Consider the following 55089-nt stretch of genomic DNA (forward strand, 5'->3'; position numbering starts at 1 on the left):
GGTGGTGGCGGCGGCGCCGGACGGGCCGCAGGTGGCGGTGGCGCGGCCGGGCGCGGCGGTGCGGCCGCGGGCGGCGGCGCAGCGGGCGGAGGTGCAGCCGCGGGCGGCGGTGCGGCGGGCCGCGCGGGCGCGGCAGGCGGTGCCGCTGCTGGCGGTCCCTTCGGCGGCTGCTTCGGTTTTCCGTCAGGGCCCGTCTCTTGCGGCTGGGCCTGCGCGACCACGAGCGGCGGCGCACTTTGCGCTTGCGATGCAGAGCCTGCGAATTGCATCGCGGTCAGAGCCGTCGTCGCAAGCAGCACGAAACGAAGATTGGTCATGGTGGTGAACTTCCCCGGAAGGTTCTTTGACGAAGTGTGTTGATGAACAGCTACGCGTTAGGCCGGATTGTGGCGGGCGAAGCGGTCGCGGCGCGATTTATTTCTGCACGGAAATCGACTCACTATGATGACGTTCATTGCGCATTCAGACGCAGCTTGCAATCGCCACGCATGCGATCTCGCTTCACGCGCGATCCTGCGCTGAGCTTGCATCCGTTGCAGGATTGGGCGTGAGCGGGCCGTTCGGTCCGCGCGATGGAATCTCTTCAGGCATGCGGCCCGGCAATTCGTCGGGCCGCGGGGATTCGCCGGGCTCGCGCACCGGCGGCGTGATTTCGGGCTGCGGATTGCCGGGCGGAATTCCCGGCGGCGGCTCGGTCGGCGTGCCGGGTGTCGACGGTGGAATCTCGGGCGGTTCGATCGGCATCGGCATCATCGAGATAGTTGTCCGGAGAAGGACAACGATAATGCCGCGCCGATGTTCCCCTATCGCATCGCGCTGGGTCTGCCCTATCCCGGCGCGTGGCAGACGGCCTCGATGTTGTGACCATCAGGGTCGAGCACGAAGGCGCCATAATAGTTCGCGTGGTAATGCGGTCGGATGCCGGGCGGGCCATTGTCGCGTCCGCCGGCCGCGATCGCCGCCTTGTAGAAGGCATCGACCGTGGCGCGGTCTTCAGCACGAATGGCGATATGCACGGGCTTGTTCATGGCGCCCTCCGCGCCGAACCAGAAGTCCGGCTTGCCGTCGGCGCCGAAGCCTGCGGCCGCAGCGTGCCCGGTCTGCTCGGCCGTCACTTCCATGATCAGGCCGTAGCCGAGCGGCGCCAGCGCCTTGATGTAGAAGGTTTTCGCGCGCTCGTAGTCGGAGACCGAGAATCCCAGGTGATCAATCATCGTCATTCTCCCAGTTCGTCGTCTTCAGCGTGACAGGAACGTATTGCTTCGTGTCTTACGCAAGATCGTAAAGCCGCGTGCGACCATGTCGGCGATACAATCCTGCTGCCATTCGTCCTGTGACAGGTGCTCGATCACCACCGCGCTCGGCCACAGCGACGGCGGCGCGTCGCGGAAGAAGCCGATCAGCACGCGGTCTTCAAAACCCTCGACGTCGATCTTGAGCGAATCGATCTGGGTGACGCCGGCCTCGTCGAGGATGCGCGTCAGCCGCAGCGACGGCACTTTGATCGCGTCGGTGCCGGCGGTGCCGGTGACAACGTGGGTGGCGCCGAGATTGCCGCCGCCGCTCTCGATCATCAGCTCGCCGTCGCTGTCGCCGGCCGCGGCCTGCACCAGGCGCACCTGCGCAGCTTTCGACGCGGCCTGATTGAAGGAAAGCCGTCCAAACGTCAGTGGGTGCGGCTCGATCGCGATCACCTTGCCCGTGCTGCCGACCTGTTGCGCCATCACCAGCGCGAACGTGCCGACATTGGCGCCGACATCGACGAACACGCCGCCCGAACGGGTGTGCTGGCGCAGGAAGTCGAGCTCGTCGAGATTGTAATCGGGATTGAACAATGCGCCGCGCTCGGTCGCGCTGCCCTGGTGATAGAGCCGGAACGAGGCGCCCTGATATTGCACGTCGACAGGGCCGCTCCGCAGCAGGTTCACCAGCCGCGACATCCACGGGCGGAACGCGCCGCGCTTCAGCCCCGATTGCGTCGCGAGGCGAATGATCGCGGCCTGCGCCGCGTTCGGCGCAAACGCGCCGAACGGCGCGGACGAAGGGGCATTGTCGGTCGTCAAGCAGCAGATCCTCGTTGCAGGCGGCGCATGAATAGCCGGTTTTGAGGAGGCCCACAATTTCGGTGTCGTCCCGGACAAGCGTCAGCGCCGATCCGGGACCCATAGTCACAGGCCGTGGTCGGGACGCGAGACGCCCACTCCGAGTCTTCGTCAAACTTGTCCCTGTGGGTATGGATCCCGGATCTGCGCTCCGCTTCGCTGCGCTTGTCCGGGACGACAGTGGCTCATGCGGCCTTCTTCGGCGCCTTGCGCTGCCGCAGGAATCGCCCGAGCAGCCGGCGCCTGCCCTTGCGCGGGATCAGGTCGATGTCGCTGACGAGCTTGGCGCCGCCCTTGCGGCGCTCCAGCACGATCTTGCGGCTGTGGAAGGCCTCGAGCTCCGCGCGATGCGCGACGCTGACGATGGTCGCCTTCGGCAGCTCGTCGGTGACCAGCTTCATCATCCTGTCCTGGCTCTTTTCGTCGAGCGCCGAGGTCGCCTCGTCGAGCACGACGATGTCGGGGTTGTGCAGCAGGAGCCGCGCGAAGGCGAGGCGCTGCTTCTCGCCGCCCGACAGGGTCTGGTCCCAGGGACCTTCCTCCTCGATCTTCTCCTTGAGATGATCGAGCCCGACCTTGTGCAGGGCTTCGCCGATCTCGTCCACGGTCCAGTGATCGGCGGCGCCGGGATAGGCGACGGCGCGGCGCAGCGACCCCGAGGGCACGTAAGGCCGCTGCGGCAGCATGAACAGCCGCCGGTCGGGATGAAAGTTCACGCTGCCGCCGCCCCAGGGCCAGAGGCCGGCGATGGCACGCACCAGCGTGCTCTTGCCGGTGCCGGATTCGCCGGCGACCAAGAGCCGCTCGCCGGGCTCGATCACCACTTCGGTCTCGCCGACCACCGCGGTGCCGTCATCGAGCGTGACCGAGAGATCCTTCATCTCCAGCATGGCGTCGTTGCGCGTCTCGCCGCGCTTGATGCGGCCAAGACCATCGCCCTGCTCGGCGCGCTCGAGGCCGTCGAGCGACATCATCAGCGAGGCGATGCGGCGCGCGCAGGCGTTCCAGTCGGCGAGCCGCGGATAATTGTCGACCAGCCAGCCGAACGCGCTCTGCACGATGGTGAAGGCGGAGGCCGCCTGCATCACCTGTCCCAGCGTCATGCTGCCGTCGAGGAATTTCGGCGCGCAGAGCAGGAGAGGAACCACGGGCGCAACGAGGCTCGAGCCCTGCGACACCAGCGTGGTGCGCATGTGCTGGCCCGCGAGCCGCGCCCATTGCCGGATCACGCTGGTGAAGTTGCGGTCGATGCCGTCGCGCTCCTCCTCCTCGCCGCCGAGCAGCGCGATGCTCTCGCCGTTCTCGCGCACGCGCGTCAGCGTGTAGCGGAAATCGGCTTCGGCCTGGTTCTTGTCCTCGGACACCTGCACGAAGCGGCGGCCGATCACCAGGATGGAGCTCGAGGCGATTGCGGCATAGAGCATCGCGGCGATGACGAGGAAGCCCGGAATGGTGATGCTCGTGCCGCCGAGCGTGACGGTGAGCGCGCCGCCGATGGTCCAGAGCACGACGATGAAGGTCGCCGCCGACAGCAGCGCCGAGGTGACGCCGGCAAGGAAATCGACCGGCGAATCGGTCGCGATGCGCAAATCCTCCGCGATCCGGTATTCGGGGTTTTCGTGATCGCCGCCGACGAGATTGAGCTGGTAGTAACGTCCGCTGGCGAGCCACCGCGTCAGCACGCTCGCCGTCAGCCAGGCCCGCCAGCGCCGCTGAATGCCCATCCGCGCGAACACCTGCGCCACGCCGAGCACGATGCTGCCGATCGCGAGCGGAAAGAACATCGCGGTGAGATGGAAGACGCTGGCCGCATCGCGCTTTTCGATCGCATCGAAGATCGCGCGGTTCCAGACATTGATGCCGTACTGGAAGCCGACGGTGAGAATGATCAATAGGCCGAGGCCGATCGAGAACGGCCAGGCGAGGCGGTCGCCGCTGCGTCCCCAGAAGCCGCGCGCGCTGATCCAGAACCGCGTCAGCAGATAATCCTTGCGGGCCTGCTCGGCCTCCTCGGGCGATAGCTCCGGATCGGGCTCGAGCAGCTCCGGCGGTGGCGGTTCGATCTCGTCGCCGTTCTCGCCCTTGATCCCGACGATCGGCGGCTGGTGCTGTTCGCGCTTGGCGGCCGGCTTGTCCATGCGCGGACAACGCGAGAGAAATCAACCGGTTCCCTCGGGTTCCCAGAGCGGTCTATTCGGCGGCACCGTCCCTGACGCGCCGGATCCGGGCTGCGCGATGCAGAACGCGCGACAATTCCTCGATCGAATAGGGTTTTTGCACCAGATCGAAGCCGGTCACGCCCTCTTGCGACAGGGCCTGGCTGTAGCCTGTGGTCAGCACCACCGGCACGTCGATGCCGCGGTCGCAGATGGCCTGCGCCAGATCGAGCCCGGTCATCCCCGGCATCACCACGTCCGAGAACACGACGTCGAAGCGGTCCGCATCCAGGACGAGCTCCGCGAGGGCGTCGGTCGCATTGTCGACCAGCGTGATGCTGTAGCCGAGCTCGGTGAGGCCATCGGCGGCGAAATTGGCAAGCTCGATATTGTCCTCGACCACCAGCACCGACATGCCGCTGCCGGCCACCGCCGGCGCGGTGTTGGGCGCCTGCCGCTGCGGCAGCAGCTCCGGCGGCACGCGCGGCAGATAGAGCGAGAAGGTGCTGCCGTGCCCCACCTCGCTCGTGACCGTCACCTCGCCGCCGGATTGCCGGGCGAAGCCGAACACCTGGGACAGGCCAAGGCCGGTGCCGTGGCCGACCTGCTTGGTGGTGAAGAACGGCTCGAAGATGCGCCCCAATCGGGCGGCGGGAATGCCAATGCCGGTGTCGCTGACGGTGACGCTGACGAAGCCATGGTTGGCCGAGCTCTGGCTGCCCAAGTGCTGGCTGCCCGCGCCCGCCAGCGTGTCCGGAACGGTGGTCGCGGGCTCGACCTTGAAGGTGATCCTGCCCTTGCCCTGCATGGCGTCGCGCGCATTGGTTGCCATGTTGATCAGCGCTGTCTCGAACTGGCCGGCATCGGCACGGACGAGGCAGGGCTCGGCGGGCAGGCGCATGGCGATCTCGATGGCCGGGCCGAGCAGGGGCGCAAGCATGTCGCGCAGCGACTGCATCCGTTCGCCGACGTCGAACACCTCCGGCTTCAGGGTCTGACGCCGCGCAAAGGCGAGCAGCTGCGAGGTCAGCTTGGCCGCGCGGCCCACGGCGTCCGCAATGGCCGTGATGTAGCGCTGGCGCCGCTCCTCCGTCAGTTGCGGCCGGTTCAAGAGGTCGACGGAAGCGCGGATCACCGTCAGCAGATTGTTGAAATCGTGCGCGACGCCGCCGGTGAGCTGTCCGAGCGCCTCCAGGCGCTGGCTATGCTTGAGCGCCTCCTCGGCCTCGCGCCGCTTGGCGGCTTCGGCCTGAATCTGCTGGGTACGCCGCAACGCCAGCGCCAGCAGCAGAAACAGCAGCGCGGTGGCGGGAAGGCCGAACACCAGATGCTGGCCTATCGTGGCCAGCCAGCGCGCGCGGATCGCCGAGGTCTCGAGCCCGGCGCTGACATAGATCGGATATTCCGCGACGCGCCGGTAGCCGATCCGACGCTCGATCCCGTCCGACGGCCAGGCGATGGTGATGAGGCCGTGCTCGGGGCGCGCCGCGATCTGGCGGCCCACCGGTCCGGTCGGATCGAGCCGAAGGTCGCGGTCGAGCCGCGGGAAATGCGTGAGCATCGCGCCGTCGGTGCGGCCCATCGCGAAGAAGCTGCCGGGATCCGATCCGATGCGGGCGTAGAAGCTCTCGAAATATTCGGGGAGGACCGAGGCCTGGATCACCCCGATGAAGCGGCCGTCGTCGGAATCGCGGCGGCGGCTCATTCCGAAGAAGCGCGCGCCCTGGTAGGGCGGACGCGGCGTCAAGGCGATGCCGATGAACGTGCCGATGGCCTGGTCGACATGGGCGTAGAAATAGTCGCGGTCCGCAAAGCTCAGCTCCGGCGGCGGCGAGACGAGGCTGTTGACCAGCGCCTTTCCGTCCGCGTCGAAGATCCAGGCCGATTTCAGCTGTGGCAGCGAATCGGTCAGCCGCTTCAGGCGGCGGTGCAGCGCCGGCTCGCGCGCGCGGATGGTGTCGTCGGACAGGCCGCGGACCACCTCGTTGAGCTCGGCCAGGCTGCGATCGATGGTCTCGAACACCTTGAGCGCGTGCTCATGCGCGACGTCGAGCGTGCGCTCGATCTCCCGGTCGGCGATGTCCCTGGTCGAGGTGTAGGAGATCGTGGCCGCGATCGCGAACAGCGCAACCGGCAGCGCCAGGGATGCCGCCATCATCCACTGCAACAGCCTCAGCGAGTTGCGTTGCGCCCTCTGCACAGTCGCTCCGTCCCTGACGGCAGCTTAACTGAATCTCGCGCGAGGAAGGAAGCAGCTTGTGCGGGAACCGCAGGTTGTGATCAGAAAAATTTGCACGCCCCGCGGGCCGGAGAAAATTCTACTCGAATTGACCGCGATCTCGGACCGTCCCGGCCGGTCCGGCCGGAACGCGAAGCATGAACGTCGTCTTCAGACCTGGCGCTCGACCATCTTGAGCTTGAGCTCGGCGATGGCTTCGGCGGGGTTGAGTCCCTTCGGGCAGGCCTTGGCGCAGTTCATGATAGTGTGGCAGCGATAGAGCCGGAACGGATCCTCGAGATTGTCGAGCCGCTCGCCGGTCGCTTCATCGCGCGAATCGGACACCCAGCGGTTGGCCTGGAGCAGCGCGGCGGGGCCGAGATAGCGTTCGCTGTTCCACCAATAGCTCGGGCACGAGGTCGAGCAGCAGGCGCACAGGATGCATTCGTAGAGGCCGTCGAGCTTCTCGCGGTCCTCGTGGCTCTGGCGCCATTCCTTCTGCGGCGTCGGCGAGGTGGTCTTCAGCCACGGCTCGACCGAGGCGTATTGCGCGTAGAAATTGGTGAGGTCGGGGACAAGGTCCTTCACCACCGGCTGATGCGGCAGCGGATTGATCTTCACCGCGCCGTCCTTCACGTCGTGCATCGAGCGGGTGCAGGCCAGCGTGTTCTGGCCGTCGATGTTCATGGCGCAGGAGCCGCAGACGCCTTCGCGGCAGGAGCGGCGGAAGGTCAGCGACGGGTCGATGTGGTTCTTGATCCAGATCAGGCCGTCCAGCACCATCGGGCCGCAATCGTTGGTGTCGACGTAATAGGTGTCGACGCTCGGATTCTTGCCGTCGTCCGGATTCCAGCGATAGACCCGGAATTCGCGCAGCTCGGTCGCGCCCGGGGGCTTCGGCCAGGTCTTGCCGCCGGAAATCTTGGAGTTCTTCGGAAGTGCGAATTCAACCATTTCGATAAGGCCTTCGCTGTTCGCTCAGTACACGCGCGCCTTCGGCGGGATGTACTGCACGTCGTTGGTCATGGTGTAGTCGTGGACCGGGCGGTAGTCGATCTTGACCTTGCCGGCATCGTCGAGCCAGGCCAGGGTGTGCTTCATCCAGTTCTTGTCGTCGCGTTCGGAGAAGTCCTCGCGGGCATGCGCGCCGCGGCTCTCGGTGCGGTTGGCGGCCGAGTTCATCGTCACCACCGCCTGCACGATCAGGTTGTCGAACTCCAGCGTCTCGACGAGGTCGGAATTCCACACCAGCGAGCGGTCGGACACGGCGATGTCGGTGATGCCGCTGTGGACCTTCGCAATCAGGTTCTGGCCTTCGCTCAACACCTCGCCGGTGCGGAACACCGCGCAATTGTTCTGCATCACGTGCTGCATGCCTTCGCGCAGCTTTGCGGTCGGGGTGCCGCCGGAGGCGTAGCGGTAATGATCGAGACGGCTGAGCGCCTTGTCCGCCGAGTTCGCCGGCAGTTCCGGTTGCTCGGCGTTGGGCGTCAGCTTCTCGGCGCAGCGCAGCGCCGCGGCGCGGCCGAACACGACGAGGTCGATCAGCGAGTTGGAGCCGAGCCGGTTGGCGCCATGCACGGAGACGCAGGCTGCTTCGCCCAACGCCATCAGGCCGGGAACCACGGCATTGTCGTCGCCGTCCCTCTTGGTCAACACTTCGCCGTGGTAGTTGGTGGGAATGCCGCCCATGTTGTAGTGCGTGGTCGGCACGATCGGGATCGGCTCGCGCGTCACGTCGACATTGGCGAAGATCTTTGCGGACTCGGAGATGCCGGGCAGCCGCTCGGCCAGCACCGCGGGATCGAGATGGTCGAGATGCAGGAAGATGTGGTCCTTCTTCTTGCCGACGCCGCGCCCCTCGCGGATCTCGATGGTCATCGCCCGCGAGACGACGTCGCGCGAGGCGAGGTCCTTGGCCGACGGCGCATAGCGCTCCATGAAGCGCTCGCCCTCGGAATTGACGAGGTAGCCGCCTTCGCCGCGCGCGCCCTCGGTGACGAGGCAGCCCGCGCCGTAGATGCCGGTCGGGTGGAACTGGACGAACTCCATGTCCTGGAGCGGCAGGCCGGCACGCAGCACCATGCCGCCACCGTCGCCGGTGCAGGTATGGGCCGAGGTGCAGGAGGCGTAGACGCGGCCATAGCCGCCGGTCGCCAGGATCGTGGTCTGGGCGCGGAAGCGATGCAGCGTGCCGTCGTCGAGCTTGAGCGCGATCACGCCGCGGCAGGCGCCCTGGTCGTCCATGATCAGGTCGATGGCGAAGAACTCGATGAAGAACTCGGCCGCGTGGCGCAGCGACTGGCCGTACATCGTGTGCAGCATGGCGTGGCCGGTACGGTCGGCGGCGGCGCAGGTGCGCTGCGCCTGACCCTTGCCGAAGTCCATGGTCATGCCGCCGAACGGACGCTGATAGATCTTGCCGTCTTCGGTGCGCGAGAACGGCACGCCCCAATGCTCGAGCTCGTAGACCGCCGCGGGCGCGTTGCGCACCATGTATTCGATCGCGTCCTGGTCCCCCAGCCAGTCCGACCCCTTCACGGTGTCGTACATGTGCCAGCGCCAGTCGTCCTTGTGCATGTTGCCGAGCGAGGCGGAGATGCCGCCCTGCGCCGCGACGGTGTGCGACCGGGTCGGGAACACCTTGGTGATGCAGGCCGTGCGCAGGCCGGCCTCGCTGCAGCCGACGACGGCGCGCAGGCCCGCGCCGCCGGCGCCGACCACGACGACGTCGTAGGTGTGGTCTTCGATCGGATAGGCTTTGCCGTTGGTGGCGGGAGCGCCGTTGCCCGAGCCATTCGTTGTGGTGGCCATGGGTTACACTCCGGAGGACAGTTTCAGGATCGCGTAGGTCGAGGCGAGCGCCACGGCGACCGAGAAGAAGTTGTTGAGCATGATCGAGACGAGCTTCAGCTTCTCGTTATGGACGTAGTCCTCGATCACCACCTGCATGCCGATCTTCATGTGCCAGGCGCTGGCGAAGATGAACAGCAGCAGGATCACCGCGACGGGAATCGAGCTGAGGATCTGCGCCGCGCCGACCTGGTTGCGGCCGAGCAGCATCATGATGATCACCAGCACCGGGATCATCAGCAGCGTCATGGCGACGCCGGTGATGCGCTGGCGCCAGAAATCGGACGTGCCCGAATGCGCCGCGCCGAGATTGCGGACGCGGCCGAGCGGGGTCCGCATCGAGGAACGCTTCGGAGAGCCGTGGGATTCGTCGAAACTCATCGTCCGCCTCCGATCGCATAGGCGATGATCCAGACCAGCACGGTCAGCGCGATGCCGCCGATCAGCGCGCCCCAGGTCAGCGCCTCCCGCTCGTTGGCCTTGAAACCGTAGCCGAGGTCCCAGACGAAATGCCGGATGCCGCTGAGCATGTGGTGCATCAGCGCCCAGGTGTAGCCGAACACGATCAGCCGGCCGATGATGCTGCCGGCGAAGGCCTGGACATGGGCATAGGCGGCCGGGCCGGAGGCCGCCGCAACCAGCCACCAGACCAGCAGCAGCGTGCCGACGTAAAGGGCGATGCCGGTGGCGCGATGGACGATGGACAGCGCCATCGTCAACGTCCAGCGGTAGACTTGCATGTGTGGCGAGAGCGGTCGTTCGATCCGTGCGGTCATGGGCTTTGATGTTGTATTGCGGCCCAACAGGGGGCGCGCGGGGATCGGAAAGGTCGGCTCTATTTACGGAGTCGATTTGGCCCGCGCAATCACCAATTCGCCATAAATCGAACGGTCGTTCAGCTCTAGAGCGTTGATGATGCAAGGCCAATCAGGGCCTTGGTATACCAGCACGTTCGTCCGCCAAGGAAGTAATGAATATATAATCATTTATTGTGAGCAGAGCGGGGTCCGTTGAAATTACTATTGGAACGCATCTAAACGGGTCCCGCCGCGAAGCCTGGCTGGTCGCCCAGCCGTGGCGCCAACCCACGCCGGCGCACGCTATTCGGTGTCCCGCGCGACCGGGGTTTGGATATGCGCACGCTGCATTCCACCCGCTCGGTTACGTCTCGCTGATCGGCGCCGTGCTGGTGATGCCGATGAGCCTCGTCACCGCGCCGCTGGGCGTGAGAGCGGCGCATGCGATGTCGAAGCGCAGGCTGGAAGTGGCGTTCGGCTGCTATCTGTTCATCGTCGGCAGCCGGTTTGTAATGAGTTTGCTGGGCGGGCAGTGATAGTTCGGGGCGCGACGCCCTACGCACTCAGTGTCATTCCCCGCGAAGGCGGGGAATCCAGTATTCCAGAGATCACAGTGATTGAAACGAGAAGCCGCGGCGTACTGGATGCCCCGCCTTCGCGGGGCATGACGGCGACGGTGTGGCGCAGTTTTGCCTGACGTCCGCGCCCCCTCACTTCTTCGCGTAAATATCCTTGTACGTCTCGCGCAAAATATTCTTCTGCACCTTGCCCATGGTGTTGCGCGGCAGCTCGTCGACGACGAAGACGCGCTTGGGCATCTTGAATTTGGCGAGGCGACCGTCCAGTCCCTTCAGGACCGTGGCTTCGTCGATGCTCGCGCCGGGCTGGCGCACCAGGACCGCGGTGACGCCTTCGCCGAAATCGGCATGCGGCACGCCGATCACGGCGGACTCGATCACGCCCGGCATGGCGTCGATCTCGCTCTCGATCTCCTTGGGGTAGACGTTGAAGCCGCCGGAGATGACCAGATCCTTGCCGCGGCCGAGGATGTGGACGTAGCCCTTGGCGTCGATCTTGCCGAGGTCGCCGGTGATGAAGAAGCCGTCGGGGCGGAATTCGGCCTTGGTCTTCTCCGGCATGCGCCAATAGCCTTTGAAGACGTTCGGCCCCTTCACCTCGATCATGCCGATCTCGTCACGCGGCAATTCTTTCCCCGTTTCGGGCTCGGTCACGCGCACCGAGACGCCGGGGAGGGGGAAGCCCACGGCGCCGGGCACGCGCTCGCCGTCATAGGGGTTCGACGTGTTCATGTTGGTCTCGGTCATGCCGTAGCGCTCGAGCACCGCGTGCCCGGTGCGCGCCGACCATTCGCGATGGGTCTCGGCCAGCAGCGGCGCCGAGCCCGAGATGAACAGCCGCATGTGCTTGGTCGTCTCGTGCGACAGCGCCGGATTTTGCAGCAGCCGCGTGTAGAAGGTCGGCACGCCCATCAGCACGGTGGCGCGCGCCATCAGCTTGATGATCAGGTCCGGATCGAGCTTGGGCAGGAAGATCATCGACGCCCGCGCGAACAGCGTCACGTTGGTCGCCACGAACAGCCCATGGGTGTGGTAGATCGGCAGCGCGTGGATCAAGACGTCCTTGTCGGTGAAGCGCCAGTAATCGACCAGCGAGAGCGAGTTCGAGGCGAGATTGTCGTGGCTGAGCATCGCGCCCTTGGAGCGGCCGGTCGTGCCCGAGGTGTAGAGGATCGCGGCGAGATCGTCGTTTGCCCGCGGCACCGTGGTGAACTCGCTGCTGGCCTTGTCGGCAGCCTCGGTCAGCGAGCCCTTGCCGTCGGGGCCGAGTGTCTCGACCCTGGCCTTCACCTTGGCCGCGATCGGGGCGAGGCCTTCGGCCTTGGCGGGATCGCACACCACCAGCGATGGCTCGGCGTCGCCGATGAAATAGTCGAGCTCGTTCAGCGTATAGGCGGTGTTGAGCGGCAGATAGACCGCGCCGGCCCGCACCGTGCCGAGATACAGCACGATGTTGGCGACGGACTTCTCCACCTGCACTGCGACGCGGTCGCCCGGCTTCACGCCGCGCGCGACCAGCACGTTCGCCATCTGCCCCGCCCGCGCGATCAGATCGCCATAGCTGATATGGACGCCGTCATGCGTCTCGATCGCGAGGCGCTTGGAATCGTCGAGGCCATCGAACAGGCGGGAAAACAGGTTGGCGTCGGCAGCTTGGTTCATGCAACATTCCTCGCCGGCAGAGGCCGGTCAAAACCGAGGGCTGGATTAGCAAAAACCGCCCCGATGAAGCAACGGAGACAGTTTGCATGACCAAGAACGGGAAACGCGTGGCCTGGGTCACGGGCGGCGGCAGCGGGATCGGGGAAGCCGGCGCCGAGGCGTTGGCTGCCGACGGCTGGACGGTGGTGGTCTCGGGCCGCCGCAAGGATGCCCTGGATACCGTGGTTGCCAGGATCACCGGGGTGGGCGGAGCGGCCGAGGCCATTGCGCTCGACGTCTCCAATGCGGCCGAGGCCCAGAAGGCGGCCGATCAGATCGTCGCAAAGCACGGCCGCATCGACCTCCTCGTCAACAATGCCGGCATCAATGTCCCCAAGCGCAGCTGGAAGGACATGGAACTGGAAGGCTGGGACAAGCTGGTCCAGGTCAATCTCAATGGCGTGCTCTATTGCATGCGCGCCGTGCTGCCGACGATGCGCAAGCAGCAGGACGGCGCGATCATCAACGTCTCGTCCTGGGCCGGCCGCCACGTCTCGAAGATGCCGGGCCCGGCCTACACCACCACCAAGCATGCGGTGCTGGCGCTGACCCATTCCTTCAACATGGACGAATGCGTCAACGGCCTGCGCGCCTGCTGCCTGATGCCGGGCGAGGTCGCGACGCCGATCCTGGAGCTGCGCCCGGTGGTGCCGAGCAAGGAGGAGCAGGCGAAGATGCTGCAACCGGAAGACCTCGGCCGCACCATCGCATTCATCGCCAGCATGCCGGCGCGCGTTTGCATCAACGAAGTGCTGATCAGCCCGACGCACAATCGCGGCTTCATCCAGACGCCGAACAACAGGGATTGAGACGCGGCGCGCGCCTCATATTCGGTGTCGTCCCCACGAACGCGGGGACCCATAACCACAGGGAGAAATTGTCGCGCACAACGGGTCACTCCGAGTCTTCGCCAAACTGCTCCCTGTGCGTATGGGTCCCGGATCTGCGCTGCGCTTGTCCGGGACGACAGCGGAGTGCGTGGCGCCCGCGACGTCACACGGACGCGCCTCCCCATAGTTTCACGCATCACAAAGAATTTTTCTCCGAAACCGCAACCCAAACCCTCCCGTAGCTCGGTCCAACGACGGCGCTGCTGCATCACTCCAAACTGTCGCAGCTGCCGTTGTTGCCCCAACTCAACGCCGGCCATCGCCGGTACCAATTCAATCGGGAGATTCTCCATGTCGAAGCGCCTTGCCTATCTCGCTGCCGCCGCCTTCAGCGCCCTGGCCATCACCGCGACCGTCGTCGCGCCCGTGAGCGCCGAGGAGAAGACCGTCATGGTCGGCGGCGCCGCGATGTTCCCCTCGAAGAACATCGTCCAGAACGCGGTCAATTCGAAGGACCACACCACGCTGGTGGCGGCGGTGAAGGCCGCCGGCCTGGTGCCGACGCTGGAAAGCAAGGGCCCGTTCACGGTGTTCGCGCCGACCAACGCCGCCTTCGGCAAGCTGCCGGCCGGCACCGTCGACAATCTGGTCAAGCCTGAGAACAAGGCCACGCTGACCAAGATCCTCACCTACCATGTCGTGCCCGGCAAGCTCGAGGCCGCCGACCTCACCGACGGCAAGAAGCTGAAGACCGCCGAGGGCGAGGAGCTGACGGTCAAGAAGATGGACGGCAAGGTCTGGATCGTCGATGCCAAGGGCGGCACCTCGATGGTGACGATCTCCAATGTCAACCAGTCGAACGGCGTCATCCATGTGGTCGACACCGTGCTGATGCCGGCGACGTAACACCACGCGATCCTGTTTCATCCCCGAACAGGATGCTTCGAGACGGCGAGCCGGGGGATGCCCGGCTCGCTTTTTTGTGACCACAATAGCCTCGCGGCATCGATTCGATGGCCGGCAGGGCGTAACGAAAACCGGCGCCCGGGCGTATAATCCCCCGACACACGGTCCCAGGACGGAACGACCAGGACGGAACCATCATGGCGAGCCTCACAGTCACCGACGCGCAGGTCAGGGCTAATCCGGCCAAAGTGATCCAGCCGGCCTGGGTGCGGGTCATGCATTGGATCAACGCCTTTGCCATGATCCTGATGATCCTGTCGGGCTGGCAGATCTACAACGCTTCGCCGCTGTTCGGCTTCACCTTCCCACGCGAATATACGCTGGGCGGCTGGCTCGGCGGCGGCCTGCTCTGGCACTTCGCCGCGATGTGGCTGTTGATGCTCAACGGCCTTGCCTATCTCGTCACCGGCTTCGCCACCGGCCGCTTCCGCAAAAAGCTGCTCCCGATCACCCCGTCAGGGGTGCTGCACGACGTCAGGGCCGCCCTGACCTTCAAGCTCGGCCATGACGATCTCACCGTCTACAATTACGTGCAGCGCCTGCTCTATGCCGGCATCATCGTGGTCGGCGTGCTGATCGTGCTCACGGGGCTCGGCATGTGGAAGCCGGTGCAGCTCTATTACCTTGTCGCGCTGTTCGGCGATTACCCGACCGCACGCTACGTCCATTTCTTCTGCATGGCCGCGATCTGCGCGTTCCTCGTCGTTCACGTCCTGCTCGCGCTGCTGGTGCCGAAGAGCCTGCGCGCCATGATCATCGGCCGCTGATTAGGAGAATTGTGATGGCCAAGCGTCCGTTTCTCATCCCCGGCGTCGACAAGCGGCTCTTGATCAAGGACTCCATCAAGACCATGCCCGACGTCAGCCGCCGCCGCTTCATCGCGGGCGGCGCCAGTCTCGGCGCGCTGACGCTGCTCACCGGCTGCGACGTCGTCGACTCCTCCTCGGCCGAGGAGATGCTGAAGCAGGTCTCGAAATTCAACGACGCGGTGCAGGCCTTCATCTTCAATCCCGACGCGCTGGCGCCGACCTTCCCCGAGAGCGCGATCACGAAACCGTTTCCGTTCAACGCCTATTACGATCTCGACGACGCGCCCGTCGTCTCGGCCGCAGACTGGAAGCTCGAGGTGCGCGGCCTCGTCGACAACAAGAAGTCGTGGACGCTGGACGAGCTCTACAAGCTGCCGCAGGTCACGCAGATCACGCGTCACATCTGCGTCGAGGGCTGGAGCGCGATCGGCAGCTGGACCGGCGCGCCTTTGCGCGATTTCCTCAAGCTGATCGGCGCCGACACGCGCGCGAAATATGTCTGGTTCCAGTGCGCCGACAAGGATGGCTACAATTCGCCCCTGGACATGCGCAGCGCGCTGCATCCGCAGACCCAGATGACGTTCAAATATGCGAACGAGATATTGCCGCGCGCCTACGGCTTCCCCATGAAGATCCGCGTGCCGACCAAGCTCGGCTTCAAGAACCCGAAATACGTGGTCTCGATGGAAGTCACCAACGACTACAAGGGCGGCTATTGGGAAGACCAGGGGTACAATTCGTTCAGCGGGAGTTGATCGAGGCAGTCATTCCGGGGCTCGCGAAGCGAGAGCCCGGAATCCATCGGGCCGCAGTACCGGTGGATGAATGGATTCCGGGTTCGCGCTACGCGCGCCCCGGAATGACAATCTAGCCCGGTCCCACCTTCCGCTGGCACAGTGCCGCCACCGCGCCCAGCGCCAGCAGCGCCGCCGATACGTTGAGCGCGTAGCTCAAGCTTCCCAGCGCATCCGTGATCGCGCCGACCACGATCGGCCCCAGTGTCTGGCCGACGCCGAACGAGATCGTCATCGCCGCGATCGCGGTCGGCCACACCTCCGGCGGATAGTTGAAGCGCACGAAGGCGGTGGTCGAGCCGACCACGGCGAAGAAGGCGACGCCGAACACGATCGCCGAGACCGCAAGCCAAGCCGGCGAATGCCCGAGCATCGGCAAGGCCGCAGCCAATGCGTTGGTGCCGAGGATGATGGCGGTGGCGAGCCCGCCGCGATCGAGCGCAAGCACGCCGCGCCAGGCCCAGGGCGTGACGAAGGCGCTCAGACCAATGAGGCCCCAAAATCCCGCCTGCGCCGCGGCCCCGCCGCCGCCGTCGCGCACATAGGCGATCATGAAGGTCATGTAGGCGATGTAGCCGGCGCCGAACAGGAAGTAGCTCGCGAGGTAGATCAGCACGGGCAGGATCGCGAACGAGGCGTGACCGGCTTCCGAGAAGCGGACATTGCTCTCGATCCGGATCAGGAACAGCGGGATCGTCATCGCAACCGAGAGCAGCGTCAGCGCCCACCACACGATCCACCACGAGCCCGGCCCGAAATATTGCAGCGTGAACGGGGCGATCAGCCCTGAGGACAGAATGCCGATGCCGGGTCCGGCATAGAACAGGCTGAGCAGGAAATTGGCCCGCGCGGGCTGCGACTGGGCAATGGTGGCGGCGAGCGCGCCGCCGGCGACGAAGCCGGCCGCGGCACCGAGGCCCAGCACGAGCCGCGCCAGGCTCAGCGCGACGAAATTCCCCGTCAGCGCGCAAGTCGCGAGCGCGGCAACGCAGGCCAGGGTTCCGCCGCGGATCGCGGCCGACCAGCCGACGCGGTGGATCAGGCGGGACGCTGCAAGCGCGCCCACGAGATAGCCGACGGCGTTGATGGTGTTCATGAATCCGGCCGCCGAGTAGGACCACCCGAGGTCCTCCCGCATGTCGGGCAGCACCAGCGCATAGGCAAAGCGGCCGATGCCGAGGCCGACGGTGGCGGCCAGCGACAGCGTCAGGATCAGCCGCGCGGGATGCGCGTAGGGCGGGGCGCGGTCAGGGGCGTGCAAGGGGGTACTCCGGCGTATCGCAGTGTGGCAGGCCCCGCCCGCCTTGCACAGCCGCACCCCGGCAATGGTGTCTTGCCAAGCGCGCAACGCCGCTCTAGCACTCCGGCCGGCCGTCATTCCGGGGCGCGCGCAGCGCGAGCCCGGAATCCATAACTCCGGCTGGTGGTTATGGATTCCGGGCCCGCGCCAAGGGGCGCGTCCCGGAATGACGAGAGAGGATCAAGAAGGACACGACCATGGCGACCCACAAACTGCTGCTGCTTCCCGGCGACGGTATCGGCCCCGAAGTGATGGGCGAGGTGAAGCGGCTGATCGATTGGCTCAATTCGGCCGGGATCGCCAGCTTCGAGACCGATACCGGCCTTGTCGGCGGCTCCGCCTATGACGCGCACAAGGTGTCGATCTCCGAGGGCGACATGGCCAAGGCGCTTGCCGCCGACGCCATCATCTTCGGCGCGGTCGGCGGCCCGAAATGGGATGCCGTTCCTTACGAGGTGCGCCCGGAAGCCGGCCTCTTGCGCCTGCGCAAGGATCTCGCTCTGTTCGCGAACCTGCGTCCCGCCGTGTGCTATCCGGCGCTGGCCGAGGCCTCGAGCCTGAAGCGCGAGGCGGTCGAGGGCCTCGACATCATGATCGTGCGCGAGCTCACCGGCGGCGTCTATTTCGGCGAGCCCAAGACCATCACCGACCTCGGCAACGGCCAGAAGCGCGCCATCGATACCCAGGTCTACGACACCTATGAGATCGAGCGCATCGGCCGCGTCGCCTTCGAGCTTGCCAGGAAGCGCAAGAACAAGGTGACGTCGATGGAGAAGCGCAACGTCATGAAGTCGGGCGTGCTCTGGAACGAGGTCATGACGGCCGTCCACAAGCGCGAATACCCTGATGTCACGCTCGAGCATCAGCTCGCCGATTCCGGCGGCATGATGCTGGTGAAATGGCCGAAGCAGTTCGACGTCATCGTCACCGACAATCTGTTCGGCGACATGCTGTCCGACATCGCGGCGATGCTGACGGGCTCGCTCGGCATGCTGCCCTCGGCTTCGCTCGGCGAGGTGGATGTGAAGACCAAGAAGCGCAAGGCGCTGTACGAGCCCGTGCACGGCTCGGCCCCTGACATCGCCGGCAAGGGCCTTGCCAATCCGATCGCGATGATCTCGTCCTTCGGCATGGCACTGCGCTATTCCTTCGACATGGGCGCGCTCGCCGACAAGGTCGATGCCGCGATCGCCGCGGTGCTCGCCAGCGGCCTGCGCACCGCCGACATCAAGTCGGAAGGGACGACCGCTGCCTCCACCACGCAGATGGGCGAAGCGATCCTGAAGGAATTGCAGAAGCTGCACGCGTAAGCGATCTGTTTCTCGGAGCCCGCCTCATGGATGCCTCTTCCCGACCCAAGATCGCGGAAACCATCGTCCATGAAACGGTGCGCCTGCGCGAGGCGCAGATCGGGCGTCGTTGCGAGGTGCTCGCCAACACGCGCATCGAATATGCCTCGCTCGGCGACTACTCCTACCTGGGCGAGAATTGCGACGTCGCCGACGCTGTGATCGGCAAGTTCACGGCCATCGCCAATTCGGTGCGGATCGGCGCGCCCAATCATCCGATGGGCCGGCCGTCCCAGCATCGCTTCACCTACTGCCCCGAATATTACGATGCGAGCGCGACGCGTGACCGTGACTTCTTCGCGGAGCGCCGCGGCGACCGCGTCATCGTCGGCAATGACGTCTGGATCGGGCACGCCGCCATCCTGCTGCCTGGCGTGAGCGTCGGCGACGGCGCGGTGATTGCCGCAGGCGCCGTCGTCAGCCGCGATGTCGAGCCCTACACCATCGTCGGCGGCGTTCCCGCGCGTCCCATCCGCAGGCGCTTTGCCGAGTCCGTCGCGGTAAGCCTGCGCCGGATCGCCTGGTGGGATTGGCCGGATGCGCTCATCTTCGAGCGCCTCGGCGATTTCCGCTCCGAGGCGATCGAAGAATTCTGCGGGCGTTACGATCCGGCATTTGCTTCAGCCGCGGAATCGTAGGGCGGCATCGCGAACCAAACGAAAATGGCCGGGCGTGAGCCCGGCCATTTTGATTCGGGTCGCCTTGCGTCCGCTCAGTACAGCGGGAAGCTCTGCGGATAGCCGCCGACGTCCTGCGGCGGCGAGAGCGGCTGGCGGTCGATCGGGCGGTTGAGATTCTCGCGCGCGAAGGACGGATAGCCCACGGCCGGCGGGAAGGCGTAGTCGCTGAACTTGCGGTCGCCCGGGTTGACCTCGGTGCCGCCGTCGAGCCAGGAGCGCTTGCTGACATAGATGCGGGTGCGGCCCTGCTGGTAGACGGCGTTGGGGCCGCTCGGGCCGTAATAGGGCCGGCCGCGCTCGTCATAGCGCTTGGTCTTGTTGTCGGCCGAGGCCGGCGTCGCCAAGAACACGGCAGAGGACATGGCAATCACGGCGCCCGCAGCAAACAAGGTCGCCAATTTGGCAGAGAATTTCGAGCTCATCACGTCCCCTTCAAGCGGCGCACCGCCAGTCGATTTCACCCCATACTAGCCCGGCCGGGGTCGGCGCAACTAGGTCTATTGGGTCACACCGGCGCGGAATAATCGTGGCCGCCGGCAAAAGTTGCATCAATACCAGCCACTTGAGCTTGATGCCGATCAAAGCGCCCCGCGCAATTGCGCATTCGCGGCGCCCAGCAGCCAGTCCTGAGAGCCGGCAAGGTCGCAAGCACGGCGCTTCAGCTCGGCCTGGGCGAACAGGCCCGCCAGCTTCGGCTCGTTGCCGGAGGTCAAGAGCGTCAGCCGGTTCAGCGTGCAGGCGATGGCCGCGCGCTGGGCGGGCAGGGTGTCGCCCTGGCAGGAGAAGCCGGAGATCTGCAAGGCGGGCTCCTCGCTGCGCTTGAGGTAGCCGAGGCAGGCCCGCGCACCCTCCGCTGCGGCGACCGGCCGGAACAGCGCCACGGGCCCGAATTTCGTCTCGATCAGGCCGGCCTGCTCGAGCGGGGCCGCCGCGTTCAGTCCCATCTGGACGGCAAGGTCCATCGCTACAGGACGGGTCACGTCGAATTCGCCGCCCTGCCGGTAAATCTCGAGCTCGGCCAGCACCTTGTCCGCTTCGCCGGTCCAGCGCATGACGTCGCGTCGGCCGCCTTCGGGATGCCGGAGGATGATGTAAGAGGCTGTTTTCTCTGACGAAACAAGCCGGCTGAGGGCGAAGGCCGGATGCGAGCGGTCGGCCACGCTCCAGGTGGGTTTCGGCGCCAGCTCATCGTCGCGCAGATCAGGCAGCTGGCCCAGCGCCGCAAGGCCCAGGATGGCAAACAGAGCGAGCGTCCCCACATAGGCGACGAGCCGCGCCAGCGTGCCGACGACCTCGTCGGCGAAGGCCGCCAATGCCAGATGGAGACTGGTCCGGGTCGAGATTGCGGCCGTGCTGGCCTCGGGCGAATGCATCCACGGCCTTCCGGCATGGTCCCACGTTGTCTTGAGGCCGGTTCTCGCATAGAAGCGCTGCTCTTCCTGTTTAAGCGTCAGCTTCAGGAACGGGCTTTTTCACCGGAGAGTGAACGATGGGTTACAAAGTCGCAGTCGTCGGCGCGACCGGCAATGTCGGACGGGAAATGCTCAACATCCTGGATGAGCGCAAGTTCCCCGCTGACGAGGTCGTGGCCCTGGCGTCACGCCGCAGCATGGGCGTCGAGGTCTCCTATGGCGACCGCACCCTGAAGGTGAAAGCGCTCGAGCATTACGACTTCTCCGACGTCGACATCTGCCTGATGTCGGCGGGCGGCGCGGTGTCGAAGGAATGGTCGCCGAAGATCGGCGCCGCCGGCGCTGTGGTGATCGACAATTCCTCGGCCTGGCGCATGGATCCGGACGTGCCGCTGATCGTGCCGGAAGTGAACGCGGCCGCGACCGAAGGCTTCAAGAAGAAGAACATCATCGCCAATCCGAACTGCTCGACCGCGCAGCTCGTGGTCGCGCTCAAGCCCCTGCACGACAAGGCCGGTATCAAGCGCGTCGTGGTCTCGACCTATCAATCGGTCTCGGGCGCCGGCAAGGACGCGATGGACGAATTGTTCTCGCAGACCAAGGCCGTCTACACCAACAGCGAGATCGTCAATAAGAAGTTTCCCGCGCGCATCGCCTTCAACGTCATCCCCCAGATCGACGTCTTCATGGAGGACGGCTACACCAAGGAAGAGTGGAAGATGATGGCGGAGACCAAGAAGATCCTTGATCCCAAGATCAAGCTCACCGCCACCTGCGTGCGTGTGCCGGTGTTCGTCGGCCATTCCGAGGCCGTCAACATCGAGTTCGAGAATCCGATCAGCGCGGACGAAGCCCGCGAGATCCTGCGCAAGGCGCCCGGCTGCCTCGTCATCGACAAGCAGGAGCCCGGCGGCTACGCCACGCCGTATGAGGCGGCCGGCGAGGACGCGACCTATATCAGCCGCATCCGCGAGGACGCGACGGTGGAGAACGGCCTCGTGCTGTGGTGCGTGTCGGACAATTTGCGCAAGGGCGCAGCCCTCAACGCGATCCAGATCGCGGAAGTCCTGATCAACCGCAAGCTGATCACCGCGAAGAAGAAGGCGGCCTGACGCTGCTGTAGCTGCGTAGTGTGGGTTAGCATTGCGGATGCGCGAAGCGCAATCCGCTGGGCGTAACCCACCTCTTTGGTATCCGCAGTGACAGAAGTGGTGGGTTACGCCGTGCGAACTCCGCTTCGCGGAGTCGCAGGGCTAACCCACCCTACGAATTCAAGCCACGCTTCGCGCGTTCTTGAATTCCTTCGCGACCTTGTCCAGCACGAACAGCGATCCCTCTGCGACGCCGAAATAGGCGCCGTGGGTCTGCATCTGCCCTGACTCCACGGCCTTGCGCACGAACGGGAAGGTCATCAGGTTTTCCAGGCTGCGGAACACTGCGGCCTTCTCGATGCGCTCGACGAATTGCGCCATGGTTTCGTGGTCGCGCTGCTCCACCACCTCGCCGGGCTTGATGAACATCTGCATCCATTTGCCGATGAAGTCGCCCGGCGTCAGCGGCTCGATCTTGTCGACGAAGGCGCGGATGCCGCCGCATTGCGCGTGGCCGAGCACCACGATGTGCTTCACCTTCAGCACCGTCACCGCATATTCCAGCGCCGCCGAGACGCCATGGGCGTTGCCGTCGGGCTGATACACCGGCACCAGGTTGGCGATGTTGCGGACCACGAACAATTCGCCCGGGCCGACGTCGAAGATCACCTCGGGCGAGACGCGGCTGTCGCAGCAGCCGATCACCATCACTTCCGGGAACTGTCCCTTCACCGACAGCTCGCGATAGCGGCTCTGCTCTGTCGGCAGCCGCTGGGTGGCGAAGGCCTTGTAGCCTTCCAGCAAATGCTTCGGGAATGTCATCATGGCCCATGCCTAATCATATACCGCCGGGGCGAACAAGCCTTTCGAATGGGCAGGCCAAGTGCTATCGGCTCCGGCCAGAATAGGTTCGAGGAAACTGGAAGGAACGCTCGCATGACCCGCCCGCGCCGCAGCCATCTGTTCATGCCCGGCTCCAATCCCCGTGCGCTGGAAAAGGCGCGCAATCTCCCCGCCGATGGCCTGATCCTGGATCTGGAAGATTCCGTCGCCCCGGACGCCAAGGCGGTGGCGCGCGACGGCATCGCCGCCGCAATCGCAGCCAGGGGTTTTGGCAAGCGCGAGATCCTGATCCGCACCAACGGCCTCGACACGCCCTGGTGGGCCGACGACGTCGCGATGGCCGCCAAGGCCTCGCCCGACGGCATCCTGGTTCCAAAAGTTTCAAGCATCGAGGATCTCGACACGATCGGCCTCCGCCTCACCGAGCTCGGCGCCGCGTCGACGGTGAAGGTCTGGGCCATGATCGAGACCGCGCGCGCCGTGCTGCATGCGGAGGAGCTGGCCGAGGCCGGGCGCGATCCATCGCGGCGCCTCGCTGGCTTCGTGTTCGGCCCGAACGACATCTCGCGCGAGACCCGGATCAGGATGCTGCCCGGCCGCGCCGCGATGATTCCGATGATCACCCATTGCATCCTGGCAACGCGCGCCCATGGGCTCGAGATTCTCGACGGCCCCTACAGCGATATCGCCAATTCCGACGGCTTCGCCACCGAATGCGCGCAGGGCCGCGATCTCGGCTTCGACGGCAAGACGCTGATCCATCCCTCGCAGATCGACGCCTGCAACGCGATCTTCACGCCGCCCGAGGAGGAGGTCGCGCGCGCGCGAAAGATCATCGCGGCGTTCGAGCTGCCGGAGAACGCCTCGCGCGGCGCGATCCGCCTCGATGGCGCGATGGTGGAGCGCCTGCACGCCGACATGGCCAGGCGCACGATCGCCATCGCGGACGCGATCGCCGCGATGGGGAAGGGCTGAGGCGTCCCCGCTCTGTGTCGGCGACCGAACGCTTGCTGCTCGCGGCTTTGCTGCGAATTCAGCAGCAGCGTCGCAGCGTCATTCTTCTAGCCTTAGCGAGTCGTCGCAGATTTCTCGATAAATCCGCATCCTTGGAGGCTTTTTGAACGCCCCAGGACATTTTGGGTACGAGACGCGCCTCAGCGCGGCACGACGTCGGTGCGCTCGAGCGACTCCAGGGTCGAGGCATTGGCGCAATAGCCGTGGTAATTCTCCGCGGCGGTGCCGTCGGCGAGATCGCGGTCGCATTGTCCCTTGTGGTTGCACAGCGAGCAAACCCGCTCGAGGTCGCGGAGCAGCAGTGGCTGCGCGCGGCCGAGGCCTTCGGCGCTGATGCCGAGCTGCTCCAGCATTTTGGGCAGCTCGTCGGCTGAATGCTGGCCGTGGCGGACCAGCTCCTCCAGATCGTCTGGCGCGATCCTCAAGTCGTTCGCGATCCGGTCGAAATCGGCGCGATCGAGCTGACGCATCTCGTTTATCTCGCGGCGGTGCTTCAGCCAGTCGGCAAAGGACTCGATGAGGTCCTGGACGACGGGATAAGGCCTGCTTGCGGTGCTCATGGAAAGCTCCCTTCGGACGGCGGAATTGGAGCGAATTAAGCACAATGATGCAGGGGCGCGTTGCGCTGGATCAAACTGGGAAGGGGCCGCGGCCTCCGCTGCACCTCTCCCGCTTGCGGGAGAGGTCGACGCGTCGCGGGCGATGCGAAGCATCCTCCAGCGCGTCGGGTGAGGGTTTTCTCCTCTTGGGGATTGTCCCATTGCGGAAACACCCTCTCCCCAACCCTCTCCCGCAAGCGGGAGAGGGAGTGCACCTCCAGCGCGGCAGCTACACAAACCGCTCCGTCGCCCAGGCATAGAGGCTGCCCGGAATCGGCTTTTCGCCGCCACGGCCCTTGGGCGAGATGTGCAGGCCGATGATCTCCGGGTTGGTGACGAGGCCGAGATAGCTCGAGGGATCGAAGAACAGTTTCGGCTCGGCATGCACGGCGTAGAACGATTGCTTCGGCAGCGCGCATCCGAGCTCGCCGGTGCGGCGCGCCAGCGCGGTCAGCGCGGCGGGTCCGTAGATCGCGACGCGGATGTCCGCGAGACGGTTCGAGCCGCCGCGCAGGCGGCGCATCATGAAGGTGACGCGGTGGCGCATCGACAGCCAGTTGGGCGTCAGCTCCTCCTGCTCCATCAGCTCCTCGAAGGCGGCGACGATGCCGTGCCCGGGCGGCAGATAGATCACGGAATTGCCGAGCTGGCGCGGCCGCTCCCAGGCGAAGTAGGGCTTTGCCGGATCGATCTCGACCGGTTTGAGCAGCAGCACGTCGGCATCGAGCCAGAGGCCGAGATTCTTCGCCATCAGCTTCATGCGGAAGAAGTCGCTGAACTGCAGTGTCGTCCAGTCGCGCCAGCTGCCGTCCGGCTGCGGCGGCCGCAAGCGTTCGGAGAATGCGTGCGGCAGGATCGCCTCGGCGTCCGCGTTGGCGATTCCGGCGGGAAGGCCGGGAATGGTGTCGAAGCTATAGACCGTGACCCTGTGGCCGGCCGCGAGCTGCGAACGCAGACAGGTCTGGCGCAGCGCATCCATCGGGCCGTGCCAGAAGGTGACGATCTCGGGGAGCATGCGCAAAGCTATATGGGATGACGAGGGCAAAGAAATAGCCCCGGCGCGGACGGCACCGGGGCTCGAACCAAAATCGGCAATCAGGCCCAGGCGCGTTCGCGCTTGAGCTTGTCCTCATAGCTGTCGATCGAGGCCTTCTTCTCCATGGTGAGGCCGATGTCGTCGAGGCCGTTGATCAGGCAGTGCTTGCGGAACGGGTCGATCTCGAACTTGACCTTGCCGCCGTCGGGGCCGCGGATTTCCTGGTTCGGCAGGTCGATCGTCAGCGTCGCGTTGGCGCCGCGCTCGGCGTCGTCGAACAGCTTGTCGAGGTCTTCCTGGCTGACGCGGATCGGCAGAATGCCGTTCTTGAAGCAGTTGTTGTAGAAGATGTCGCCGAACGAGGTCGAGATCACGCAGCGGATGCCGAAGTCGAGCAGCGCCCAGGGCGCGTGCTCGCGGCTCGAGCCGCAGCCGAAATTGTCGCCGGCGACCAGCACCTTCGCGTTGCGATAGGCGGGCTGGTTGAGCACGAAATCCGGATTCTCGCTGCCGTCGTCCTTGTAGCGCTGCTCGGAGAAGAGCCCCTTGCCAAGGCCGGTGCGCTTGATGGTCTTGAGGTACTGCTTCGGAATGATCATGTCGGTGTCGACATTGATGATCTTCAGCGGCGCCGCGACGCCTTCCAGCGTGGTGAACTTGTCCATGGTTGCGCTTTCCCGCAGGTGTTCAGGGAAGGCGTATTTATCGCGATTGGCGCGGAAATCCTAGGCCGAATTGGGCAGGGCTAGCCTGCTCAGCAGGGTTGCCAAACTCGTGCGGCGTCGGGACTTCACCTCTCCCGCGTGCGGGAGAGGTCGCGCCGAAGGCGCGGGTGTGGGCTCTCTCCTCTAGGGAATGGTCCCGTTGCGGCGACACCCTCTCCCCAACCCTCCCCCGCAAGCGGGGGAGGAGCGCACCGTCTTCGTGGCGCTCGCTACTCCGCCCGCGCCTCGATCGCTGCCATATCGTCGTCCGAGAGACCAAAATGGTGGCCGATCTCGTGGATCAGGACGTGGCGGACGATGTGGCCGAGGCTTTCGTCGTGCTCGGCCCAATAGTCCAGGATCGGCCGGCGGTAGAGCCAGACCATGTTGGGCAGTCGCGCCACGTCGCCGAAGCTCTGCTGCGGCAGGCCGACACCCTGGAACAGGCCGAGCAGGTCGAACTCGCTCTCGCAGTCCATCTCATCCAGGACCTCCTCGGTCGGGAAGTCGTCGACGCGGATGATCACGCCTTCGCACAGGGCGCGAAACTCCGCCGGCAGGCCCTCGAAGATCTCGTGCGCCGTCGCTTCCATCTCGGCCAGCGAGGGCGCTTTCAATTCCGTCCACATGGGGCTGTTCTAAAGCGTTTTCGAGCGAAGTGGATACCGGTTCGCGTGAAGAAAACGCGTCAAACCAAGAATCTGGAGCCCGTTTCAATTCCATTGAAACGGGCTCCAGCGCGGGTTCCTTGGCGATGCATCCCGCTTTATAAGCGTGGCGAGGTTGACGGGCGCCGCCAAAACGGGGAGCGTGGGGCTCGACCAAGACGGTTCAGGTGGGCGAAAAAATGCGAGCAAAAACAGCGCTGACGCTACTGTGCATGGGGTTGTTTTCGCAGTTTTGCGTTGGCGCGGAAGCGCAGACGGCGGCCCCCGGTGTCAGGCTGGCGCAGCTGGTCGCGCCGGACGACATCCCGCCGCCGCGCAAGCGCCCGCCCGCGCGCCTGCGCGTCACGCCCTATTACGCGCCCGACGGCGTCTATCCGCGCTACAATCCCGGTCCCGATGCGGTCCGCGTCTGCAACGCGACCTATGTGCAGGAATTTCGGCCGAGCGGCACGGTGATCGTGCCGCGTGTCAGCTGCTACTGGCGCCGCGGCTGAGCCGGCGCGGGAGCCCGGTGGGATGGCAATGGCGAGACGGGTTTCATTGGTGATTGTCGTCGCGCTTGCCGCCAGCCTGCCGCGCGCGTCCGCGACGCCAGCGGTGGCGATCCCGGAGGCCTCGGCCGGGATCGCGGTGTTCGATGTGCGGCGACCCGCACGAACCTACGTCGTGCGGCCTGCCCTTCGCCGTGATCCCCGCTATTACGCGCGGCCCGTCCATTACCGTCCCTATCCCTACGGCGTGCCCGCCTCCTTCGTGTTCGGCTACGGCCCGTTCTGGTGAGCCGCTAGCCGGCAACTCATCTCCAAACTTCCTTTCGGAGTGGCGCGGCGCCGCAGCGCGGAGCCCGCTTCGTTCATTCATGGCGCGTTCACATCGCTGTCCGCAATTTAACCCCGGGAGCGACTGCGATTGAACAGGGATGACGCGGGCCGGGAACGAGCATCGCAACTCCGCTGTCCGGATTCAGGGAGGATTCCATGCTGAGGAGAAGGGGTCTCAGGGCAGGCCCGATGCGCCTGCTCGGGATTGCGGCCGCCGCGACGCTGATGCTGTCGGCGGGGACCGCGCGTCGGGCTGACGCGCTGACCTTGATCAATCCGTCGACGTCACCCGCGACCAAGGCGGCGACCGATGACCTCGTCACGCAGGTTCGCCACGGCGGCGGACACGGCGGAGGCGGACATTTTCACGGCGGCGGTGGCTTCCGCGGTGGCGGCGCGCATATCGGCGGTTTCCGCGGCGGTGGCGGACATTTTCATGGCGCTCGCATCGGCGGCTTCCGCGCCGCGCCGGCCTTCCACGGCGGCGGCTATCGCTATGGCGGCGTTCACCGCTATGGCGGATTTCATCGCTACGGGATCTATCGGCCGCACTACGGCCATCGCCACTTCCACCGGCGCTATTATGTCGGCGGCTATTATCCCTATTACCATCATCCGCGCCGCTGCCGGATCATCTGGACCTATTACGGCCCGCGCCGCATCTGCCGCTGGCATCGCTGGCACTATCCGTACCGGTATTGGTGACGTGGGTGAATTGCCGGCTCCGCATTCGTCATGGCCGGGCTTGTCCCGGCCATCCACGTTCTCGGAGCGCGCGCATGAAGATCGTGGATGCCCGGGCCTTCGCCGCGCCGAAGCGGCTTCGGCCGCGCAGGCGGGACGAGCCCGGGCATGACGGAGAACGCGGCTACAGCCAGTCCTTCAGCTTCCACGACGACGCTTTCCACCGCATCAGATTGTCCAGCTTCCACTGCTTGAACATCGCCGGCGGCCAGCGGCTGAGCTTCGAGCTCTCCTCGACCTCAGGCTTGGCGACGATGCGCAAGGGCGCCGCGCGCCGGCGGCGCTGGCGCGTGGCCTCGCTGATCAGGTCGACATATTCAGGCTTGTTGGCCATTGCGCGCGTCCTCGCGAAAACCTCGCGAGGACGAGAGTGTCAGGCGATCGATTAACGGCAGTTTGCCGCGATCGCTACAATTTGCTGGGAGCGGCTTAGCGCCACTCCCGGACGTCGACGAAGTGACCGGCGATCGCCGCCGCCGCTGCCATCGCCGGCGAGACGAGGTGGGTGCGGCCCTTGAAGCCCTGGCGGCCCTCGAAGTTGCGGTTCGAGGTCGAGGCGCAGCGCTCTTCCGGAGCCAGCTTGTCCGGGTTCATCGCAAGGCACATCGAGCAGCCCGGCTCGCGCCATTCGAAACCGGCCTTGATGAAGATCTTGTCGAGGCCCTCGGCTTCGGCCTGCTCCTTCACGATCCCGGAGCCCGGCACGACCATGGCGTTGACGTTTGCTGAAACGGTCTTGCCTTCCGCGATCTTCGCCGCCGCGCGCAAATCTTCGATGCGGCCGTTGGTGCAGGAGCCGATGAAGACGCGGTCGAGCTTGATGTCGGTGATCTTGGTGCCTGCGGTCAGGCCCATGTATTTCAGCGCGCGATGCTTGGAGATGCGTTTGGCTTCGTCGGCGATCTTGTCGGGATCGGGCACGATGCCGGTCACCGAGATGACGTCCTCGGGGCTGGTGCCCCAGGTCACGATCGGCGGCAGTTTTGCAGCATCGAGGCGCAGCTCGTGGTCGAAATGCGCGCCGTCGTCGGAGCGCAGTTTCTCCCAATAGCGCATGGCCGCATCCCAGTCCGCACCCTTCGGTGCCTTCGGGCGGCCGCGCAGGAAGTCGAACGCCTTCTGGTCGGGCGCAACGAGGCCGGCGCGGGCGCCGCCTTCGATCGACATGTTGCAGACCGTCATGCGGCCTTCCATGCTGAGCGCACGGATCGCTTCGCCGGCATATTCCAGCACGTAGCCGGTGCCGCCCGCGGTGCCGATCTCGCCGATGATGGCCAGGATGATGTCCTTGCCCGTCACGCCGTCCGGCAATTTGCCGTCGACGGTGACGCGCATGTTCTTCGCCTTCTTCTGGATCAGCGTCTGCGTCGCCAGCACGTGCTCGACCTCGGAGGTGCCGATGCCGTGCGCGAGCGCCCCGAACGCGCCGTGCGTCGAGGTGTGGCTGTCACCGCAGACGATGGTGGTGCCGGGTAGGGTGAAGCCCTGCTCGGGGCCGATGACGTGGACGATGCCCTGGCGCTTGTCGAACTCGTTGTAATATTCGATGCCGAATTCCTTGGCGTTCTCGGCCAGCGCCTTGATCTGCTCGATGCTCTCCGGATCGGGATTCGGCTTGGTGCGATCGGTGGTCGGCACGTTGTGGTCGACGACGGCGAGCGTCTTCTCCGGCGCGTGAACCTTGCGCCCCGTCGCGCGCAGGCCCTCGAATGCCTGCGGCGAGGTCACCTCGTGCACCAGATGGCGGTCGATATAGAGCAGGCAGGTGCCGTCCTCGGCTTCGTGCACCAGATGGTCGTTCCAGATCTTGTCGTACAATGTGGTCGGCTTGGACATGAGCGTCAGCTCCGAAGAATGTTGGTAGCGGATGTGCGCGCGTGCGCGCGGGCAACAAAATCGTCAGCGCAGCCTCTCAGGCTGCGCGAATAAGCTCTGACGTTGCCGAGGTCGCGAAGCGGCCGAAGAACCGGCCAGGCAGCCGCGAGCGATCGTCGATGACGATGCGCTTGACGGACGAGGGGCTGGTCGGATCTGGAAACATTCCAGGAATATATAGCAGGCCGAACTGAAATCGCGAGTGGTTTCAATGCGCGGTCAGGGCATGACCCTCATCCTGAGGAGCGCGCTCTTGCGCGCGTCTCGAAGGATGAAGGGAGACGCGCGTTCCGCGCTCCTCAGGGGTGAGGGGCGGCACCGCATGCGCAGCATGAGGCCAAACAAAAAAGCGCGGAGCCGAGCCCCGCGCTTTTCGAAACTTGCCTGGTCGCGAAGCTTACTCGCCGACGGCCGCCTGGCGGTCCTGCTTCTCGACGATGCGGGCCGATTTGCCGCGCAGGTTGCGGAGGTAATAAAGCTTGGCGCGACGCACCTTGCCGCGGCGCACCACCTTGATCGAGTCGATCATCGGCGACATCACCGGGAATACGCGCTCCACGCCCTCGCCGTAGGAGATCTTGCGCACGGTGAAGCTCTCGTTGAGGCCGCCGCCGGAACGGCCGATGCAGACGCCTTCATAGGCCTGCACGCGGGTGCGGTCGCCTTCGACGACCTTCACGTTGACGATCACGGTGTCGCCGGGACCGAACTCCGGAATGTCCTTGCCGGCGGACAGCTTGTCGAATTGCTCTTGCTCGAGCTGCTTGATCAGGTTCATGGGTAAATCTCCATCGGCGCGCCCAGCCCTGGAAACGGGGGGCTGCGCAAAATTCGTCTATCCAGCCATTGCGGATTTGGCCGCTCCTATAAGGCAAGCCGGAGCGTTTGTCACCCGTCTGTCTTGTTTTTTGGCGTTTTTTGGCGCCCGGCCCGATTCGCCGGCTTTGGCGGGATCTGGGCCCATAAATCCGGCCGCCGGGCCGCCGTCAGGGCCTCGGCCTGCGCCCGCCGCCAGGCTGCCACCTTGGCATGGTCGCCGGAGGTCAGGATCTCAGGGATAGGAACCCCCTCGAACAGCTGCGGCCGGGTGTACTGGGGGTATTCCAGAAGGCCCTCGGAAAAGCTTTCCTCGGTTCCAGAGGCTTCCTTGCCCATCACCCCCGGCAACAGCCGCACGCAGGCGTCGATCAGCGCCAAAGCTGCGATTTCGCCCCCGGACAGCACGTAATCGCCGATCGAGACCTCCTCCAGGCCCCGTCCGTCGATCACCCGCTGGTCCACCCCCTCGAAGCGCCCGCAGACGATCAGCGGGCCGGGCCCCCGGGCGAGCTCCTCGACACGGGCCTGGGTCAATGGCCGACCGCGCGGACTCATGAGCAGGCGTGGCCGTTCGGGCCCTGTCTCCGCCGCATCGATCGCCGCCGCCAGCACGTCCGCGCGCAGCACCATGCCCGGGCCGCCGCCGGCCGGGGTGTCGTCGACGCTGCGGTGGCGGTCGGTGGCGGACGCCCTGATGTCCCGCGCCTCAAGCTGCCAGATTCCGGTGGCCAGCGCCCGCCCGGCGAGGCTCACGCCGAGCGGCCCCGGAAACATCTCCGGAAACAGCGTCAGCACCGTCGCGCGCCAGGGTGAGGGATCGATCATCGGATCTCAGTTCTCGTCGTCCCGGACAAGCGAGCCCCAAGCGCGCGCAGATCCGGGATCCATAACCACCGCGGCCGGTTTGCGACGGCTGGAGCGGTCAGCTTAGCGAAAAATCTCGGCCTGTGGTTATGGGTCCCCGCGTTCGCGGGGACGACTCGCGGAGGGATCGTTGTCCTTGTCTTCGCCCTCGATCTCCTGCGGCAGCGCGATCACCACGCGGCCGCCTTTGAGGTCGACCTCCGGCACCACCGCGTTGGAGAACGGCAGCAGCAGCGTCGGGCCTTTGAGAGGCGCGATCTCGATGATATCGCCGGCGCCGAAATTGTGGATCGCGAGCACGCGGCCGAGCGCATCGCCCTCCGTGGTGACGGCGGCGAGCCCGATCAGATCGGTGTGGTAATATTCGTCCTCGTCCGTCGCGGGCAGTTTTTCGCGCGCGACGTAGAGCTCGATGCCGTTGAGGCGCTCGGCCTCATCGCGGGTCGTGACGCCCTTGAATGTCGCGACCAGATGGTCCTTCGCCTCGCGCGCCTGTGCGACTTCGAACTGGCGCTTGCCGTCCTTGGACAGCAGCGGACCGTAGCGCTTCACGGCGAAAGGATCTTCGGTGAAGGTCCATAATTTGACCGCACCGCGCACACCATGCGCGGCGCCGATCCGCGCGACGCAGACCAGCGCCGACATGATCCGGCCTTAGCCCTTGGCGGCGGCTTCGGCCTGCGCCTTGCGCTCCTTGCGCGGCACGGCCTTCTGCGGGTTGTTGCGTGCCTCGCGCTTGGCAACGCCGGCGGCGTCGAGGAAGCGCATCACGCGGTCGGACGGCTGCGCGCCCTTGGCGACCCAGGCCTTCACCTTGTCCAGGTCGAGCTTGAGGCGCGCCTCGTTGTCCTTCGGCAGCAGCGGGTTGAAATAGCCGAGACGCTCGATGAAGCGGCCATCGCGCGGAAAGCGGGAATCGGCGACGACGACGTGATAGACGGGACGCTTCTTGGTGCCTGCGCGGGCGAGGCGGATAACGACGGACATTCAGTTCTCCTTCAAAGTACGTTTGTTCGGTTGATCGGTATTTTCGCGTCACGCGGGACACTTGCGACCCGTGCGACGAATTCGTCATTTCTTCTTGCCGGGAAAACCGCCGAGCCCCGGAAGGGTCGGCTTGCCGCTGAGGCCGGTAAGCCCCGGCACATTCGGTAGGCCTGAGCGAAGACCGGGCGGCAGATCCTTCGGCAGGCTGGGCAGGCCCTGGCCGCCGCCGCTCTGCATCTTCTCCTGCAGCGCCTTCATCTCTTCCGGAGACGGCATCTTCATGCCGCCGCCAAAGCCCATCGCCTGGGCGATGCCAGCGAGCGGGCCGCGCTTGCCCGAGCCCATGGCCTTCATCACGTCGGCCATGTTCCGGTGCATCTTGAGCAGCTTGTTGACCTGCTCGACGCTCTGGCCGCTGCCGGCGGCGATGCGCTTCTTGCGGCTGGCCTTGAGCAGATCGGGATGACGGCGCTCGTCGCGCGTCATGGAATCGATGATGGCGACCTGGCGCTTCAAGATCTTGTCGTCGATGCCGGCGGCCGCGATCTGGTTCTTCATCTTGGAGATGCCGGGCATCATGCCCATCAGGCCGCTGATGCCGCCCATGTTGGCCATCTGCAGCAGCTGCTCGCGCATGTCGTTGAGGTCGAACTGACCCTTGCGCATGCGCTCGGCGGTGCGCGCGGCCTTCTCGGCGTCGATGTTGGCGGCGGCGCGCTCGACCAGCGAGACCACGTCGCCCATGCCGAGGATGCGGCCGGCGATACGATCGGGGTGGAAATCTTCCAGCGCGTCGGTCTTTTCGCCGGTGCCGAGCAGCTTGATCGGCTTGCCGGTGACCGCGCGCATCGACAGCGCGGCGCCGCCGCGGCCGTCGCCGTCCACGCGTGTCAGCACGATGCCGGTGAGGCCGACGCGCTGGTCGAACGCGCGCGCCAGATTCACGGCGTCCTGGCCGGTGAGAGAATCGGCGACCAGCAGCACTTCGTGCGGGTTCGCCGCGGCTTTGATCGCGGCCGCTTCCGCCATCATCTCTTCGTCGAGCGTGGTGCGACCGGCGGTGTCGAGCAGCACGACGTCGTAGCCGCCGAGCTTGCCGGCTTCCAGCGCACGCTTCGCAATCTGCGGCGGCTGTTGCCCCGCCACGATCGGCAGGGTCGGAATGTCGAGGTCGCGGCCGAGCACGGCGAGCTGCTCCATCGCCGCCGGACGGTAGACGTCGAGCGAGGCCATCAGCACCTTGCGCTTGTCGCGCTGGACCAGGCGGCGGGCGAGCTTTGCGGTGGTGGTCGTCTTACCCGAGCCTTGCAGGCCGACCATCATGATCGGCACCGGCGGCACGGAATTGACGTCGATGGTCTGGCCTTCGCTGCCCAGCGTATTGACCAGCTCGTCATGGACGATCTTGACCACCATCTGGCCGGGGGTCACCGACTTGACGACGGTGGCGCCGATCGCCTGCTCGCGGACGCGCTCGGTGAAGCTGCGCACCACCTCGAGCGCGACGTCGGCCTCCAGCAGCGCGCGGCGCACCTCGCGCATCGCGGCGTCGACGTCCTTTTCGGTCAGCGCACCGCGCCCCGTCAGACGATCGAGAATTCCGCCAAGCCGTTCCGACAGATTGTCGAACAATGCCGTTGTCCTGTTTTACCTCTCCCCGCCTGCGGGGAGAGGTCGGATCGCCCTTGCGATCCGGGTGAGGGGGTACGGGACCATCTACGCGCACCATGCGCGGAGAGAGCCCCTCACCCCGACCCTCTCCCCGCAAGAGCGGGGCGAGGGAGAAGAAAGTCCAAACACCTTTGCGCCCGAGGGCGCACAGCGCTGTCGGGCGTTGACCTCCGGCCTCGAGGGCCGGTCGGCGGGTCGAAAAGAAAGCCTTTCCGAGAAAGTGGCGGGGTTAAACGCCGCTGCCGCTCAAAAGTCAAGGAAAGTTAGGGTGCCGGGGCGGCTTTGCCAGGGCAAGATCCTGAAAAGAGAGCCTTTTTGGCTGCCGGTTCCTTTTCGCCGGGGTCCGCCCATATACAATTGATGACCCGCCCCCGTTACCACCGCTGAAGCCCCGTGCCGATCACCCGTCGCCGCCTGTTCGGATTGCTTGCCGGGGCCGGCGCCCTGGTCGGTGTTCCCTCCCTCTGGATGTCCCGTATGAAAATCTATGACGGCCCGGCCTCCGACCATTTCGACGGCCTCACCTTTTTCGATCCGGACGGAGCGCCGCCGAAATCGCTGCGTGAAGTGCTGCGCTGGCAGTTGGGCGGCAAGCGGCGGCGCGCGACATGGCCGGATTGGGCCCCCAGCCCTCATGCCGACATCCCGCCGGAGCGGGTCGACGGCGACAAGGTGCGGCTCTCCTTCGTCGGCCATGCCAGCTGGCTGATCCAGGCCGGCGGCCTCAACATCCTGGTCGATCCGGTCTGGTCGATGCGGGTTTCGCCGGTCGCCTGGGCCGGGCCGAAGCGCCACAACGATCCCGGCATCGCCTTCGAGAAGCTGCCGAAGATCGACGTCGTGCTGGTCTCGCATGGCCATTACGATCATCTCGACATCGCCACGCTGTCGCGGCTCACCAAGAATTTTGCCCCGCGCGTGGTCACTCCGCTCGGCAACGACGTCACGATGCGCAGCTGGGATCCCAGCATCAAGGTCGAGGCGTTCGACTGGCATGACCGCGTCGAGCTCGGTGGCGGCATCGCCGTGCATCTGGTGCCGACCCGGCACTGGACGGCGCGTGGCATGTTCGATCGCAACAAGGCGCTATGGGCGAGTTTCGTCCTGGAGACGCCGGCCGGGAAAATCTACGTCGTCTGCGATTCCGGCTACGGCGACGGCCGGCATTTTCGCCGCGTCGCCGAGAAGCACGGCAAGCTGCGTCTCGCCATCCTTCCCATCGGCGCCTACGAGCCGCGCTGGTTCATGCGCGACCAGCACATGAATCCGGAGGACGCCGTGAGGGCGCTGGCCGATTGCGGCGCCGAGGCCGCGCTCGGGCATCACCACGGCACGTTCCAGCTGACGGACGAAGCGATCGATGCGCCGGCCAAGGCGCTGGTGGACGCGCTGGATGCTGCGAAGATCTCGCAAGAGCGGTTCGTGGCGATGCAGCCGGGACAGGTGGTGGAGATCTAGCTGAGATTTCGCGTCATTCTCCGCTGTCGTCCCGGACAAGCGAAGCGCAGATCCGGGACCCATAACCACAGGGAGAAGTTTGGCGAAGACTCGGAGTGACCTGCGTCGCGCGATAACCACTCCCTGTGGTTATGGGTTCCCGCCTGCGCGGGGACGACACTTGTATTCTTAGCCGGCAGCGTGCGTCTTACTGCACCTGCTTGATCGCCCAGCTCACGTTCACCGTCACCGACAGCGTCTCCTCGCCGGGTGCGACCGCAGCAGGCGCTGCCATCGGTGCTGTCGCCATCCGCGCCTTGAACAGCGGCACCGGAGCGCCGCCCTCGGACACGCTCAGCGGCGCGCCCAACGTGACGCCGGTGGCCTTGGCATAGATCTCGGCCTTGCGGCGGGCGTCCGCGACCGCCTGCTCGCGCGCATCGTCGAGCAGCTTCGAGGCCTGCGTCACCTCGAAGGAGATGTTGCCGATGTCGTTGGCGCCGGCGCCGACCAGCGTGTCGATGATGGTGGCGACCTTGGTGACGTCGCGAATCTTGACGGTGACGCGATTGCTGGCGCGGAAGCCGACCACCGGGGATGCGCCGGTGGATTTGTTCTGGCCGTATTGCGGCTGCAGCGACAGGCGCGAGGTCTGGTAATCCTTCTCGACGATGCCGGCGCTCTTCAGCGCCAGCAGCACCTTGCCCATCGCGGCATTGTTGGCGTCGGAGGCTTCCTTCGCCGTCTTGGCGTCGTTGGCGACGCCGGCGTCGATCTGCGCGAGATCCGGCGCCACGGAGACATTGGCTTCGCCGCTCACTGAAATGGCGGACGGAAAATCATCGGCGAGCGCGGGCGCTGTCAGCAGCGCGGCGGCAACAACGGCGGCAAGGGACGCGGCAAGGACGGCAGGGTTCTTCATGACTCTCATTTCAGCGGCACGAAAACGTTGATCACGAGCTTGTCTTCAGCGGTCTTCAGGGGATCGGTGAGGTATTCCTCGATGAAGGTGTCCTTGGCTTCCAGCCTCTTGTCGTCGAGGTGATTGGTGATCGCCTCGTAGGTGTTGTCCATGTTGTCGTAGGAGCCGCGATGGACGAATTTCAGCACCTTGCCCTCCGGCGATTTGCCGATGCTCATGTCCTTCGCGAGGTTCTTGGGGTCCTGCTCGACCGGGATCTCGGCCAGGAAGGTGAAACCGGTGTCGTCGGTCGAGGTGTAGACGATCATCGCGTTGCCGGCCGGTTTGATGCCCTGCTTGTCCAGGAGCGTGTTCAGCGCCTTGAAAGCGTCGATCAGCGTGTCGAAGGCCGAGTCCCAGTTCGCGGTGCCCTTGACCATCACGACCTTCCTGGCCTCGAGCGTGGTCTCCAGGCCGAACGGATCGGCGGTCTGCACCGGGGCGGGGGTTGTGGCGGCGGCAGGCGGCGGTGTTGCCGGGCTGGGTGAGGCACTGGCTGCGGGCGAGGGCGTTGTCGCAGGCGCGGGCGAAGCGCTGGCTGCTGGCGATGGTGCGGCCGCAGGTGCCGGCGAGGCGCTCGCGGCCGGGGAGGGGCTCGCCGATGGGGCCGGCGAGGGACTTGCCGAGGCGGCCGGTGCCGGGCTCGGGGCTTGTGCCAGAACCTCAGGCAGGCCAAGCGACAAGGCCGCTGCCGGGATCAGCGCGGCCAGAGCAAGACGACGAAACCTGATCATTTTATTCTCCCCGAGGCCTTAACCTACCAAGGCCTTGACCACCAAGGCCCTCAATCACCAAGACCTTGCCCACCAAGGCCCAAATCCAGCTTTAGCCCGGCCCCGCATCCCGGTTCGCGGCGAGCGGCGCCGTTCTAACACGCGAGTGCCGAATTCGTCCCATGACAGATGCGTCATGCGGCCGGCCGCAAATCACTGGCCAAGCCGGCAAGGATCGCCATATAAGACGGGCGAAATTCGGGAATTTTCATGAGCGCGCTGGCCAACCACGCATTTGCCAAGATGAACGGCATCGGCAACGAGATCGTCGTTGTCGACATGCGCGATTCCGCTGGCCGGGTGACGCCGGACGACGCCCGCGCGGTGGCGTCCGCGAACGGCGGCGTGGCCTACGACCAGCTCATGGTGCTGCAGAAGCCGCGGCTCGACGGCACCGAGGCCTTCATCCGCATCTACAACAATGACGGCTCGGAGGCCGGCGCCTGCGGCAACGGCATGCGCTGTGTGGTGCGGCGCATCTTCGAGAAGAACGGGCAGACCGCGGCGACGTTCGAGACGGCTGCGGGCCTGCTCAACGCCTGGCAGGGGCCGTTGCCCGATCTCTACACCGTGGACATGGGTGCGCCGAAGTTCGGCTGGCAGGATATCCCGCTGGCGGAAGAGTTCCGCGACACCCGCTACATCGAATTGCAGATCGGGCCGATCGACAATCCGATCCTGCATTCGCCCTCCGTGGTGAGCATGGGCAATCCGCACGCGATCTTCTGGGTCGACGACGTCGACGGCTACGATCTCGAGCGCTTCGGCCCGCTGCTGGAAAACCATCCGATCTTCCCGGAGCGCGCCAACATCACGCTCGCCCATATCGTCGATCCCCAGCACATCACGATCCGCACCTGGGAGCGCGGTGCCGGCCTGACCAGGGCCTGCGGCTCGGCGGCCTGCGCCACGGCGGTTGCCGCGGCCCGGCTGAAGCGTGCCGAGCGCAATGTCGAGATCACGCTGCCCGGCGGCAAGCTCGGCATCGAATGGCGCGAGCGCGACGACCACGTGCTGATGACGGGCACCGCGACCTTCGAATATGAGGGCAGATTCGATCCGGCGCTGTTCGCGCCGGTCGCCTGATGGCCGTCGACATCGTCACCTTCGGCTGCCGCCTCAACGCCTTCGAGGCCGAGGTGATGCGCCGCGAGGCCGAAGCTGCAGGGCTCGAAGACACTATCGTCATCAACAGTTGCGCCGTCACCAACGAGGCGGTGGCGCAGGCGCGGCAATCGATCCGCAAGTTGAAGCGCGAACGGCCGAGTGCGCGCATCGTCGTCACCGGCTGCGCGGCTCAGACGCAAGCGGCGATGTTCGCCGACATGGCCGAGGTCGATCGCGTCCTCGGCAATGACGACAAGATGCGCCCGTCTGCGTGGCAGGAGACGCGCAGCGCTTTAGACCTCGGCGCCCACGAGAAGGTTGCCGTCAGCGACATCATGGCGATCAGGGAGATGGCGCCGCATCTCGTCGACGGCTATGCGAGCGGCCTGCCGCGCGTGTTCGTGCAGGTGCAGAACGGCTGCGATCATCGCTGCACCTTCTGCATCATCCCCTATGGCCGCGGCAATTCGCGCTCGGTGCCGATGGGCGCGGTGGTCGAGCAGGTGCGGACGCTGGCCATGCGCGGCCATGCCGAGATCGTGCTGACCGGTGTCGACCTCACCAGCTACGGCGCCGACCTGCCGGGCGCGCCGAAGCTCGGCCTGCTGACCAAGCAGATTCTGCGGCACGTGCCGGAGCTGAAGCGCCTGCGCATTTCCTCGATCGATTCGATCGAGGCAGATTCCGATCTGCTCGATGCCATCGCTGACAATCCGCGCCTGATGCCGCATCTGCACCTGTCGCTGCAATCCGGCGACGACATGATCCTGAAGCGCATGAAGCGGCGGCATTCGCGGCAGGACGCGATCGCGTTCTGCGACCAGGTCCGCCGCCTGCGCCCCGACGTCGTGTTCGGCGCCGACATCATCGCAGGCTTCCCGACCGAGACGGATGAGATGTTTTCGCGTTCGCTCGATCTCGTCGAGGAATGCGGCCTGACATTCCTGCACGTCTTCCCCTATTCGCCGCGCCCCGGCACGCCGGCCGCAAGGATGCCGCAGGTGGCGGGCGGTGCAATCAAGGAACGTGCGAAGCGGCTGCGCGCGGCGGGCGAAGCGGCGCTGCGCAAGCGGCTGCAGGCGGAGATCGGCGCGACGCGCGAGGTGCTGATCGAGAGCGAGAGCCAGGGCCGCACGGAGCACTATTTGCCGGTGGCGATTGCGGGCGAGTGTGTTGGAAGCGTGGTGTCGCGCAAGATTACCGGCAGCGATGGCGAGCGGCTCACCACATAGTCGGTGTCGTCGCCCGGCTTGACCGGGCGAGCCAGTACGCCGCGGCTTTTCCGCATCTCACCGACGTCTCTGGAATACTGGATCCCCCGCTTTCGCGGGGGATGACACCGTTCGTTTGGCGAATAGCGCGCCCCTACGACGCCCTGACCTGCCAGAACCGCAGCGTGCGCTTTGCATTCTCCGGCGTCATGCGCGCGTAGTGCGCTTGCGCCCGCGCGAGGTCCGCGGGCTTCATCGCGCCGGTCGCAAAACGGCTTTCGAGCACGGCGATGGCGGTTTCCCAGCTGAGCTGCGCGGCCTTGCACGGCACCAACAGCCCGTCGTCGCGCAGGCTCTGCATGAGCGGACGGATCACCTCGACGGTCGATCCGGACAAGGCGGCCAGGGCGGCGGCGGTCTCCTCGTAACGGCGCTGCCTGGCGAAGCCGAGCAACGTCGCCTCGTTGAGCTGGCCGGTGGCCTTGAGGCCCGCAATGGCGCGCTTGGCGCCTTCGAAATCGCGCGCGCCCGACATCTCGCGCTCGACGCCGACGGCGATGGCCGCGATCGCGCTCTGGATCTCCTCGAACAGATGCGGCGGTGCGCACGACAACAGGCGGGCGCGCACGGCATCGGTCGCCGAGCGCAGCAATCGGCGGCGCAGCTCCGACGGCAGGTCGACGCGGACGCCGACGCTGACGGCAAGCTCCGGATCCGCCTCGGCCTGCCCGACCATGAGCGCAAATCCGGTCCCGGAGACGCGCGCGCCGGGATTGGCGGCGAGCCTGCGGCTGACGCTGGGATAGCGGCGCGCCAGCAGCGCGTCGGTGACGATCTCCTTCAGCCACCAGCGGCCGGCGATCGCGAGCAGATGCGGCTCGCCCTTGCTGGATGCGATCTTCACCAGCTCGCCGTCGTCGAGGCGGGCGGATTCCTGCAGCACGGGACCGGCGATGCGGATCTCGTTGTTGCTGGCGAGGCGGCGGATCACGGAGGGCGGCGCCTGCGCGACCGGCGCCAGCTGCGCGCTGATCTCGGCGAGCGCGATGCGGGCGCCCATGTCCGCGAGCGCGCGCAGCTCGATGGTGCCGATCAGGCGATCGAGCACGTCGTCGAACAGCGCGATCTGTTCGTCGTCGAAACTGCCGGCGGAGGTGAGGAACAGATCGGTGACCCGGCGGGCCGTTGCCAGGCCTTTTTCCGGTGAGCCGGCGCGAATCGCGGATTCGACCTCGTCGATGATCGATAGCCCGGCCGTGGACATGACGCGTTGCTCGTCCTGAGCGAATTGACGGAAGCTTGTTCTAAGCAAACGCGATCATGAGGGACGAGGACTGAAGGTTTCGTAAACCATGGGGCGGTAGCTGAGCGCGACGCTCCTTCCGACCACCGCTCCTCATCCTGAGGAGCCCGCTGAAAGCGGGCGTCTCGAAGGATGGCGGCAACGATTGAGGCCTTCATGGTTCGAGACGGCCGCTACGCGGCCTCCTCACCATGAGGATAGGCACCTATTCCCCGTTCCACCCGCAAGCCCTCAGCTTCTCATGCATATGCGGCGGTGCCGGCGCCACGACGCGGACCGGCTCCTTGTTCCGGGAGATCGGCACCACGATCTCGCGGGAATGCAGGTGCAGCTTCGGCTCGCCGAAGCGCGGGCCGTTGCCGTAAATGTTATCGCCGAAGATCGGCCAGCCGGTGGCTGACGAATGCACCCGCAATTGATGGGTCCGTCCCGTCACCGGTTCCATGGCAAGCCAGGTGAAGCCGTCGCCGCGGCCCATCACCTTCCAATTCGTGACGGCCTTCTGGCCTTCGGGGTCGGGCTTCTGCCACCAGCCGCGCTCGGCGTTGAGCCGTCCCAGGGCTAAGTCGATGGTGCCTTCGTCTTCAGTGGGGCCGCCCTCAACCACGGTCCAGTAGGTCTTGCCGATCTTGCCGTGCTTGAACAATAGGCCGAGCGAGGCGGTCGCCTTGCGATGGCGGCCGAGCACGAGGCAGCCGGAGGTGTCCTTGTCCAGCCGGTGGGCCAGCACCGGCGGCCGCGGCAGGCCGAAGCGCAGCGCGTCGAAGGAATCCTCCAGATTGGGACCGCCCTTGGGGCCGCGATGCACCGGCAGGCCGGCCGGCTTGTCGATGACCAGCATCAGGCCGTCGCGATGGAGCACGCGGGCCAGGATCTCGTCGGCCGTCAATTGGGGAACATCGAGCAATTGCAAGACTTTCGGTCAAGACTTTCGTTTATGGGCCGGAACGGCTAACACACCCCCGCCATGAACGATACCACGTCAGATCCCCCCAAGCTGAGCTGGTGGCGCCGCCTGTCCAACGGGCTGAAGCGCACCTCGTCCTCGCTCGGGACCGCGGTCGCCGACCTCGTCACCAAGCGCAAGCTCGACCGCGCCATGCTCGACGACATCGAGGACGTGCTGCTGCGCGCCGATCTCGGCACCTCCGTCGCGGTCCGGATCGCGGACGCGGTCGGCACCGGCCGCTACGACAAGGCGATCTCGGCCGACGAGGTCAAGGACGTCGTCGCCACCGAGGTCGAGAAGGTGCTGGCGCCGGTGGCGAAGCCGCTCGAGATCGATGCGGCCAAAAAGCCGTTCGTCATCCTCGTGGTCGGCGTCAACGGCTCCGGCAAGACCACCACGATCGGCAAGCTCTCGCAAAAATTCGCATCCGAAGGCCGCAAGGTGATGCTGGCCGCCGGCGACACCTTTCGCGCAGCAGCGATCGAGCAGCTCAAGGTGTGGGGCGAGCGGACCAAGACGCCCGTCATCGCGGGCGCGCAAGGCTCGGACTCCGCAAGCCTTGCCTTCAATGCGCTCACCGCGGCCAAGGAGCAGAACGTCGACGTGCTGCTGATCGACACCGCCGGCCGTCTGCAAAACAAGGCCGAGCTGATGAACGAGCTCGAAAAGGTCGTGCGCGTGATCCGCAAGGTGGATGCGACCGCGCCGCATGCGGTGCTGCTGGTGCTGGACGCCACCGTCGGCCAGAACGCGCTGTCGCAGGTCGAGGCCTTCCATCGCACCGCCGGGGTCACCGGCCTCGTGATGACCAAGCTCGACGGCACCGCGCGCGGCGGCATTCTGGTGGCGCTGGCCGAGAAGTTCAAGCTGCCGGTGCATTTCATCGGCGTCGGCGAAGGCGTCGACGATCTCGCGCCGTTCACCGCGCGCGACTTCGCCCGCGCCATCGCCGGAATCGAATCGTAGGTTTCCTCGTCATGCCCCGCGAAGGCGGGGCATCCAGTACGCCGGAGCTTCTCGGTTCGGCCGCGCTGGCTCTGGAATACTGGATCCCCCGCCTTTCGCGGGGGATGACAGCAAAGAAGGTCAGGTAATGGACAAGACCCAGCCGCATCCGCTGTTCAAGCTCGCGACCGAGCTCGGTCCGCTGCTCGTGTTCTTCTTCGTCAACGCGAAGTTCAACCTGTTCGCCGCCACCGGCGCCTTCATGGTCGCGATCGTGGCGGCAATGATCGCGTCCTACGTGGTGACGCGTCACATCCCGGTCATGGCGATCGTGACGGGCGTGATCGTGCTGGTGTTCGGCACGCTGACCCTGGTGCTGCACGACGAGACCTTCATCAAGCTCAAGCCGACCATCATCTACGGCCTGTTCGCCGCGATCCTCGGCGGCGGCCTGTTGTTCGGCCGTTCCTTCATCGCCGTGATGTTCGACCAGGTGTTCAACCTGACGCCGCAGGGCTGGCGCATCCTCACGCTGCGCTGGGCGCTGTTCTTCGCCGGCATGGCGGCGCTGAACGAGATCATCTGGCGCACGCAAAGCACGGACTTCTGGGTGAACTTCAAGGTGTTCGGCGTCACCCCGCTGACCATGATCTTCGCCATCGCCCAGATGCCGCTGACCAAGCGCTACCACCTCGCGCCGGTGTCGCTGGAGAGGAGCGAGGCCGAGGCGGGGGATGTGAGCAAGGGGTAGAGCGAAACGTCGACCCACATACCGCTGTCATTCCCCGCGAAAGCGGGGAATCCAGTACGCCGCGGCTTCTCCGTATACGTCTGACGTCTCTGGAATGCTGGATCGCCCGATCAAGTCGGGCGATGACAGTCGGGTATGTCGCACGAGCGCGGCGATCAGCTCCCCGCCGCCTTCAACGCCTTCTCCATCTGCGGCAGCAACACCTTCTGCAGATTGTCCGGCGTGATCGGGCCGACCAGCTTGTAGAGAATCGTGCCCTCGCGGCCGACGACGAATGTTTCCGGCACGCCATAGACGCCCCATTCGATCGAAGCGCGGCCGTTGGCGTCGACGCCGACGCGGCTGAACGGGTTGCCGTAGCGCCCCAGGAAGCGCCGCGCATTGTCGGATGCGTCCTTGTAATTGATGCCGACCAGCTGGAAGCGCTTGTCTTTTGCCAGCTCGGTCAGCAGCGGCGCCTCGTCGTGGCACGGCACGCACCAGGACGCCCAGACATTGACAAGACTGACCTTGCCCTTGAACGCGGCGGGATCGAGGCCGGGCACCTGGGCGCCGTTGTCCTGCAATCCCTCCAGCGGCGGCAGCGCGGTCTGCGGCGCGGGACGGCCGATCAGCGCCGAGGGAATCCGCGAGGGATCGCCGCTGCCGAGCCGGAACCAGAACAACAGCGCAAGTGCGATGAAGGCGATCAGCGGCAGCACCATCAGGAAGGTGCGGCGCTGCGGCGCTGCGGCGGCGGGTTGATCGCTCATCGCAGCTCCGTCGCGCTACGGCCGGACCGGCGCGTGATGCCGCGCTCCTCCAGCTCGCGCAGCCGCTGCGTCTGGTTGCGATAGTCGAGCGCGATCCAGCCGATCAGGATCGCGACCACGAGGGCCGCCGCCGCATAGGACGTCACGATGAAGGATGCATAGGGACCAAGCGACATGATCATGCGGCTCCAACTTCGTTCGACGCGTTTTGTCCGCGCGAGCCGGTGCCCATCTCGCTCGAAAACGCGACGCGGCTCGCCTGCATCATCTGCAGGGAGCGGACCCGGCGGCGCAGAATCTCGTTGCGCATCGCCGCCAGATGCAGCGTGACGAACAGCAGCGTGAAGGCGATCGCCATCACCAGGAGCGGAATCAGGAACGATTTGTCGAGGGCCGATCCGCCCATGCGCATCACCGAGGCCGGCTGGTGCAGCGTGTTCCACCAGTCGACGGAGAATTTGATGATCGGCAAATTCAGCGCGCCGACCAGGGTCAGCACCGCGGCCGCGCGTGCCGCGCGCGAGGGATCGTCGACCGCGCGCCACAGCGCCATCAGGCCGAGATACATCAGGAACAGGATCAGCACCGAGGTTAGCCGCGCATCCCATTCCCAATAGGTGCCCCACATCGGCCGGCCCCACAGCGAGCCGGTGAGCAGCGCCAGGAAGGTGAAGGCGGCGCCGATCGGCGCGGCCGCCTTGGCGGCGACGTCGGCGAGCGGATGCCGCCATACCAGCGTGCCCAGCGAAGCGATGCTCATCACGCCCCAGACGAACATCGACAGCCAGGCATTGGGCACGTGGATGAACATGATCTTCACCGTCGCGCCCTGCTGGTAGTCGTCGGGCGCGAGCGCGGCCTGATAGAGACCGATCGCGAGCAGGACGACGGTCGCGGCCGCGAGCCACGGCAGGACCCGCGCTGTCAGCGCGAGGAACCGCGTGGGGTTGGCGAGGTCGATCAGTGTCATGGTACCCTGATAATCATCGGTGGCCGCTCAGGCAATCAGCACGAAAGCGAGGGGCGAAAGTTGATCGGGGTCAAGGCCGGTCGAGCGCATCTCAATCGAGCCCGTGCCGCAGGCTCGCTGCGGCTGCGAAGGGGCCGATCACGAGGCTGACCAGCGACAGCGCGCACAGGATCGAGAACGGCGCGCCGAACGTCATCGGACCGACGATCACGGCCTGCGAGGCCGCCACGCCGAAAATCAGCACCGGGATCGACAGCGGCAGCACCAGCACCGCCATCAGCAGGCCGCCGCGGTGCAGCGTCACCGCCAGCGCCGCGCCGATCATGCCGGTGAACGTCAGCGCCGGGGTGCCCGCCAGCAGCGTCAGCGCCACCGCCCCGGTCGCGACCATGTCGAGGTTGAGCAGGAGGCCGAGCACGGGGGTTGCGACAATCAGCGGCAGGCCCGCCGCCAGCCAATGCGCCAGCGCCTTGGCGGCACAGGCGAGTTCCAGCGGCGTCCGGCTCATCGTGATCAGGTCGAGCGAGCCGTCCTCGTGGTCGGCCATGAACAGCCGGTCCAGGGTCAGCAGGCTCGCCAGCAGCGCGCCGAGCCAGAGGATCGCCGGCCCCAGCCGCGACAGCAGCGCCAGATCCGGCCCGACCGCGAACGGCATCAGCACCACCACGGTCAGGAAGAACAGCACCCCGATCAGTGCCCCGCCGCCGACGCGGAGCGCGATCCGGATGTCCCGGCGAATGAGGGCGGACAGGGCGGTCATGGGGTGGCTCCGGCGCGCCCCAGGGGCGGTGCGCTCCCTCCCCCGCTTGCGGGGGAGGGCCGGGGAGAGGGTGTCTCGACAACGAAGGCTCCCCCAGAGGAGAGAACCCTCACCCGGCGCTCCGCGCCGGCCTCTCCCGCAAGCGGGAGAGGCGAAGGAACGGAGCGGCCGGTGCCCAGCCGCTCGGAAAGCTGAGGGTCGGTCGAATTCACGCCACGCCCCCGATCCGCAGCTCCCGCGATTCGATCCCGAGCGGGGCGTGGGTCGCTGCGACGATGAGGCCGCCGCGCGACAGGTGCTCGCGCATCAGGCCGCCGAACATGTCCTGGCCGGCAACGTCCAGCGCATTGGTGGGCTCGTCCAGCAGCCAGACCGGGCGGCGGACGGTCAGCAGGCGCGCCAGCGACAGCCGGCGGCGCTGGCCCGCGGAGAGGAAGCCCGCAGGCAGATGGGTGGCATGGTCGAGCCCGACGGTGGCGAGGGTCGCGGCGGCGTCGCCGCGCTCACCGCCCAGGAAATCAGCCCAAAAGCTCAGATTTTCAGCGACGCTGAGGGCCGGCTTCAGGGCATCGCGGTGGCCGAGATAATGGCACTGCTCGGGCAGCGTCAGCTCGGCATCGCCGCCCGCGAGCGCGATCTGGCCGCCCGCCGGCACCAGCAGGCCCGCGATCAGCCGCAGCAGCGAGGTCTTGCCCGAGCCGTTGCGGCCGACGACCGCCACGGCCTCGCCAGAGACCGCGGCGAAATCGAGCCCGGCAAACACCTGGCGGCCGCCCCGCACGCAGGCGACTCCGTGTCCGGAGAGCCGCATCTCGCCTCGTTTCAGTTCAGTCAAAGCCGGGCCTCAGGAAAACTTGGGGTAGCGCATGGGAATTTTTGGCTCGCGATTGCTGCGGCACGATTGTGGCTGTGGCGGCGCGGTTAGAAAGCTTCTATAAGCCCGGAACTACTTGATGCAGCAACTCAACCTGCCCCTGCAAGCGGCCCAGCCTGATACGCTGACGGTGTTAAGATACCCTGCCGGGTATAGCTAACAATTGGGATTCCTACATGACCTCGCTCGACAGCTTCAAATGCAAAAAGACCCTCAAGGTCGGCGCCAAGACCTACGTCTATTACAGCCTGCCCACGGCCGAGAAGAATGGTCTGAAGGGGATTTCCAAACTTCCCTATTCGATGAAGGTCCTGCTCGAGAACCTGCTGCGCAACGAGGACGGGCGTTCGGTCAAGAAAGAGGACATCGTCGCCGTCTCCAAATGGCTGCGCAAGAAGTCGCTGGAGCACGAGATCGCGTTCCGCCCGGCGCGCGTGCTGATGCAGGACTTCACCGGCGTGCCCGCGGTGGTCGATCTCGCCGCGATGCGCAACGCCATGCAGAAGCTCGGCGGTGATGCCGAAAAGATCAATCCCTTGGTGCCGGTCGACCTCGTCATCGACCACTCCGTGATCGTGAACTTCTTCGGTGACAACAAGGCCTTCGGCAAGAACGTCACCGAGGAATACAAGCAGAACCAGGAGCGCTACGAGTTCCTGAAGTGGGGCCAGAAGGCGTTCTCGAACTTCTCCGTCGTGCCGCCCGGCACCGGCATCTGCCACCAGGTCAATCTCGAATATCTGGCCCAGACGGTCTGGACCAAGAAGGAGAAGATGACGGTCGGCAAGAAGACCGGCACCTTCGAGGTCGCCTATCCCGATTCGCTCGTCGGCACCGATTCCCACACCACCATGGTCAACGGTCTGGCCGTGCTCGGCTGGGGCGTCGGCGGCATCGAGGCGGAAGCCTGCATGCTCGGCCAGCCGCTGTCGATGCTGCTGCCCAACGTCGTCGGCTTCAAGCTGAAGGGCGCGCTGAAGGAAGGCGTCACCGCCACCGACCTCGTGCTCACGGTCACGCAGATGCTGCGCAAGCTCGGCGTGGTCGGCAAGTTCGTCGAGTTCTTCGGCCCCGGCCTCGACCATCTCTCCGTCGCCGACAAGGCGACCATCGCCAACATGGCGCCCGAATACGGCGCGACCTGCGGCTTCTTCCCGGTGGACGCCGCCGCGCTCGACTACCTCAAGACCTCCGGCCGCGCCTCGGCGCGCGTCGCGCTGGTGCAGGCCTATGCCAAGGCGCAGGGCCTGTTCCGCACCGCCAAGTCGCCCGATCCGGTGTTCACGGAAACGCTGACCCTCGACCTCGGCGACGTCGTGCCGTCGATGGCGGGCCCGAAGCGTCCCGAAGGCCGCATCGCGCTGCCGACCGTCGCGGAGGGCTTCTCGCTTGCGCTCGGCAGCGAGTACAAGAAGGCCGAGGAGCCCACCAAGCGCTTCCCGGTCGAAGGCAAGAACTTCGATATCGGCCATGGCGACGTCGTGATCGCCGCGATCACCTCCTGCACCAACACCTCGAATCCGAGCGTCTTGATCGGCGCCGGCCTCTTGGCGCGCAACGCCGCGGCGAAGGGCCTCAAGGCCAAGCCGTGGGTGAAGACCTCGCTCGCTCCGGGCAGCCAGGTGGTGGCGGAATATCTCGCCAATTCCGGCCTGCAGCCCCATCTCGACAAGGTCGGCTTCAACCTGGTCGGCTTCGGCTGCACCACCTGCATCGGCAATTCCGGCCCGCTCCCTGAGGAGATCTCGAAGTCGATCAACGACAACGGCGTTGTCGCGGCCGCCGTGCTCTCCGGCAATCGCAACTTCGAAGGCCGCGTCTCGCCGGACGTGCAGGCCAACTATCTGGCCTCGCCGCCGCTGGTCGTTGCCTACGCGCTCGCCGGCAGCGTCACCAAGAACCTCGCCAGCGAGCCGCTCGGCGAGGGCAAGGACGGCAAGCCGGTGTATCTGAAGGACATCTGGCCGACGACGAAGGAGATCAACGCCTTCATGAAGAAGTTCGTGACCGCGTCGATCTTCAAGAAGAAATATGCCGACGTGTTCAAGGGCGACACCAACTGGCGCAAGATTAAGACGGTCGAGAGCGAGACCTATCGCTGGAACATGTCTTCGACCTACGTGCAGAACCCGCCCTATTTCGACGGCATGAAGAAGGAGCCGGAGCCGGTCACCGATATCGTCGAGGCGCGCATCCTCGCCATGTTCGGCGACAAGATCACCACCGACCACATCTCGCCGGCCGGTTCGATCAAGCTCACCTCGCCCGCGGGCAAGTATCTCAGCGAGCACCAGGTGCGTCCCGCCGACTTCAACCAGTACGGCACGCGCCGCGGCAACCACGAAGTGATGATGCGCGGCACCTTCGCCAACATCCGCATCAAGAACTTCATGCTGAAGGGCGCCGACGGCAACATTCCGGAAGGCGGCCTCACCAAGCACTGGCCCGACGGCGAGCAGATGTCGATCTACGACGCCGCGATGAAGTATCAGGAAGAGAAGGTGCCGCTGGTTGTGTTCGCCGGTGCCGAATACGGCAACGGCTCCTCGCGCGACTGGGCGGCCAAGGGCACGCGTCTGCTCGGCGTGCGCGCCGTGATCTGCCAGAGCTTCGAGCGCATCCATCGCTCCAACCTGGTCGGCATGGGCGTGCTGCCGCTGACCTTCGAGGACGGCACCTCCTGGTCCTCGCTCGGCCTGAAGGGCGACGAGAAGGTCACGCTGCGCGGCCTCGTCGGCGACCTCAAGCCGCGCCAGAAGCTGACCGCGGAGATCGTCTCCGGCGACGGCTCGCTGCAGCGCGTTTCGCTGCTCTGCCGCATCGATACGCTGGACGAGCTCGACTACTACCGCAACGGCGGTATCCTGCACTACGTGCTGCGCAAGCTCGCGGCGTAAGCGCGGATTTGTGAACGATGGCTCACTGCGAAGTGAGTAGAAGACTGAACGAAGGCGGCCTATCACAAGGCCGCCTTCGCGCGTTTGCGGCATGCTCTAGATGGGCCCGCCCGGCGGAAAACCTCCCTTTGGACGGTTCGCCCGGACGGTCGGGTGTGCTGCGCCCCGTAAGACTACGGTGACCATCCGGCGATAAGATCTCCCTTCCCACGAGCAATGGTGTGCGGCGTTCGACATGACAACAATGACGGCTTCTCATCTGGTTTCACGTTGGTCCGGTGCTCTCTGGTCGGGCGCTCTCGGCATCTGTGCGATCGCCGCCGTCATCCGTCCTGCCGAAGCCGAGCCCCGCGCCGTTGTCGAATTGTTTACCTCGCAGGGCTGCTCGTCCTGCCCGCCCGCCGACCAGATCATCGGCGATCTGTCGAAAGATCCGTCGATCATCGCGCTGAGCATGCCGATCGATTATTGGGACTATCTCGGCTGGAAGGACACGCTGGCGGATTCGCGTTTCTCTGCGCGGCAGCGCGCCTATTCGAAGATGCGCGGCGACCGCGAGGTTTACACCCCGCAGGTCGTGGTCAACGGCTCCACCCATGTCGTCGGCAGCGATCGTGCCGGCATCGAGAATGCGATCGGCAAGACCGACAAGGGTACGGGCGTGATGAGCGTGCCGGTGACGATGTCGCTCGCGGGCAAGCAGATCAACGTGTCGGTCGCCGCGAGCAACGAGCCGGCCGTCTCGCATGGCGAGGTCTGGATCTGCTCGATCGCCAAGTCGGTGCCGATCGCGATCACCCGCGGCGAGAATCGCGGGCAGCAGGTCACCTATCACAACGTGGTGCGCAACCTGCTCAAGGTCGGTGACTGGACCGGGCGTCCGGAAAGCTGGACGGTGCCGATCGAGAACCTCACGCGCGATGGCGTCGACGGCGCGGTGGTCTACGTCCAGGACGGCAGCCGCGAACGACCGGGCCCGATGCTCGGCGCGGCGTACACCTCGCTGCATTGAAGACGCAGAGGTCTCAAGACAATCAGCCTCTCGTCATTCCGGGGCGCGCCACTTGGCGCGAGCCCGGAATCCATCGATCCACTTGCTGAGACGAGAAATGGATTCCGGGCTCGCACTTCGTGCGCCCCGGAATGACTGAGACACCGGAAACCTCCCGGCCACAAACAAAAAAGGACCAACTTGCGTTGGCCCTCCTTGTCGTGCGTACAGACCCGATCCTGTTCGACCCCGGGGGGCTGGGGGCTGAGGAATCCGGAACCGAAAGGACCGGGTCAACGCACGCCCATCTTCTCGCAGTGCAGGGCGGCAGTCGCTAGGCGGAAAAGCGGCGATACTATGATTCCTGCTAACGATCCCGTGACGGTTTGCCGCGACAGAGTTCCACCTTTGCGTGTGCGGGAAATCGCACCCGATTCGACCGGTTGAAAGCAGGCACCGAGTTCCATCAAGGGCCCTTGCGGCGAGGAACGGTTGGCGCAATCATGTCCTTGTCATGATCCGGTTCCGGGGACGGTTCGCGGGACCTGGGGTAAAGTCGTGCGATGAGGAGGCTCTCCATGAGTCTGATGTCGGAGGATGCCGATCCGAGCGAGCAGCGCGCGGCGGCGCGCCCCGCCGCGAATGCGCAACAGAGCAGGGTGACGTTCAACCGGCTCGAGCTGCACCGTATTCTCAATCTCTATGGGCGCATGGTCGCCGACGGCGAATGGCGCGACTACGCCATCGACTTCCTGAAGGACCGCGCCGTTTTCTCGGTCTATCGCCGCGCCTCAGAGGTGCCGATCTATCGCATCGAGAAGGACCCGCGCCTGGCGCGCAAGCAGGGCATGTACAGCGTGATCTCGGCAACGGGCCTGATCCTGCGCCGCGGCCACGAGCTGGAGCGCGTGCTGCTGGTGATCGATCGGAAGCTGGCGGTGGTGTAACGGCACGAGCAGTGCCGTAGGGTGGGCAAAGGCGCATAGCGCCGTGCCCACGTCCTTTTTACGATCGCCGCAAGTCGTGGGCACGCTTCCGCCTTCGCTCTTCGAGCTACGGCGGACAAGTCGCTTTGCCCACCCTACGAGACCTACTTCCTACGACCTACTTCCCCGGCACCGTTGTCGCGCCCTCGCCGAGGTCGCGCTGCATCATCACCGTATCCAGCCAGCGGCCGAATTTCAGCCCGACATTGGGATGCGTGCCGATCATCTTGAAGCCGCCCTTGGTGTGCACGCCGATCGAGCCGGCATTGGCGGAATCGCCGATCACCGCGATCATCTGGCGGAAGCCGCGCGCCTCGCATTCGGCAACCAGCCGCTCCAGCAGCAACGAGCCGATACCGCGGCGGTGGAAAGAAGGATCGAGATAGATCGAGTTCTCGACCGTGAAGCGATAGGCCGGCCGCGGCCGATAGGCGCCGGCATAGGCGTAGCCGGCCACGCGTCCCTCGAGGATGGCGACGAAATAGGGATAGCCGCCGTCGATCAGCGTGCGGTAGCGGCGCGTCATCTCGGCGAGGTCGGGCGGCTCCAGCTCGAACGTCGCCGTGCCCTCGCGGACGGCCTGCTGGTAGATGGCGGTGATGGCGGGAAGTTCGGCCTCGGTGGTGGGCCTGATTTCGGGTGCGGACATGGCGTGAAGATAGCAGGGACGCAGCGATGAGCAACGCTGTTCCCGCATACGTCATGGCCGGGCTTGTCCCGGCCATCCACGTTCTTCCGCGCCTTCGACTGCCGAGGTCGTGGATGCCCGGGCCTTCGCCTCGCCGAAGCGGCTTCGGCCGCGCAGGCGGGACGAGCCTGGGCATGACGAGGAGTTCATGACTCACGCAAACAAAAACCCCGGCCTTTCGGCCGGGGTTGGTGTCGTTCGCTCTGGTCCGTCGCCTACTCGCGCTGGCCGAGCAGCTGCAGGAGCAGCGTGAACAGGTTGATGAAGTTCAGGTACAGCGACAGCGCGCCGGTGATGGCCGCACGCTCTGCGATGTCACCGCCGGCCGAGGCATAGCCGTAGATGTAGTCGTTCTTCAGCCGCTGGGTATCCCAGGCGGTGAGGCCCGAGAACACCAGCACGCCGACCACCGACACGATGAACTGCAGCATCGAGCTGGCCAGGAACAGGTTCACCAGGCTGGCGATGATGATGCCGATCAGGCCCATGAACAGGAACGAGCCCATCCCGGTCAGGTCACGCTTGGTGGTGTAGCCGTAGAGGCTCAGCGCACCGAAGGTGGCCGCGGTGATGAAGAACACCCGCACGATCGAGGTGTGCGTGAACACCAGGAAGATCGACGACAGCGAGATGCCCATCAGCGCCGAGAACACCCAGAACAGGACCTGGGCGGTCGAGGGGGCGAGACGGTTGATGCCCGCCGAGATCACGAACACCATGGCGAGCGGCGCGAGCATGAACAGCCACTTCAGGGGGCTGACGAACATGGCGTATCCGAACGGCGTCAGGAACAGCTTGCCGACGCGGACCGCGTCCGCCGTCGGAACGTCGGTCACGGCGGCCATGTAGACGCCGAGCGCGGCAAGGCCGGTGATGGCCAGGCCGATGCTCATGTAATTGTAGATGCGCAGCATATAGGCGCGCAGGCCGGCATCGACCGTCGCGGCGTCAACACGCCCGGCGGCCCTGCCGAAAGGAGAAGCGTAGTTACGGTCTAGGTCCGACATGGTCGAATTCCCGTTGGTTGGTCCGGTCCGGCACGAGGGTCGCCATGCCGCCGGTTCGTCAAATTCTATCTCGGATACCGACACCAGCCGACTAAATTTTGGCTAACAATCGGGGCTCCGAACCCACTCGATATGTGGGAAACTAACACATTCGCTGCAACCTTCCACGCGCGGCTGAATGTCGCCCTTGGCGGCAATCCTGACGCGAACCTGACGAGCAGTCGTGGTTAATCGCGGGAATCGTGCGATTCCGCATCCGGGCTGCCCCCCGCTACATTTTGTCACAAATTCCGCAACACCGTGGCGGGCTTTTTGTTCAACGCCAGCAGCGTGCCCGCGAGCCCCAGCCCGACGGTGACGACGAGCGCGGCCGCCACGACCCCGGCCGCGCTGCCGGCCTGCCAGACGAAGCTCAGCGTCATCAGCCGCGTCACGATCATCCAGGCCGCGACGCTGCCGGCGATCACGCCGAACAATGCGGTGGCGAGCCCGATCAGGAGGTATTCGAGCGCATAGGCGCCCAGCAGCCGCAGCCGCGTCGCGCCCAGCGTCTTAAGGATCACGGCATCGTAGACCCGGTGGCGATGACCGGCGGCGAGCGCCCCGCCCAGCACCAGGATCGCCGAGATCAGGGTCACCGCGCTGGCGCCGCGAATCGCCAGCGCCAGATTGGTCACCACCGAGCCGACCGTCTCCATCACCTCGCGCACCCGCACGCTCGTCACCATCGGATAGGCGTCGGCGACCTGCTTGATGATCTTGCCGTCGGCTGCCGCATTCCCGCCCGGTTCCGTCAGTGTCGCGATATGGGTGTGGGGCGCGCCCTTGAAGGCGTTCGGCGAGAACACCAGAACGAAGTTGATGCCGAGTCCCTGCCAGTCGATGGTGCGCAGATTGCCGATTTTGGCCGGGATGTCGCGGCCGAGCACGTTGACCACGATCTCGTCGCCGAGCTTGAGGCCCAGTCCGTCGGCGATCTTCTTCTCCATCGAGACCAGCGTCGGGCCGGAATAATCGGCGCTCCACCATTCGCCCTCGACGACCTTGGAGCCTTTGGGCAGCTCGGCGGTATAGGTCAGGCCGCGGTCGCTCTGCAGCACCCATTCGGAATCGGTGGACGGCTTGAGCTCCTCGGCGCGCAGCCCGCGCGCGGCGACGATGCGTCCGCGCAGCATCGGCACGTCCTCGACCTTCGCGCCGGGCGCGATCTTGCGGAGATAATCGTCGAACGGTGCGGCCTGCGCGCTCGGAATGTCGATGAAGAAGAACGACGGCGCCTGATCGGGGAGGGCCGCGAGGAACTGCCGCCGCAGATTGCCGTCGATCTGGGTGATGGTGACGAGCACGGCGAGCCCGAGCCCCAGCGACAGCACGACCGAGGGCGTCAGCGCGCCCGGCCGGTGGATGTTGGCGATCGCGAGCCGCAGCATCGGCAGCCGCGTCCGC

56 protein-coding genes and 2 pseudogenes (1 of these 58 only partly in view) are annotated in these 55089 nt (G+C 65.7%); 20 read left to right on the top strand and 38 right to left on the bottom strand.

The features are described 5' to 3' along the window. From E4K64_RS31495 to sdhC, 10 genes and pseudogenes are all read right to left on the bottom strand, one after another. Window positions 1-317, bottom strand: a pseudogene (locus E4K64_RS31495) (OmpA family protein); the annotation flags it as partial. A gap of 184 nt (window positions 318-501) precedes the next feature. After that, the gene (locus E4K64_RS31500) at window positions 502-744 is read right to left on the bottom strand and encodes a hypothetical protein (protein ID WP_164719049.1); all 243 of its coding nucleotides are present in this window, start codon (window positions 742-744) and stop codon (window positions 502-504) included. 83 nt (window positions 745-827) lie between these two features. Next, window positions 828-1214: a VOC family protein gene (locus E4K64_RS31505; RefSeq protein WP_135166878.1), complete on the bottom strand. Its 387-nt coding sequence runs from the start codon at window positions 1212-1214 to the stop codon at window positions 828-830. Between the two features lie 24 nt (window positions 1215-1238). After that, on the bottom strand, window positions 1239-2063 hold the full coding sequence (locus E4K64_RS31510) for an FkbM family methyltransferase (protein ID WP_167772358.1): 825 nt from the start codon (window positions 2061-2063) through the stop codon (window positions 1239-1241). Between the two features lie 224 nt (window positions 2064-2287). Next, on the bottom strand, window positions 2288-4240 hold the full coding sequence (locus E4K64_RS31515; protein ID WP_135166879.1) for an ABC transporter ATP-binding protein/permease: 1953 nt from the start codon (window positions 4238-4240) through the stop codon (window positions 2288-2290). Window positions 4241-4292: 52 nt separating this feature from the next. After that, the gene (locus E4K64_RS31520; protein WP_135166880.1) at window positions 4293-6458 is read right to left on the bottom strand and encodes a hybrid sensor histidine kinase/response regulator; all 2166 of its coding nucleotides are present in this window, start codon (window positions 6456-6458) and stop codon (window positions 4293-4295) included. 189 nt (window positions 6459-6647) lie between these two features. Then, window positions 6648-7430 carry a succinate dehydrogenase iron-sulfur subunit gene (locus E4K64_RS31525; RefSeq protein ID WP_126261346.1) on the bottom strand — a complete coding sequence of 261 codons (783 nt, stop codon included), beginning with the start codon at window positions 7428-7430 and terminating at the stop codon, window positions 6648-6650. A gap of 24 nt (window positions 7431-7454) precedes the next feature. Further along, window positions 7455-9290, bottom strand: coding sequence for a succinate dehydrogenase flavoprotein subunit (gene sdhA, locus E4K64_RS31530; protein WP_135166881.1), 1836 nt, complete (start codon window positions 9288-9290; stop codon window positions 7455-7457). 3 nt (window positions 9291-9293) lie between these two features. Further along, window positions 9294-9710: a succinate dehydrogenase, hydrophobic membrane anchor protein gene (sdhD, locus tag E4K64_RS31535; protein ID WP_135166882.1), complete on the bottom strand. Its 417-nt coding sequence runs from the start codon at window positions 9708-9710 to the stop codon at window positions 9294-9296. Further along, complete coding sequence (gene sdhC, locus E4K64_RS31540; protein ID WP_028133330.1) at window positions 9707-10105, bottom strand: succinate dehydrogenase, cytochrome b556 subunit; 399 nt, start codon at window positions 10103-10105, stop codon at window positions 9707-9709. The genes sdhD and sdhC overlap by 4 nt, the downstream gene beginning before the upstream one ends. Before the next feature lie 380 nt (window positions 10106-10485). Here sdhC and E4K64_RS41785 point away from each other — a divergent pair. Continuing rightward, window positions 10486-10662: pseudogene (locus tag E4K64_RS41785) on the top strand (sulfite exporter TauE/SafE family protein); the annotation flags it as partial. A gap of 174 nt (window positions 10663-10836) precedes the next feature. On the opposite strand, the gene E4K64_RS31550 reads toward E4K64_RS41785, so the two are convergent. Next, complete coding sequence (locus tag E4K64_RS31550) at window positions 10837-12366, bottom strand: malonate--CoA ligase (RefSeq protein ID WP_135166883.1); 1530 nt, start codon at window positions 12364-12366, stop codon at window positions 10837-10839. An 86-nt stretch (window positions 12367-12452) separates the two neighbouring features. Between E4K64_RS31550 and E4K64_RS31555 the strand changes: the two genes are divergently transcribed. The 4 genes from E4K64_RS31555 (at window position 12453) to E4K64_RS31570 (ending at window position 15765) form a co-directional block, all read left to right on the top strand. Next, complete coding sequence (locus tag E4K64_RS31555; protein WP_135166884.1) at window positions 12453-13214, top strand: SDR family oxidoreductase; 762 nt, start codon at window positions 12453-12455, stop codon at window positions 13212-13214. A 372-nt stretch (window positions 13215-13586) separates the two neighbouring features. Beyond that, window positions 13587-14141, top strand: coding sequence for a fasciclin domain-containing protein (locus tag E4K64_RS31560; protein WP_135166885.1), 555 nt, complete (start codon window positions 13587-13589; stop codon window positions 14139-14141). A gap of 197 nt (window positions 14142-14338) precedes the next feature. Further along, on the top strand, window positions 14339-14968 hold the full coding sequence (locus tag E4K64_RS31565; RefSeq protein ID WP_135166886.1) for a cytochrome b/b6 domain-containing protein: 630 nt from the start codon (window positions 14339-14341) through the stop codon (window positions 14966-14968). Between the two features lie 14 nt (window positions 14969-14982). Further along, window positions 14983-15765: a molybdopterin-dependent oxidoreductase gene (locus E4K64_RS31570; protein ID WP_135166887.1), complete on the top strand. Its 783-nt coding sequence runs from the start codon at window positions 14983-14985 to the stop codon at window positions 15763-15765. Window positions 15766-15877: 112 nt separating this feature from the next. On the opposite strand, the gene E4K64_RS31580 is transcribed toward E4K64_RS31570, so the two are convergent. Continuing rightward, window positions 15878-17065: a YbfB/YjiJ family MFS transporter gene (locus E4K64_RS31580; RefSeq protein WP_167772359.1), complete on the bottom strand. Its 1188-nt coding sequence runs from the start codon at window positions 17063-17065 to the stop codon at window positions 15878-15880. A 236-nt stretch (window positions 17066-17301) separates the two neighbouring features. Between E4K64_RS31580 and leuB the strand changes: the two genes are divergently transcribed. Both leuB and E4K64_RS31590 read left to right on the top strand, forming a co-directional pair. After that, window positions 17302-18414 carry a 3-isopropylmalate dehydrogenase gene (gene leuB / locus E4K64_RS31585; RefSeq protein ID WP_135166890.1) on the top strand — a complete coding sequence of 371 codons (1113 nt, stop codon included), beginning with the start codon at window positions 17302-17304 and terminating at the stop codon, window positions 18412-18414. 26 nt (window positions 18415-18440) lie between these two features. Beyond that, complete coding sequence (locus E4K64_RS31590; RefSeq protein WP_135166891.1) at window positions 18441-19091, top strand: DapH/DapD/GlmU-related protein; 651 nt, start codon at window positions 18441-18443, stop codon at window positions 19089-19091. A 74-nt stretch (window positions 19092-19165) separates the two neighbouring features. Here the strand turns inward: E4K64_RS31590 and E4K64_RS31595 are convergent, their stop codons facing one another. Further along, the gene (locus E4K64_RS31595) at window positions 19166-19555 is read right to left on the bottom strand and encodes a hypothetical protein (protein ID WP_135166892.1); all 390 of its coding nucleotides are present in this window, start codon (window positions 19553-19555) and stop codon (window positions 19166-19168) included. 156 nt (window positions 19556-19711) lie between these two features. Further along, window positions 19712-20506 carry a hypothetical protein gene (locus E4K64_RS31600; protein ID WP_135166893.1) on the bottom strand — a complete coding sequence of 265 codons (795 nt, stop codon included), beginning with the start codon at window positions 20504-20506 and terminating at the stop codon, window positions 19712-19714. A 116-nt stretch (window positions 20507-20622) separates the two neighbouring features. Between E4K64_RS31600 and E4K64_RS31605 the strand changes: the two genes are divergently transcribed. Beyond that, entirely contained in the window at window positions 20623-21657 is a 1035-nt protein-coding gene (locus tag E4K64_RS31605; RefSeq protein WP_135166894.1) for an aspartate-semialdehyde dehydrogenase, read from the top strand. A 159-nt stretch (window positions 21658-21816) separates the two neighbouring features. Here E4K64_RS31605 and E4K64_RS31610 read toward each other — a convergent pair whose 3' ends face one another. Further along, window positions 21817-22461, bottom strand: coding sequence for a carbonic anhydrase (locus E4K64_RS31610; protein WP_135166895.1), 645 nt, complete (start codon window positions 22459-22461; stop codon window positions 21817-21819). A gap of 111 nt (window positions 22462-22572) precedes the next feature. On the opposite strand from E4K64_RS31610, the gene E4K64_RS31615 reads away from it, so the two are divergent. Then, window positions 22573-23454: an HpcH/HpaI aldolase/citrate lyase family protein gene (locus tag E4K64_RS31615; RefSeq protein WP_135166896.1), complete on the top strand. Its 882-nt coding sequence runs from the start codon at window positions 22573-22575 to the stop codon at window positions 23452-23454. 179 nt (window positions 23455-23633) lie between these two features. Here the strand turns inward: E4K64_RS31615 and E4K64_RS31620 are convergent, their stop codons facing one another. The 4 genes from E4K64_RS31620 to E4K64_RS31635 form a co-directional block, all read right to left on the bottom strand. Then, window positions 23634-24053: a hypothetical protein gene (locus E4K64_RS31620; protein WP_135166971.1), complete on the bottom strand. Its 420-nt coding sequence runs from the start codon at window positions 24051-24053 to the stop codon at window positions 23634-23636. A gap of 268 nt (window positions 24054-24321) precedes the next feature. Then, on the bottom strand, window positions 24322-25107 hold the full coding sequence (locus tag E4K64_RS31625) for a glycosyltransferase family 32 protein (RefSeq protein ID WP_135166897.1): 786 nt from the start codon (window positions 25105-25107) through the stop codon (window positions 24322-24324). 80 nt (window positions 25108-25187) lie between these two features. Then, complete coding sequence (gene leuD / locus E4K64_RS31630) at window positions 25188-25793, bottom strand: 3-isopropylmalate dehydratase small subunit (RefSeq protein WP_027573022.1); 606 nt, start codon at window positions 25791-25793, stop codon at window positions 25188-25190. A 269-nt stretch (window positions 25794-26062) separates the two neighbouring features. Beyond that, window positions 26063-26461, bottom strand: a complete 399-nt coding sequence (locus tag E4K64_RS31635) for a metallopeptidase family protein (RefSeq protein WP_135166898.1) — start codon at window positions 26459-26461, stop codon at window positions 26063-26065. 251 nt (window positions 26462-26712) lie between these two features. Between E4K64_RS31635 and E4K64_RS31640 the strand changes: the two genes are divergently transcribed. The 3 genes from E4K64_RS31640 to E4K64_RS31650 all read left to right on the top strand — a co-directional run bounded on the left by E4K64_RS31640 (window position 26713) and on the right by E4K64_RS31650 (window position 28026). Then, complete coding sequence (locus E4K64_RS31640) at window positions 26713-26994, top strand: hypothetical protein (RefSeq protein ID WP_167772360.1); 282 nt, start codon at window positions 26713-26715, stop codon at window positions 26992-26994. Window positions 26995-27016: 22 nt separating this feature from the next. Then, window positions 27017-27280, top strand: coding sequence for a hypothetical protein (locus tag E4K64_RS31645; RefSeq protein WP_347338639.1), 264 nt, complete (start codon window positions 27017-27019; stop codon window positions 27278-27280). A gap of 197 nt (window positions 27281-27477) precedes the next feature. Continuing rightward, window positions 27478-28026, top strand: coding sequence for a hypothetical protein (locus E4K64_RS31650; protein WP_135166900.1), 549 nt, complete (start codon window positions 27478-27480; stop codon window positions 28024-28026). 163 nt (window positions 28027-28189) lie between these two features. Here E4K64_RS31650 and E4K64_RS31655 read toward each other — a convergent pair whose 3' ends face one another. From E4K64_RS31655 to ffh, 7 genes are all read right to left on the bottom strand, one after another. After that, complete coding sequence (locus tag E4K64_RS31655) at window positions 28190-28399, bottom strand: hypothetical protein (protein WP_135166901.1); 210 nt, start codon at window positions 28397-28399, stop codon at window positions 28190-28192. A gap of 95 nt (window positions 28400-28494) precedes the next feature. Further along, complete coding sequence (leuC, locus tag E4K64_RS31660; RefSeq protein ID WP_135166902.1) at window positions 28495-29901, bottom strand: 3-isopropylmalate dehydratase large subunit; 1407 nt, start codon at window positions 29899-29901, stop codon at window positions 28495-28497. A gap of 436 nt (window positions 29902-30337) precedes the next feature. After that, window positions 30338-30718, bottom strand: coding sequence for a 50S ribosomal protein L19 (gene rplS, locus E4K64_RS31665; RefSeq protein ID WP_011083318.1), 381 nt, complete (start codon window positions 30716-30718; stop codon window positions 30338-30340). A gap of 110 nt (window positions 30719-30828) precedes the next feature. Beyond that, entirely contained in the window at window positions 30829-31584 is a 756-nt protein-coding gene (gene trmD / locus E4K64_RS31670) for a tRNA (guanosine(37)-N1)-methyltransferase TrmD (protein WP_135166903.1), read from the bottom strand. A 126-nt stretch (window positions 31585-31710) separates the two neighbouring features. Further along, window positions 31711-32268, bottom strand: a complete 558-nt coding sequence (rimM, locus tag E4K64_RS31675; RefSeq protein ID WP_135166904.1) for a ribosome maturation factor RimM — start codon at window positions 32266-32268, stop codon at window positions 31711-31713. 9 nt (window positions 32269-32277) lie between these two features. Further along, complete coding sequence (rpsP, locus tag E4K64_RS31680) at window positions 32278-32610, bottom strand: 30S ribosomal protein S16 (protein WP_126261319.1); 333 nt, start codon at window positions 32608-32610, stop codon at window positions 32278-32280. Between the two features lie 84 nt (window positions 32611-32694). Beyond that, window positions 32695-34242, bottom strand: coding sequence for a signal recognition particle protein (gene ffh, locus E4K64_RS31685; protein WP_126261318.1), 1548 nt, complete (start codon window positions 34240-34242; stop codon window positions 32695-32697). A 432-nt stretch (window positions 34243-34674) separates the two neighbouring features. Between ffh and E4K64_RS31690 the strand changes: the two genes are divergently transcribed. Beyond that, a complete protein-coding gene (locus tag E4K64_RS31690; RefSeq protein ID WP_167772361.1) occupies window positions 34675-35739 on the top strand; it encodes an MBL fold metallo-hydrolase in 1065 nt (354 codons plus the stop codon). A gap of 187 nt (window positions 35740-35926) precedes the next feature. Here E4K64_RS31690 and E4K64_RS31695 read toward each other — a convergent pair whose 3' ends face one another. Both E4K64_RS31695 and E4K64_RS31700 read right to left on the bottom strand, forming a co-directional pair. Further along, window positions 35927-36640 (bottom strand): SIMPL domain-containing protein, encoded by a 714-nt coding sequence (locus E4K64_RS31695; RefSeq protein WP_167772362.1) that lies wholly within the window; start codon window positions 36638-36640, stop codon window positions 35927-35929. A gap of 5 nt (window positions 36641-36645) precedes the next feature. Then, window positions 36646-37413: a GyrI-like domain-containing protein gene (locus E4K64_RS31700; protein ID WP_135166906.1), complete on the bottom strand. Its 768-nt coding sequence runs from the start codon at window positions 37411-37413 to the stop codon at window positions 36646-36648. Between the two features lie 249 nt (window positions 37414-37662). Between E4K64_RS31700 and dapF the strand changes: the two genes are divergently transcribed. Then, the gene (gene dapF / locus E4K64_RS31705) at window positions 37663-38538 is read left to right on the top strand and encodes a diaminopimelate epimerase (RefSeq protein ID WP_135166907.1); all 876 of its coding nucleotides are present in this window, start codon (window positions 37663-37665) and stop codon (window positions 38536-38538) included. Next, window positions 38538-39791, top strand: a complete 1254-nt coding sequence (gene mtaB / locus E4K64_RS31710; RefSeq protein ID WP_135166908.1) for a tRNA (N(6)-L-threonylcarbamoyladenosine(37)-C(2))-methylthiotransferase MtaB — start codon at window positions 38538-38540, stop codon at window positions 39789-39791. Before dapF ends, mtaB begins: the two co-directional genes overlap by 1 nt. A gap of 133 nt (window positions 39792-39924) precedes the next feature. Here mtaB and E4K64_RS31715 read toward each other — a convergent pair whose 3' ends face one another. Both E4K64_RS31715 and E4K64_RS31720 read right to left on the bottom strand, forming a co-directional pair. Next, window positions 39925-41034: a DUF2336 domain-containing protein gene (locus E4K64_RS31715; protein WP_135166909.1), complete on the bottom strand. Its 1110-nt coding sequence runs from the start codon at window positions 41032-41034 to the stop codon at window positions 39925-39927. 244 nt (window positions 41035-41278) lie between these two features. Beyond that, window positions 41279-41980, bottom strand: a complete 702-nt coding sequence (locus E4K64_RS31720) for an RluA family pseudouridine synthase (protein WP_167772363.1) — start codon at window positions 41978-41980, stop codon at window positions 41279-41281. Window positions 41981-42040: 60 nt separating this feature from the next. On the opposite strand from E4K64_RS31720, the gene ftsY reads away from it, so the two are divergent. Together ftsY and E4K64_RS31730 are read left to right on the top strand one after the other, a co-directional pair. After that, on the top strand, window positions 42041-42988 hold the full coding sequence (gene ftsY / locus E4K64_RS31725) for a signal recognition particle-docking protein FtsY (protein WP_135166910.1): 948 nt from the start codon (window positions 42041-42043) through the stop codon (window positions 42986-42988). A 127-nt stretch (window positions 42989-43115) separates the two neighbouring features. Continuing rightward, complete coding sequence (locus E4K64_RS31730) at window positions 43116-43718, top strand: septation protein A (protein ID WP_135166911.1); 603 nt, start codon at window positions 43116-43118, stop codon at window positions 43716-43718. Window positions 43719-43873: 155 nt separating this feature from the next. On the opposite strand, the gene E4K64_RS31740 is transcribed toward E4K64_RS31730, so the two are convergent. From E4K64_RS31740 to ccmA, 5 genes are all read right to left on the bottom strand, one after another. Further along, a complete protein-coding gene (locus E4K64_RS31740) occupies window positions 43874-44470 on the bottom strand; it encodes a DsbE family thiol:disulfide interchange protein (protein WP_135166912.1) in 597 nt (198 codons plus the stop codon). Then, on the bottom strand, window positions 44467-44652 hold the full coding sequence (gene ccmD, locus E4K64_RS31745) for a heme exporter protein CcmD (protein WP_126261308.1): 186 nt from the start codon (window positions 44650-44652) through the stop codon (window positions 44467-44469). The genes E4K64_RS31740 and ccmD overlap by 4 nt, the downstream gene beginning before the upstream one ends. After that, entirely contained in the window at window positions 44649-45440 is a 792-nt protein-coding gene (locus tag E4K64_RS31750; RefSeq protein ID WP_135166913.1) for a heme ABC transporter permease, read from the bottom strand. The genes ccmD and E4K64_RS31750 overlap by 4 nt, the downstream gene beginning before the upstream one ends. Window positions 45441-45531: 91 nt before the next feature. After that, window positions 45532-46200: a heme exporter protein CcmB gene (ccmB, locus tag E4K64_RS31755; protein WP_028150494.1), complete on the bottom strand. Its 669-nt coding sequence runs from the start codon at window positions 46198-46200 to the stop codon at window positions 45532-45534. Between the two features lie 208 nt (window positions 46201-46408). Then, window positions 46409-47011: a heme ABC exporter ATP-binding protein CcmA gene (gene ccmA, locus E4K64_RS31760; protein WP_135166975.1), complete on the bottom strand. Its 603-nt coding sequence runs from the start codon at window positions 47009-47011 to the stop codon at window positions 46409-46411. A 239-nt stretch (window positions 47012-47250) separates the two neighbouring features. Here ccmA and acnA point away from each other — a divergent pair, with 239 nt between their 5' ends. The 3 genes from acnA (at window position 47251) to E4K64_RS31780 (ending at window position 51909) form a co-directional block, all read left to right on the top strand. Then, complete coding sequence (gene acnA, locus E4K64_RS31765; RefSeq protein WP_126261306.1) at window positions 47251-49971, top strand: aconitate hydratase AcnA; 2721 nt, start codon at window positions 47251-47253, stop codon at window positions 49969-49971. A gap of 235 nt (window positions 49972-50206) precedes the next feature. Then, window positions 50207-50983 (top strand): DUF1223 domain-containing protein, encoded by a 777-nt coding sequence (locus E4K64_RS31770; protein WP_135166914.1) that lies wholly within the window; start codon window positions 50207-50209, stop codon window positions 50981-50983. Between the two features lie 557 nt (window positions 50984-51540). Continuing rightward, a complete protein-coding gene (locus tag E4K64_RS31780) occupies window positions 51541-51909 on the top strand; it encodes a DUF2794 domain-containing protein (protein WP_135166916.1) in 369 nt (122 codons plus the stop codon). A gap of 157 nt (window positions 51910-52066) precedes the next feature. Here the strand turns inward: E4K64_RS31780 and E4K64_RS31785 are convergent, their stop codons facing one another. The 3 genes from E4K64_RS31785 to E4K64_RS31795 all read right to left on the bottom strand — a co-directional run. Then, entirely contained in the window at window positions 52067-52597 is a 531-nt protein-coding gene (locus tag E4K64_RS31785) for a GNAT family N-acetyltransferase (protein WP_135166917.1), read from the bottom strand. Window positions 52598-52851: 254 nt separating this feature from the next. After that, window positions 52852-53643 (bottom strand): Bax inhibitor-1/YccA family protein, encoded by a 792-nt coding sequence (locus tag E4K64_RS31790; protein ID WP_135166918.1) that lies wholly within the window; start codon window positions 53641-53643, stop codon window positions 52852-52854. Between the two features lie 281 nt (window positions 53644-53924). After that, on the bottom strand, window positions 53925-55089 hold the 3' end of the coding sequence (locus tag E4K64_RS31795) for an ABC transporter permease (RefSeq protein WP_135166919.1). Its footprint extends 1406 nt past the window's final position; the window shows 1165 of its 2571 coding nt (coding positions 1407-2571); its start codon lies off the right edge, out of view; its stop codon occupies window positions 53925-53927.

Origin of the sequence: Bradyrhizobium frederickii (assembly GCF_004570865.1) — a bacterium.
In the GTDB taxonomy this organism is placed as follows: domain Bacteria; phylum Pseudomonadota; class Alphaproteobacteria; order Rhizobiales; family Xanthobacteraceae; genus Bradyrhizobium; species Bradyrhizobium frederickii.

What these genes read in the sequence shown, in the direction of transcription:
- E4K64_RS31500 (WP_164719049.1), bottom strand. Translation starts at nt 744, where the DNA reads ATGCCGATCGAACCGCCCGAGATTCCACCGTCGACACCCGGCACGCCG.
- E4K64_RS31505 (WP_135166878.1), bottom strand. Translation starts at nt 1,214, where the DNA reads ATGATTGATCACCTGGGATTCTCGGTCTCCGACTACGAGCGCGCGAAA.
- E4K64_RS31515 (WP_135166879.1), bottom strand. Translation starts at nt 4,240, where the DNA reads ATGGACAAGCCGGCCGCCAAGCGCGAACAGCACCAGCCGCCGATCGTC.
- E4K64_RS31525 (WP_126261346.1), bottom strand. Translation starts at nt 7,430, where the DNA reads ATGGTTGAATTCGCACTTCCGAAGAACTCCAAGATTTCCGGCGGCAAG.
- sdhA (WP_135166881.1), bottom strand. Translation starts at nt 9,290, where the DNA reads ATGGCCACCACAACGAATGGCTCGGGCAACGGCGCTCCCGCCACCAAC.
- sdhD (WP_135166882.1), bottom strand. Translation starts at nt 9,710, where the DNA reads ATGAGTTTCGACGAATCCCACGGCTCTCCGAAGCGTTCCTCGATGCGG.
- sdhC (WP_028133330.1), bottom strand. Translation starts at nt 10,105, where the DNA reads ATGACCGCACGGATCGAACGACCGCTCTCGCCACACATGCAAGTCTAC.
- E4K64_RS31550 (WP_135166883.1), bottom strand. Translation starts at nt 12,366, where the DNA reads ATGAACCAAGCTGCCGACGCCAACCTGTTTTCCCGCCTGTTCGATGGC.
- E4K64_RS31555 (WP_135166884.1), top strand. Translation starts at nt 12,453, where the DNA reads ATGACCAAGAACGGGAAACGCGTGGCCTGGGTCACGGGCGGCGGCAGC.
- E4K64_RS31560 (WP_135166885.1), top strand. Translation starts at nt 13,587, where the DNA reads ATGTCGAAGCGCCTTGCCTATCTCGCTGCCGCCGCCTTCAGCGCCCTG.
- E4K64_RS31565 (WP_135166886.1), top strand. Translation starts at nt 14,339, where the DNA reads ATGGCGAGCCTCACAGTCACCGACGCGCAGGTCAGGGCTAATCCGGCC.
- E4K64_RS31570 (WP_135166887.1), top strand. Translation starts at nt 14,983, where the DNA reads ATGGCCAAGCGTCCGTTTCTCATCCCCGGCGTCGACAAGCGGCTCTTG.
- leuB (WP_135166890.1), top strand. Translation starts at nt 17,302, where the DNA reads ATGGCGACCCACAAACTGCTGCTGCTTCCCGGCGACGGTATCGGCCCC.
- E4K64_RS31590 (WP_135166891.1), top strand. Translation starts at nt 18,441, where the DNA reads ATGGATGCCTCTTCCCGACCCAAGATCGCGGAAACCATCGTCCATGAA.
- E4K64_RS31595 (WP_135166892.1), bottom strand. Translation starts at nt 19,555, where the DNA reads ATGAGCTCGAAATTCTCTGCCAAATTGGCGACCTTGTTTGCTGCGGGC.
- E4K64_RS31600 (WP_135166893.1), bottom strand. Translation starts at nt 20,506, where the DNA reads ATGCATTCGCCCGAGGCCAGCACGGCCGCAATCTCGACCCGGACCAGT.
- E4K64_RS31605 (WP_135166894.1), top strand. Translation starts at nt 20,623, where the DNA reads ATGGGTTACAAAGTCGCAGTCGTCGGCGCGACCGGCAATGTCGGACGG.
- E4K64_RS31610 (WP_135166895.1), bottom strand. Translation starts at nt 22,461, where the DNA reads ATGATGACATTCCCGAAGCATTTGCTGGAAGGCTACAAGGCCTTCGCC.
- E4K64_RS31615 (WP_135166896.1), top strand. Translation starts at nt 22,573, where the DNA reads ATGACCCGCCCGCGCCGCAGCCATCTGTTCATGCCCGGCTCCAATCCC.
- E4K64_RS31620 (WP_135166971.1), bottom strand. Translation starts at nt 24,053, where the DNA reads ATGAGCACCGCAAGCAGGCCTTATCCCGTCGTCCAGGACCTCATCGAG.
- E4K64_RS31625 (WP_135166897.1), bottom strand. Translation starts at nt 25,107, where the DNA reads ATGCTCCCCGAGATCGTCACCTTCTGGCACGGCCCGATGGATGCGCTG.
- leuD (WP_027573022.1), bottom strand. Translation starts at nt 25,793, where the DNA reads ATGGACAAGTTCACCACGCTGGAAGGCGTCGCGGCGCCGCTGAAGATC.
- E4K64_RS31635 (WP_135166898.1), bottom strand. Translation starts at nt 26,461, where the DNA reads ATGTGGACGGAATTGAAAGCGCCCTCGCTGGCCGAGATGGAAGCGACG.
- E4K64_RS31640 (WP_167772360.1), top strand. Translation starts at nt 26,713, where the DNA reads ATGGGGTTGTTTTCGCAGTTTTGCGTTGGCGCGGAAGCGCAGACGGCG.
- E4K64_RS31645 (WP_347338639.1), top strand. Translation starts at nt 27,017, where the DNA reads ATGGCAATGGCGAGACGGGTTTCATTGGTGATTGTCGTCGCGCTTGCC.
- E4K64_RS31650 (WP_135166900.1), top strand. Translation starts at nt 27,478, where the DNA reads ATGCTGAGGAGAAGGGGTCTCAGGGCAGGCCCGATGCGCCTGCTCGGG.
- E4K64_RS31655 (WP_135166901.1), bottom strand. Translation starts at nt 28,399, where the DNA reads ATGGCCAACAAGCCTGAATATGTCGACCTGATCAGCGAGGCCACGCGC.
- leuC (WP_135166902.1), bottom strand. Translation starts at nt 29,901, where the DNA reads ATGTCCAAGCCGACCACATTGTACGACAAGATCTGGAACGACCATCTG.
- rplS (WP_011083318.1), bottom strand. Translation starts at nt 30,718, where the DNA reads ATGAACCTGATCAAGCAGCTCGAGCAAGAGCAATTCGACAAGCTGTCC.
- trmD (WP_135166903.1), bottom strand. Translation starts at nt 31,584, where the DNA reads ATGATCGATCCCTCACCCTGGCGCGCGACGGTGCTGACGCTGTTTCCG.
- rimM (WP_135166904.1), bottom strand. Translation starts at nt 32,268, where the DNA reads ATGTCGGCGCTGGTCTGCGTCGCGCGGATCGGCGCCGCGCATGGTGTG.
- rpsP (WP_126261319.1), bottom strand. Translation starts at nt 32,610, where the DNA reads ATGTCCGTCGTTATCCGCCTCGCCCGCGCAGGCACCAAGAAGCGTCCC.
- E4K64_RS31695 (WP_167772362.1), bottom strand. Translation starts at nt 36,640, where the DNA reads ATGAAGAACCCTGCCGTCCTTGCCGCGTCCCTTGCCGCCGTTGTTGCC.
- E4K64_RS31700 (WP_135166906.1), bottom strand. Translation starts at nt 37,413, where the DNA reads ATGATCAGGTTTCGTCGTCTTGCTCTGGCCGCGCTGATCCCGGCAGCG.
- dapF (WP_135166907.1), top strand. Translation starts at nt 37,663, where the DNA reads ATGAGCGCGCTGGCCAACCACGCATTTGCCAAGATGAACGGCATCGGC.
- mtaB (WP_135166908.1), top strand. Translation starts at nt 38,538, where the DNA reads ATGGCCGTCGACATCGTCACCTTCGGCTGCCGCCTCAACGCCTTCGAG.
- E4K64_RS31715 (WP_135166909.1), bottom strand. Translation starts at nt 41,034, where the DNA reads ATGTCCACGGCCGGGCTATCGATCATCGACGAGGTCGAATCCGCGATT.
- ftsY (WP_135166910.1), top strand. Translation starts at nt 42,041, where the DNA reads ATGAACGATACCACGTCAGATCCCCCCAAGCTGAGCTGGTGGCGCCGC.
- E4K64_RS31730 (WP_135166911.1), top strand. Translation starts at nt 43,116, where the DNA reads ATGGACAAGACCCAGCCGCATCCGCTGTTCAAGCTCGCGACCGAGCTC.
- E4K64_RS31740 (WP_135166912.1), bottom strand. Translation starts at nt 44,470, where the DNA reads ATGAGCGATCAACCCGCCGCCGCAGCGCCGCAGCGCCGCACCTTCCTG.
- ccmD (WP_126261308.1), bottom strand. Translation starts at nt 44,652, where the DNA reads ATGATCATGTCGCTTGGTCCCTATGCATCCTTCATCGTGACGTCCTAT.
- E4K64_RS31750 (WP_135166913.1), bottom strand. Translation starts at nt 45,440, where the DNA reads ATGACACTGATCGACCTCGCCAACCCCACGCGGTTCCTCGCGCTGACA.
- ccmB (WP_028150494.1), bottom strand. Translation starts at nt 46,200, where the DNA reads ATGACCGCCCTGTCCGCCCTCATTCGCCGGGACATCCGGATCGCGCTC.
- ccmA (WP_135166975.1), bottom strand. Translation starts at nt 47,011, where the DNA reads ATGCGGCTCTCCGGACACGGAGTCGCCTGCGTGCGGGGCGGCCGCCAG.
- acnA (WP_126261306.1), top strand. Translation starts at nt 47,251, where the DNA reads ATGACCTCGCTCGACAGCTTCAAATGCAAAAAGACCCTCAAGGTCGGC.
- E4K64_RS31770 (WP_135166914.1), top strand. Translation starts at nt 50,207, where the DNA reads ATGACAACAATGACGGCTTCTCATCTGGTTTCACGTTGGTCCGGTGCT.
- E4K64_RS31780 (WP_135166916.1), top strand. Translation starts at nt 51,541, where the DNA reads ATGAGTCTGATGTCGGAGGATGCCGATCCGAGCGAGCAGCGCGCGGCG.
- E4K64_RS31785 (WP_135166917.1), bottom strand. Translation starts at nt 52,597, where the DNA reads ATGTCCGCACCCGAAATCAGGCCCACCACCGAGGCCGAACTTCCCGCC.
- E4K64_RS31790 (WP_135166918.1), bottom strand. Translation starts at nt 53,643, where the DNA reads ATGTCGGACCTAGACCGTAACTACGCTTCTCCTTTCGGCAGGGCCGCC.